This window comes from Nocardioides caricicola, assembly GCF_039541135.1.
GTDB classification, from domain to species: domain Bacteria; phylum Actinomycetota; class Actinomycetes; order Propionibacteriales; family Nocardioidaceae; genus Nocardioides; species Nocardioides caricicola.
Genome location: NZ_BAABFQ010000006.1, coordinates 1 through 55,966 on the forward strand (window position 1 = coordinate 1; position 55,966 = coordinate 55,966).

55 protein-coding genes and 3 tRNA genes (1 of these 58 cut by a window edge) are annotated in these 55,966 nt (G+C 71.5%); 31 read left to right on the plus strand and 27 right to left on the minus strand.

The window, feature by feature from the left end; translation table 11 throughout:
* Nucleotides 1-100 precede the first annotated feature (100 nt).
* Nucleotides 101-856: a maleylpyruvate isomerase family mycothiol-dependent enzyme gene (locus ABD875_RS11365; RefSeq protein WP_345176322.1), complete on the minus strand. Its 756-nt coding sequence runs from the start codon at nt 854-856 to the stop codon at nt 101-103.
* A gap of 55 nt (nt 857-911) precedes the next feature.
* Here ABD875_RS11365 and ppgK point away from each other — a divergent pair, with 55 nt between their 5' ends.
* A complete protein-coding gene (gene ppgK, locus ABD875_RS11370; protein WP_345176324.1) occupies nt 912-1,667 on the plus strand; it encodes a polyphosphate--glucose phosphotransferase in 756 nt (251 codons plus the stop codon).
* Here the strand turns inward: ppgK and ABD875_RS11375 are convergent.
* A complete protein-coding gene (locus tag ABD875_RS11375; RefSeq protein WP_345176328.1) occupies nt 1,643-2,122 on the minus strand; it encodes a MarR family winged helix-turn-helix transcriptional regulator in 480 nt (159 codons plus the stop codon). The genes ppgK and ABD875_RS11375 overlap by 25 nt on opposite strands.
* A gap of 63 nt (nt 2,123-2,185) precedes the next feature.
* On the opposite strand from ABD875_RS11375, the gene ABD875_RS11380 reads away from it, so the two are divergent.
* The gene (locus tag ABD875_RS11380; RefSeq protein ID WP_345176332.1) at nt 2,186-4,174 is read left to right on the plus strand and encodes an MMPL family transporter; all 1,989 of its coding nucleotides are present in this window, start codon (nt 2,186-2,188) and stop codon (nt 4,172-4,174) included.
* Nucleotides 4,175-4,228: 54 nt separating this feature from the next.
* On the opposite strand, the gene ABD875_RS11385 is transcribed toward ABD875_RS11380, so the two are convergent.
* Nucleotides 4,229-5,605: an NAD-dependent malic enzyme gene (locus tag ABD875_RS11385; protein WP_345176336.1), complete on the minus strand. Its 1,377-nt coding sequence runs from the start codon at nt 5,603-5,605 to the stop codon at nt 4,229-4,231.
* A gap of 117 nt (nt 5,606-5,722) precedes the next feature.
* On the opposite strand from ABD875_RS11385, the gene ABD875_RS11390 reads away from it, so the two are divergent.
* Entirely contained in the window at nt 5,723-6,316 is a 594-nt protein-coding gene (locus tag ABD875_RS11390; RefSeq protein ID WP_345176341.1) for a TetR/AcrR family transcriptional regulator, read from the plus strand.
* Between the two features lie 37 nt (nt 6,317-6,353).
* Nucleotides 6,354-8,684 (plus strand): MMPL family transporter, encoded by a 2,331-nt coding sequence (locus ABD875_RS11395; RefSeq protein ID WP_345176346.1) that lies wholly within the window; start codon nt 6,354-6,356, stop codon nt 8,682-8,684.
* On the opposite strand, the gene ABD875_RS11400 is transcribed toward ABD875_RS11395, so the two are convergent.
* Both ABD875_RS11400 and ABD875_RS11405 read right to left on the minus strand, forming a co-directional pair.
* A complete protein-coding gene (locus tag ABD875_RS11400) occupies nt 8,681-9,763 on the minus strand; it encodes an NAD(P)H-dependent amine dehydrogenase family protein (RefSeq protein WP_345176350.1) in 1,083 nt (360 codons plus the stop codon). The genes ABD875_RS11395 and ABD875_RS11400 overlap by 4 nt on opposite strands.
* Nucleotides 9,760-10,758, minus strand: coding sequence for a Rieske 2Fe-2S domain-containing protein (locus ABD875_RS11405; RefSeq protein WP_345176354.1), 999 nt, complete (start codon nt 10,756-10,758; stop codon nt 9,760-9,762). Before ABD875_RS11405 ends, ABD875_RS11400 begins: the two co-directional genes overlap by 4 nt.
* Nucleotides 10,759-10,835: 77 nt before the next feature.
* Between ABD875_RS11405 and ABD875_RS11410 the strand changes: the two genes are divergently transcribed.
* The 5 genes from ABD875_RS11410 (at nt 10,836) to ABD875_RS11430 (ending at nt 13,687) form a co-directional block, all read left to right on the plus strand.
* A complete protein-coding gene (locus tag ABD875_RS11410) occupies nt 10,836-11,432 on the plus strand; it encodes a TetR/AcrR family transcriptional regulator (RefSeq protein ID WP_345176357.1) in 597 nt (198 codons plus the stop codon).
* Between the two features lie 84 nt (nt 11,433-11,516).
* Entirely contained in the window at nt 11,517-11,846 is a 330-nt protein-coding gene (locus ABD875_RS11415; protein WP_345176362.1) for a PadR family transcriptional regulator, read from the plus strand.
* Nucleotide 11,847: 1 nt separating this feature from the next.
* Nucleotides 11,848-12,183 (plus strand): DUF1048 domain-containing protein, encoded by a 336-nt coding sequence (locus tag ABD875_RS11420; protein WP_345176366.1) that lies wholly within the window; start codon nt 11,848-11,850, stop codon nt 12,181-12,183.
* Entirely contained in the window at nt 12,180-12,929 is a 750-nt protein-coding gene (locus ABD875_RS11425; RefSeq protein ID WP_345176370.1) for an ABC transporter ATP-binding protein, read from the plus strand. Before ABD875_RS11420 ends, ABD875_RS11425 begins: the two co-directional genes overlap by 4 nt.
* Complete coding sequence (locus ABD875_RS11430) at nt 12,926-13,687, plus strand: ABC transporter permease (protein ID WP_345176372.1); 762 nt, start codon at nt 12,926-12,928, stop codon at nt 13,685-13,687. The genes ABD875_RS11425 and ABD875_RS11430 overlap by 4 nt, the downstream gene beginning before the upstream one ends.
* 9 nt (nt 13,688-13,696) lie before the next feature.
* Here ABD875_RS11430 and ABD875_RS11435 read toward each other — a convergent pair whose 3' ends face one another.
* Together ABD875_RS11435 and cls are read right to left on the minus strand one after the other, a co-directional pair.
* Nucleotides 13,697-14,347: a hypothetical protein gene (locus ABD875_RS11435; protein ID WP_345176375.1), complete on the minus strand. Its 651-nt coding sequence runs from the start codon at nt 14,345-14,347 to the stop codon at nt 13,697-13,699.
* A 17-nt stretch (nt 14,348-14,364) separates the two neighbouring features.
* A complete protein-coding gene (gene cls, locus ABD875_RS11440; RefSeq protein WP_345176378.1) occupies nt 14,365-15,855 on the minus strand; it encodes a cardiolipin synthase in 1,491 nt (496 codons plus the stop codon).
* 86 nt (nt 15,856-15,941) lie between these two features.
* On the opposite strand from cls, the gene ABD875_RS11445 reads away from it, so the two are divergent.
* The gene (locus ABD875_RS11445; RefSeq protein ID WP_345176380.1) at nt 15,942-17,006 is read left to right on the plus strand and encodes an AI-2E family transporter; all 1,065 of its coding nucleotides are present in this window, start codon (nt 15,942-15,944) and stop codon (nt 17,004-17,006) included.
* 14 nt (nt 17,007-17,020) lie between these two features.
* Here the strand turns inward: ABD875_RS11445 and ABD875_RS11450 are convergent, their stop codons facing one another.
* Complete coding sequence (locus ABD875_RS11450; protein WP_345176383.1) at nt 17,021-17,209, minus strand: hypothetical protein; 189 nt, start codon at nt 17,207-17,209, stop codon at nt 17,021-17,023.
* Between the two features lie 179 nt (nt 17,210-17,388).
* Here ABD875_RS11450 and ABD875_RS11455 point away from each other — a divergent pair, with 179 nt between their 5' ends.
* The 6 genes from ABD875_RS11455 (at nt 17,389) to ABD875_RS11480 (ending at nt 25,777) form a co-directional block, all read left to right on the plus strand.
* On the plus strand, nt 17,389-17,880 hold the full coding sequence (locus ABD875_RS11455; RefSeq protein WP_345176386.1) for a DUF1269 domain-containing protein: 492 nt from the start codon (nt 17,389-17,391) through the stop codon (nt 17,878-17,880).
* A 116-nt stretch (nt 17,881-17,996) separates the two neighbouring features.
* Nucleotides 17,997-20,597, plus strand: coding sequence for a LuxR C-terminal-related transcriptional regulator (locus tag ABD875_RS11460; protein ID WP_345176389.1), 2,601 nt, complete (start codon nt 17,997-17,999; stop codon nt 20,595-20,597).
* A 91-nt stretch (nt 20,598-20,688) separates the two neighbouring features.
* Nucleotides 20,689-21,096, plus strand: a complete 408-nt coding sequence (locus tag ABD875_RS11465) for a DUF7144 family membrane protein (protein WP_345176391.1) — start codon at nt 20,689-20,691, stop codon at nt 21,094-21,096.
* A gap of 210 nt (nt 21,097-21,306) precedes the next feature.
* Nucleotides 21,307-23,796 carry a LuxR C-terminal-related transcriptional regulator gene (locus ABD875_RS11470; RefSeq protein WP_345176395.1) on the plus strand — a complete coding sequence of 830 codons (2,490 nt, stop codon included), beginning with the start codon at nt 21,307-21,309 and terminating at the stop codon, nt 23,794-23,796.
* A 53-nt stretch (nt 23,797-23,849) separates the two neighbouring features.
* Entirely contained in the window at nt 23,850-24,440 is a 591-nt protein-coding gene (locus ABD875_RS11475; RefSeq protein ID WP_345176398.1) for an HdeD family acid-resistance protein, read from the plus strand.
* Complete coding sequence (locus ABD875_RS11480; protein WP_345176402.1) at nt 24,437-25,777, plus strand: hypothetical protein; 1,341 nt, start codon at nt 24,437-24,439, stop codon at nt 25,775-25,777. The genes ABD875_RS11475 and ABD875_RS11480 overlap by 4 nt, the downstream gene beginning before the upstream one ends.
* Here ABD875_RS11480 and ABD875_RS11485 read toward each other — a convergent pair.
* Nucleotides 25,692-26,708, minus strand: coding sequence for a YhjD/YihY/BrkB family envelope integrity protein (locus ABD875_RS11485; protein WP_345176406.1), 1,017 nt, complete (start codon nt 26,706-26,708; stop codon nt 25,692-25,694). The two genes, ABD875_RS11480 and ABD875_RS11485, sit on opposite strands and share 86 nt — an antisense overlap.
* A gap of 34 nt (nt 26,709-26,742) precedes the next feature.
* Here ABD875_RS11485 and ABD875_RS11490 point away from each other — a divergent pair, with 34 nt between their 5' ends.
* The gene (locus ABD875_RS11490) at nt 26,743-27,261 is read left to right on the plus strand and encodes a potassium channel family protein (protein ID WP_345176409.1); all 519 of its coding nucleotides are present in this window, start codon (nt 26,743-26,745) and stop codon (nt 27,259-27,261) included.
* Here the strand turns inward: ABD875_RS11490 and ABD875_RS11495 are convergent.
* Together ABD875_RS11495 and ABD875_RS11500 are read right to left on the minus strand one after the other, a co-directional pair.
* Nucleotides 27,228-28,112, minus strand: a complete 885-nt coding sequence (locus ABD875_RS11495) for a formylglycine-generating enzyme family protein (protein ID WP_345176412.1) — start codon at nt 28,110-28,112, stop codon at nt 27,228-27,230. The genes ABD875_RS11490 and ABD875_RS11495 overlap by 34 nt on opposite strands.
* A 9-nt stretch (nt 28,113-28,121) precedes the next feature.
* Nucleotides 28,122-29,372, minus strand: a complete 1,251-nt coding sequence (locus ABD875_RS11500) for a D-arabinono-1,4-lactone oxidase (RefSeq protein WP_345176415.1) — start codon at nt 29,370-29,372, stop codon at nt 28,122-28,124.
* Between the two features lie 71 nt (nt 29,373-29,443).
* On the opposite strand from ABD875_RS11500, the gene ABD875_RS11505 reads away from it, so the two are divergent.
* Both ABD875_RS11505 and ABD875_RS11510 read left to right on the plus strand, forming a co-directional pair.
* Nucleotides 29,444-30,307 carry a M23 family metallopeptidase gene (locus ABD875_RS11505; protein WP_345176418.1) on the plus strand — a complete coding sequence of 288 codons (864 nt, stop codon included), beginning with the start codon at nt 29,444-29,446 and terminating at the stop codon, nt 30,305-30,307.
* 43 nt (nt 30,308-30,350) lie between these two features.
* Nucleotides 30,351-30,638 (plus strand): helix-turn-helix transcriptional regulator, encoded by a 288-nt coding sequence (locus ABD875_RS11510; RefSeq protein ID WP_345176420.1) that lies wholly within the window; start codon nt 30,351-30,353, stop codon nt 30,636-30,638.
* 4 nt (nt 30,639-30,642) lie between these two features.
* Here the strand turns inward: ABD875_RS11510 and ABD875_RS11515 are convergent, their stop codons facing one another.
* Nucleotides 30,643-31,593, minus strand: coding sequence for a TerC family protein (locus ABD875_RS11515; protein ID WP_345176424.1), 951 nt, complete (start codon nt 31,591-31,593; stop codon nt 30,643-30,645).
* A gap of 182 nt (nt 31,594-31,775) precedes the next feature.
* Between ABD875_RS11515 and heR the strand changes: the two genes are divergently transcribed.
* A complete protein-coding gene (gene heR, locus ABD875_RS11520; protein ID WP_345176428.1) occupies nt 31,776-32,546 on the plus strand; it encodes a heliorhodopsin HeR in 771 nt (256 codons plus the stop codon).
* Nucleotides 32,547-32,561: 15 nt separating this feature from the next.
* On the opposite strand, the gene ABD875_RS11525 is transcribed toward heR, so the two are convergent.
* A complete protein-coding gene (locus ABD875_RS11525; RefSeq protein WP_345176431.1) occupies nt 32,562-33,320 on the minus strand; it encodes a hypothetical protein in 759 nt (252 codons plus the stop codon).
* Between the two features lie 107 nt (nt 33,321-33,427).
* Nucleotides 33,428-33,510: transfer RNA gene (locus ABD875_RS11530), tRNA-Leu, on the minus strand.
* Nucleotides 33,511-33,701: 191 nt separating this feature from the next.
* Between ABD875_RS11530 and ABD875_RS11535 the strand changes: the two genes are divergently transcribed.
* The 7 genes from ABD875_RS11535 to pknB are packed head-to-tail and all read left to right on the plus strand — an operon-like array spanning nt 33,702 to nt 42,283.
* Nucleotides 33,702-34,409 (plus strand): FHA domain-containing protein, encoded by a 708-nt coding sequence (locus tag ABD875_RS11535; RefSeq protein ID WP_345176433.1) that lies wholly within the window; start codon nt 33,702-33,704, stop codon nt 34,407-34,409.
* Nucleotides 34,410-34,880 carry an FHA domain-containing protein FhaB/FipA gene (locus tag ABD875_RS11540; protein WP_345176436.1) on the plus strand — a complete coding sequence of 157 codons (471 nt, stop codon included), beginning with the start codon at nt 34,410-34,412 and terminating at the stop codon, nt 34,878-34,880.
* A gap of 3 nt (nt 34,881-34,883) precedes the next feature.
* A complete protein-coding gene (locus ABD875_RS11545) occupies nt 34,884-36,185 on the plus strand; it encodes a PP2C family protein-serine/threonine phosphatase (RefSeq protein WP_345176440.1) in 1,302 nt (433 codons plus the stop codon).
* Nucleotides 36,178-37,611: an FtsW/RodA/SpoVE family cell cycle protein gene (locus tag ABD875_RS11550; RefSeq protein ID WP_345176443.1), complete on the plus strand. Its 1,434-nt coding sequence runs from the start codon at nt 36,178-36,180 to the stop codon at nt 37,609-37,611. The genes ABD875_RS11545 and ABD875_RS11550 overlap by 8 nt, the downstream gene beginning before the upstream one ends.
* Entirely contained in the window at nt 37,608-39,083 is a 1,476-nt protein-coding gene (locus tag ABD875_RS11555) for a peptidoglycan D,D-transpeptidase FtsI family protein (protein WP_345176447.1), read from the plus strand. Before ABD875_RS11550 ends, ABD875_RS11555 begins: the two co-directional genes overlap by 4 nt.
* Nucleotides 39,080-40,465 (plus strand): serine/threonine-protein kinase, encoded by a 1,386-nt coding sequence (locus tag ABD875_RS11560; RefSeq protein WP_345176450.1) that lies wholly within the window; start codon nt 39,080-39,082, stop codon nt 40,463-40,465. The genes ABD875_RS11555 and ABD875_RS11560 overlap by 4 nt, the downstream gene beginning before the upstream one ends.
* A 9-nt stretch (nt 40,466-40,474) precedes the next feature.
* Nucleotides 40,475-42,283, plus strand: coding sequence for a Stk1 family PASTA domain-containing Ser/Thr kinase (gene pknB / locus ABD875_RS11565; RefSeq protein ID WP_345176453.1), 1,809 nt, complete (start codon nt 40,475-40,477; stop codon nt 42,281-42,283).
* On the opposite strand, the gene ABD875_RS11570 is transcribed toward pknB, so the two are convergent.
* Entirely contained in the window at nt 42,213-43,031 is an 819-nt protein-coding gene (locus ABD875_RS11570; RefSeq protein WP_345176457.1) for a DUF881 domain-containing protein, read from the minus strand. The genes pknB and ABD875_RS11570 overlap by 71 nt on opposite strands.
* Before the next feature lie 82 nt (nt 43,032-43,113).
* On the opposite strand from ABD875_RS11570, the gene ABD875_RS11575 reads away from it, so the two are divergent.
* Complete coding sequence (locus tag ABD875_RS11575) at nt 43,114-43,572, plus strand: cell division protein CrgA (RefSeq protein WP_345176461.1); 459 nt, start codon at nt 43,114-43,116, stop codon at nt 43,570-43,572.
* Nucleotides 43,573-43,827: 255 nt separating this feature from the next.
* On the opposite strand, the gene ABD875_RS11580 is transcribed toward ABD875_RS11575, so the two are convergent.
* Nucleotides 43,828-44,751, minus strand: coding sequence for a rhomboid family intramembrane serine protease (locus ABD875_RS11580; protein ID WP_345176464.1), 924 nt, complete (start codon nt 44,749-44,751; stop codon nt 43,828-43,830).
* 2 nt (nt 44,752-44,753) lie between these two features.
* Nucleotides 44,754-45,266 (minus strand): peptidylprolyl isomerase, encoded by a 513-nt coding sequence (locus ABD875_RS11585; RefSeq protein ID WP_345176467.1) that lies wholly within the window; start codon nt 45,264-45,266, stop codon nt 44,754-44,756.
* 159 nt (nt 45,267-45,425) lie between these two features.
* Between ABD875_RS11585 and ABD875_RS11590 the strand changes: the two genes are divergently transcribed.
* Complete coding sequence (locus ABD875_RS11590) at nt 45,426-45,998, plus strand: hypothetical protein (RefSeq protein ID WP_345176470.1); 573 nt, start codon at nt 45,426-45,428, stop codon at nt 45,996-45,998.
* A gap of 10 nt (nt 45,999-46,008) precedes the next feature.
* On the opposite strand, the gene ABD875_RS11595 is transcribed toward ABD875_RS11590, so the two are convergent.
* The 4 genes from ABD875_RS11595 to ABD875_RS11610 are packed head-to-tail and all read right to left on the minus strand — an operon-like array spanning nt 46,009 to nt 49,032.
* Nucleotides 46,009-47,025, minus strand: a complete 1,017-nt coding sequence (locus tag ABD875_RS11595) for a 1-acyl-sn-glycerol-3-phosphate acyltransferase (protein WP_345176474.1) — start codon at nt 47,023-47,025, stop codon at nt 46,009-46,011.
* On the minus strand, nt 47,022-47,849 hold the full coding sequence (locus ABD875_RS11600; RefSeq protein ID WP_345176478.1) for a patatin-like phospholipase family protein: 828 nt from the start codon (nt 47,847-47,849) through the stop codon (nt 47,022-47,024). The genes ABD875_RS11595 and ABD875_RS11600 overlap by 4 nt, the downstream gene beginning before the upstream one ends.
* Nucleotides 47,846-48,271: a DUF3817 domain-containing protein gene (locus tag ABD875_RS11605; protein ID WP_345176481.1), complete on the minus strand. Its 426-nt coding sequence runs from the start codon at nt 48,269-48,271 to the stop codon at nt 47,846-47,848. The genes ABD875_RS11600 and ABD875_RS11605 overlap by 4 nt, the downstream gene beginning before the upstream one ends.
* A complete protein-coding gene (locus ABD875_RS11610) occupies nt 48,268-49,032 on the minus strand; it encodes an SURF1 family protein (RefSeq protein ID WP_345176485.1) in 765 nt (254 codons plus the stop codon). Before ABD875_RS11610 ends, ABD875_RS11605 begins: the two co-directional genes overlap by 4 nt.
* Nucleotides 49,033-49,092: 60 nt before the next feature.
* Between ABD875_RS11610 and ABD875_RS11615 the strand changes: the two genes are divergently transcribed.
* Both ABD875_RS11615 and ABD875_RS11620 read left to right on the plus strand, forming a co-directional pair.
* Nucleotides 49,093-49,812: a FadR/GntR family transcriptional regulator gene (locus ABD875_RS11615; RefSeq protein ID WP_345176489.1), complete on the plus strand. Its 720-nt coding sequence runs from the start codon at nt 49,093-49,095 to the stop codon at nt 49,810-49,812.
* On the plus strand, nt 49,809-50,516 hold the full coding sequence (locus ABD875_RS11620; RefSeq protein WP_345176493.1) for a sterol desaturase family protein: 708 nt from the start codon (nt 49,809-49,811) through the stop codon (nt 50,514-50,516). Before ABD875_RS11615 ends, ABD875_RS11620 begins: the two co-directional genes overlap by 4 nt.
* 55 nt (nt 50,517-50,571) lie before the next feature.
* Here ABD875_RS11620 and ABD875_RS11625 read toward each other — a convergent pair.
* The 6 genes from ABD875_RS11625 to gyrB all read right to left on the minus strand — a co-directional run.
* Nucleotides 50,572-50,647 (minus strand) — tRNA-Ala (locus ABD875_RS11625).
* Nucleotides 50,648-50,681: 34 nt separating this feature from the next.
* Nucleotides 50,682-50,807 carry a DLW-39 family protein gene (locus ABD875_RS11630; RefSeq protein WP_345176496.1) on the minus strand — a complete coding sequence of 42 codons (126 nt, stop codon included), beginning with the start codon at nt 50,805-50,807 and terminating at the stop codon, nt 50,682-50,684.
* Between the two features lie 44 nt (nt 50,808-50,851).
* Nucleotides 50,852-50,928: transfer RNA gene (locus ABD875_RS11635), tRNA-Ile, on the minus strand.
* Between the two features lie 71 nt (nt 50,929-50,999).
* Nucleotides 51,000-51,518, minus strand: coding sequence for a DUF3566 domain-containing protein (locus tag ABD875_RS11640; RefSeq protein ID WP_345176499.1), 519 nt, complete (start codon nt 51,516-51,518; stop codon nt 51,000-51,002).
* Nucleotides 51,518-54,151: a DNA gyrase subunit A gene (gene gyrA, locus ABD875_RS11645; RefSeq protein ID WP_345176502.1), complete on the minus strand. Its 2,634-nt coding sequence runs from the start codon at nt 54,149-54,151 to the stop codon at nt 51,518-51,520. The genes ABD875_RS11640 and gyrA overlap by 1 nt, the downstream gene beginning before the upstream one ends.
* Nucleotides 54,152-54,204: 53 nt before the next feature.
* Nucleotides 54,205-55,966 carry the 3' portion of a DNA topoisomerase (ATP-hydrolyzing) subunit B gene (gyrB, locus tag ABD875_RS11650; protein WP_379187258.1) on the minus strand. 362 nt of this gene lie beyond the right edge of the window, so only the last 1,762 of its 2,124 coding nucleotides appear in the window; the start codon falls outside the window, past its right edge; the stop codon is at nt 54,205-54,207.

Here is a 55,966-nt window from a genome sequence, read left to right on the forward strand (position 1 = left end):
TCGTTCGTCTACGGCGTCCACGACGGCCACGGCGCCACAGCGGTCGGCACGGTGAACATCACCGTCACCCCGGCACCGTGAACACGCTGGCCCACATCGATCAGGTCCAGGTGACCGCGGCGCGCTCGCGCCAGGTGCCCTCGAGGGAGGCGCGCGCGGTGCGGTTCCACAGCGACAGGTAGAGGTCGACGGCCGTGCCGGCGAGGACCCAGTCGCCGTCCGCGCGCGGCCCGGCCCGCCGGGAGGTGGCCGCCGGCCCGGGGCCGACCTCGACCAGCCACCAGTCGGGCACGTCGTCGGGAGCGACGACGAGCTGGCCCCGCTCCTCGCAGCGCAGCTGCGACCGCGGGCGGGTCAGGAACCCGCCGAGGAGCTCGTCGATGCCGTCGACCGCGACGTCGGGCTCGATCCAGGTGTCGGCCGGGAGGGGGTGCCGGCCCAGGGCCGCGGCCAGCGCGTCGACGGCATGGATGGTGGTCTCGTGGCACTGCCGTCGTGCCCAGAACTCCCGGGGTGCGGGCGCGTCGTTCAAGAACACCAGCGCCGTCGCGTCGGCCGGCGCCCGGGTGAGGGTCTCCGCCAGCTCGATGACGCCGTCGCGCAGCCACTCGAGCGGGTCGACCTCGGCCCGACCCTCGGCCTCCACGGCATCCGGGTCGGTGCCGTTCTCACCACGCACCAGGGCGGCGGCCCAGCGGTGCACCATCCCCTGGTGAACGACCAGGTCGCGCACCGTCCACTCCGGACAGGTGGGCACCGGCGCGCGCATCCCGGCGCGGTCGGCGTACCGCACGAACGCGACCATCGCGGCACGGAGACCCTCCAGGTGCCGGGTCAGGGGAAGCTCGGTGGGCACCCGATGAGCGTGACAGGTGTCACCGCGATCGGCCCAACGGTTTAGGTTTGGCCGCATGGCGACCACGGAGCAGCCCTTCGGCATCGACTTCGGAGGCACCGGCATCAAGGGGGCGCCGGTCGACCTCGACGCCGGCGACTTCGCCGCCGAGCGGGAGCGGATCCGCACCCCGGAGGCCTCGACGCCCGAGAACATCGCCGAGATCTTCGTCGAGCTCCTCGCGAAGTTCCCCGACTGCACCGGCGCGGTCGGCGTGACCGTGCCCGGCGTCGTACGCCACGGTGTCGTGCTCTCCGCGGCGAACATCGACAAGTCCTGGATCGGGACCGACGCCGACCGGCTGTTCACCGAGGCGACCGGCCGTGAGGTGCACGTCGTGAACGACGCCGACGCCGCCGGCCTCGCGGAGGTGCGCTACGGCGCCGCCCGCGGTCGCAGCGGCCTGGTCATCGTGACCACGCTCGGCACCGGGATCGGCTCCGCGATGGTCAACGACGGGATGCTGGTGCCGAACTCCGAGCTCGGGCACCTCGAGATCGACGGGCACGACGCGGAGTCGCGCGCGGCGAACAGCGCCCGCACCCGCGAGGAGCTGTCCTGGGAGCAGTGGGCCGAGCGCCTGACCCGCTACTACCGGACCCTGGAGATGCTGTTCTCGCCCGAGCTGTTCGTGGTCGGCGGCGGGGTCAGCAAGGACTCCGCCGAGTTCCTCCCGCTGCTCGACCTCGACACCGAGATCGTGCCGGCGACGTTGCGGAACAGGGCCGGCGTCGTCGGCGCCGCGCTCTACGCGTCCGAGGGCGGCGGCTGAGCCTCGAGCTCGTCGAAGGTCGCGACGACGCCGCGCAGGTAGCGCTCGACGACCGCGCGCTCCTCCTCGGTGAAGGACCGGTCGAGCCGGTCGAGGGACACGAACATCGGCAGCAGGTGCGCCAGCACCTCCTCGCGCCCGGATGCGGTGACCTCGACCTGGGTACGGCGACGGTCGAGAGCGTGCGGGTGCCGTCGGACGTGTCCGCGCTGGGCGAGCCGGTCGACCAGGCCCGTGGAGGCGGCGGTGCTGACGTCGAGGATCCTGGCCAGGTCCCCAGGGCCGAGCGGCTCGCGCATCAGGTGCTCCATCGCGACCAGGTCGCTCTCGGAGAGCCCGGCGCGCCGGGCGATGACGTGTCGCAGGCGTCCGCCGCGCTCGATCGCCTCCCGCAGGGCCGTCAGGCTGCCGGTCTGCTTCCACCGCTCGGTGAACGCACTGGCGGGACCCGACATTTTCACTCACCCACTTAGTTGCTAAGTTACTTAGGTATCGTACGCCATCCGTCAGGAGTTCTCGTGGCCCTCGCGCCGATCATCGCCGGTCGCCGTACCGCCTGGGTGTTCGCCCTGCTGCCGATCCTCCTCGCCGTCGTCCTCATCGGCGGCGTGGGCGAGGCCGAGCACCGGACCGACTCACGCGACAACCTGCCCGACAACGCCGACAGCACGGCCGCGGCCTTCCTGCTCGACGAGCTGCCCGACGAGGCGACCGAGGCCGCGATCGTGCTGTGGACCGCGGACTCCGGGAAGCTCTCCGAGTCCGCGCTCGGAGAGATCGAGTCGCAGTCCGAGGGCGAGCTCGTGCCGTCGGAGGACGGGACGGCGGTGTTCACCGTGATCCCCGTCGAGGGCGGCAACGCCGACGAGATCGGCGAGAAGGTCGACGCGCTGCGCGAGGACCTGCGCGCCGGGGCCCCGGACGGCGTCACCGTCGGCGTCACCGGTCCGGCCGGCATCCGGGCCGACCTCAGCAAGGTGTTCGACGGCGCCGACATGCGGCTGCTGCTCGCGACGATGCTGATCGTCGCGGTCCTGCTGGTGGTGACCTATCGCAGCCCGATCCTCTGGGTGATCCCCCTCGTCGTCGTCGGCGTCGCCGACCGGTTCGCGGTCGTGGCCGCGACCCAGGTCCTCGACGGCGTCGGCCTCCCGTGGGACGGCACCACCACCGGCGTCCTCTCGGTGCTCGTCTTCGGCGCCGGCACCGACTACGCGCTGCTGCTGATCTCCCGCTACCGCGACGAGCTCCGCTCGACCGAGTCCCGCCACGAGGCGATGGCGCACGCGCTGCGTCGTACGTCGGAGGCGGTCATCGGCAGCGCGCTCACGGTGTTCCTCGCGGTGCTCGCCCTCGTGCTGTCGGTGGTGCCGTCGACCCGCGCCCTGGGCGTCGCGTGCGCGGTGGGCATCGTGGTCGCGGCGACGTTCGCACTCGTGGTGCTGCCGGCGGCCCTCGTGCTGTTCGGGCGCTGGGTCTTCTGGCCCAAGGTCCCGCGGCACGGCGACCAGGCTGCGGTCGACACCGACTCGGTCTTCCACAAGGTCGGCCAGGTGGTCGCGCGGCGACCGCGGACCGTCGTGGTCAGCACCCTGCTGCTGCTCGCCGTGCTGGCCAGCGGGCTCGCCGGCGTCCGGTTCGGCCTCGACGAGTCCGACCAGCTCCTCGACCGGCCGGAGGCCGTCACCACGGGCGAGCGGCTCGCCGAGTCGTACCCCGCCGGCACCGTGGAGCCCACCCAGGTGGTCACCCGCGCCTCGGAGGACGAGGTGCTGCCGGTGGTCTCCGAGGTCGACGGGGTCGAGTCCGCGCGGGTCAGCGCGTCCGGCGGCGGCGTCACCCAGGTCGACGTGGTGCTCACCGCGGAGCCGGGGAGCGAGGACGCCCGCGCGACCGTCGAGGACATCCGCGACGCGCTCGGCGACCTGCCGTCGACGTACGTCGGCGGGACCGAGGCCGAGTCGCTCGACGCGCGCGACGCGGCCAGCCGCGACATGCTGCTGATCCTGCCGCTCATCCTCGGCATGGTGCTGCTCGGCCTGGCCATCATCCTGCGATCGCTGCTCGGGCCGGTGCTGCTCGTGCTCTCGGTCGTCGCGACCTACGTGGCCGCGCTCGGCGCCTCGTGGTGGATCTTCACCGGCGTGTTCGGCTTCGAGGCCGTGGACGTGAAGATCCCGCTCTTCGCGTTCCTCTTCCTCGTCGCGCTCGGCGTCGACTACAACCTGTTCCTCGTCACCCGGGCGCGCGAGGAGGCGCGCGAGCACGGCTCGCGCGAGGGCATGCTCCGCGCCCTCACCGTCACCGGTGGCGTGATCACCAGCGCCGGCATCCTGCTCGCCGCGGTCTTCGCCGTCCTCGGCGTGCTGCCCCTGGTCGCCCTCGCCCAGCTCGGCACGATCATCTGCGTCGGCGTGCTGCTCGACACGCTCGTCGTCCGCACCATGCTCGTCCCGGCCGTCGCGGTGCTGCTGGGGGACCGGTTCTGGTGGCCGCGGCGGGTGTGACGGCGCGGTGCCGGACTCACCGGTGCGAGCCAGTGAGACCGACGAACGCCCACCTCACCCCTCGCCACGGATGGCCGCAGCGACCGCCTTGGGGACGTCGGGGTGGAAGACGGTCGGGATGATGAAGTTCGGGTTGAGCTCGTCGTCCTTGACCACCAGGGCGATGGCCTCGGCGGCGCGGAGCAGCATGTCGATGGTGACCTCGCTGGCCCGGGCGTCGAGGAGGCCGCGGAAGACGCCGGGGAAGGCGAGCACGTTGTTGATCTGGTTCGGGTAGTCCGAGCGGCCGCTGGCGACGACGGCGGCGTACTTGTCCGCCTCGGCGGGGTCGACCTCCGGGTCGGGGTTGGCCAGCGCGAACACGACGGCGTCCGGCGCCATCTCCGAGATCCACTCGGCCTTGAGCACGCCGGGGGCGCTCACGCCGATGAAGACGTCGGCGCCGGCGAGCACGGTGCGCAGGTCCCCGGTGACCCGGCGCGGGTTCGTCACCGCTGCCAGCTCGCGGTGCGCCGGCGGCAGGCTCTCGTCGTCGGCGGACAGGGCGCCGGCGCGGTCCACGACCACGACGTCGGTGACGCCGGCCGCGATCAGCAGCGTCACGATCGCCGTGCCGGCGGCGCCGCCCCCGGACACCACGACGCGCACCGAGTCGAGCGACTTCTTCACGACGCGCAGCGCGTTCGTCAGTGCGGCGAGTACGACGATGGCGGTCCCGTGCTGGTCGTCGTGGAAGACCGGGATGTCCAGGGAGGCGCGCAGCCGCCGCTCGATCTCGAAGCAGCGCGGGGCGGCGATGTCCTCGAGGTTGATGCCGCCGAAGCCCGGGGCGATCATCTCGACGGCCCGCACGATCTCGTCGGTGTCCTGCGACGCGAGGCAGATCGGCCAGGCGTCGATGTCGGCGAACCGCTTGAACAGCGCGGCCTTGCCCTCCATCACCGGCAACGCCGCGCCGGGCCCGATGTTGCCGAGCCCGAGCACCGCCGAGCCGTCGGTGACGACGGCGACCGAGTTGCCCTTGATGGTCAGGCGCGGGATGTCGTCGGGGTTCTCGGCGAGCGCCATGCTCACCCGGCCGACACCGGGGGTGTACGCCATCGACAGGTCGTCACGGGTGCGCAGCGGCACCTTCGACGTCACCTCGATCTTGCCGCCGATGTGCAGCAGGAACGTCCGGTCGCTGACCCGGTAGACCTCGACGCCGTCGACCGCGGCGGCCGCCTCCGGCAGCAGCTGGGCATGCGCGGCGTCGGCCGCCGAGCAGGTCACGTCCACGACGAGGCGCTGGTGGCTGGAGTCGGTGACGTCGATGGCGGTGACCACGCCACCGGCCTGGGCGATCGCGGTCGCCACCGCGCCGACCACGCCGTGGTCGGGGTCGGTGTGCAGGCGCATGGTGATCGAGTACGACGAGGCGGTGGCTGCCATGCCCCGACCCTCTCCCCCCGCCTCGGTTACCGGCAAGTCGCGATCGGCGATGCCAGGCATCGTGTGACGACCGCCACAAGTTTGCACTTGATCCTTGAAAGTGCAAGAATGCACTTCATGACCGAGAGTGCAATGAACCTGCGTGAGCAGAAGCGGTGGGACACCAGCCGCCGCATCACGCAGTGCGCCCAGCGGCTCACCGACCAGCACGGCCTCGACGGGTTCACCATGGACGACCTGGCCGCCTCGGCCGGTGTCTCGCGACGGACGCTGTTCAACTACTTCCCCAGCAAGACCGACGCGGTCCTCGGCGAGATCCCGGAGATCCCCGAGGCGGCGGTGGAGACGTTCCGCGCCGGCGGTCCCCACGGCAGCCTCGTCGACGACCTGACCGAGCTCGCCCACCTGGTGCTCTCGGCCAAGCAGCCCGAGCGGGAGTCGATCGAGCTCGGCCGGCGGGTCCTCACGCGCGACCCCCGGATGCTCGCCGCCGCCCACCAGCGGTTCGAGCTCATCTCCGAGGAGTTCGCCGCCCTGGTGCTCGAGCGCGAGGGCGACGGCTTCGAGCCCTTCCGCGCCCGCCTGCTGCTCCGGCTGGTCCTCACCCTGTTCGACTCCGCGCTCGAGGCCTTCGCCCAGGAGGACGAGAGCCGCGCACTCGTCGACGTCTTCGACGAGCACCTGGGCGCAGCCCGCGCCCTGTTCACCTGACCTCCCCTGCACCACCCGAACCCAGGAGACCGCCACCATGGCCACCCTGTTCTACCGACTCGGCAAGAGCGCCTACCGGCGCTGGCCGTTCTTCATCGCGGCCTGGCTGGTCGCGCTGGTCGCCGTCGGCACCGTCGCCGCGACCATGTCGAAGCCGATGACCGACTCCTTCTCGATCCCGGGCATCCCGTCCGAGAAGGCCGCCGACCTCCAGGCCGAGCTGTTCCCGAACGTCACCGACGCCTTCGACGAGGCCTCGGTCAACGTCGTGGTGGCCGCGCCGGAGGGTCACTCGCTCGACGAGCCGTCGTACACGAAGGCCGTCGACTCCCTCGTCGCCGACCTCCGCGCGTTGCCCCAGGTCGCGCCGGACGCGCCGATCACGAACCCGGTCGACGCCGCCCAGTCCCAGCGCCAGGCGATGCTCGAGTCCGCCCGGCAGAGCGGCACGCCGCCGGACGTCGCGAAGGCCAACGCCGCCGCCCTCAGCCCGCTGACCCCGGACGCCCGGGTCGGCATCATCTCCTTCCAGTACGACGTGGAGACGGTCGCTGACGTCGAGCCCGCCACCCAGGAGGCGCTGCTCGACGTCCTCGAGGCCGCTCGCGACAACGGCCTCACCGCCGAGGCCAACGGCGCCGGTACGTCGGCGATGAGCGAGCCCGGCGCCTCCTCGGAGCTGATCGGCATCGCCGTCGCGCTCGTCGTCCTGCTGCTCACCTTCGGCTCGCTGGTCGCCGCCGGCCTGCCGATCATCACCGCGATGATCGGTGTCGCGCTCGGCCTGTCCGGCATCACGGCCATGACCGCGTTCATGGACATCGGCTCCAGCACCCCGATGCTGGCCACGATGATCGGCCTCGCGGTCGGCATCGACTACACGCTGTTCATCCTGGCGCGCTACCGCACCGAGCTGCAGCACACCGACGACCGCGAGGAGGCCATCGGCGTCTCCGTCGGCACCGCCGGCTCGGCGGTCGTGTTCGCCGGCCTGACCGTCCTCATCGCGCTGTGCGCGCTGGCCGTCGTCGGCATCCCGTTCCTCACCGCCATGGGCCTCGCGGCCGCCGCCACCGTGCTCATCGCGGTGCTGGTCGCGCTGACCCTGCTGCCCGCGCTGCTGGGCATGCTCAAGTCGAAGGCGTTCGGCGGCCAGGTCCGCAAGTACCGCCCCCGCCGGGAGCCCGACGGCCACATCGTCAACAACGGCGTCCGGTGGGCGCGCTTCGTCGGCCGCCGCCCGCTCGCGGTCGCGCTGCTCGTCGTCGTCGGCCTCGGCGCCCTCGCCGTACCGCTCAAGGACCTGCACCTCGCGTTCCCGACCGACAGCACCGCGTCGGTCGAGACCACCCAGCGTCAGGCCTCCGACCTGATGGCCGAGGCGTTCGGCCCCGGCCGCGAGGGCCCGCTGCTGGTCGTCGTCGACGCGACCGACGTCGCCGAGGCCGACCGGTCGGCCGCGATCGGCGAGGTCACGGCGTGGGCCGCCGACCAGCAGGGTGTCGCGAACGCCCAGGTGGTCGCGATGAACGACGCCGGCACCGGCGCGCAGATCATGATCACGCCCACCTCGGGCCCGGACGAGACCGCCACCGAGGACCTGCTCGCCGACCTGCGCGACGGCCAGGCCGGCATCGAGGCCGAGACCGGTACGACGACCGGCGTGACCGGTCTGACCGCGATCACGACCGACGTGTCCGAGCGGCTCAGCGACGCGCTGCCGGTCTACCTCGCGGTGGTCATCGGGCTCGCGTTCCTGCTGCTGATGGTCGTGTTCCGCTCGATCCTCGTGCCGCTGACCGCGACCCTCGGCTTCCTGCTGTCCGTGCTCGCCACGCTCGGCGCGACCGTCGCGGTCTTCCAGGAGGGCGCGTTCGGCCTGATGGAGGGCCAGCCGATCGTCAGCTTCATGCCGATCTTCCTGATCGGTGTCGTGTTCGGTCTCGCCATGGACTACCAGGTCTTCCTGGTGACCCGGATCCGCGAGGCGCACGTGCACGGCTACCCGATGAAGGAGGCGGTCGTCGACGGGTTCCGCAACAGTGCCCGGGTCGTGAGCGCCGCGGCCGCGATCATGACCGCCGTCTTCGCGGCGTTCATGCTCCAGGACGAGCCGATCGTGAAGTCGATGGGCTTCGCTCTCGCGGTGGCCGTCGTGTTCGACGCGTTCATCGTCCGGATGGCGCTGATCCCGGCCGTGCTCTACCTGATGGGCGACCGCGCCTGGTGGCTGCCGACGTGGCTCGACCGGCTGCTGCCGAACGTCGACGTCGAGGGTGAGAGCCTCGACCGGCCGCACCTCAAGGGCCGGTCGATCGAGGACGAACTCGACGACCTGACCGCGGAGAGCAACGAGGTGCAGCGCTAGAGCCGGAAGCGCCCCGCGAAGGACCGGAGCGGGAGGTCGGCGCTGGTCACGATCCCCGGTGGTGCCGCCACCACCGACCGGATCGCGTGCAGCGCCGGCATCCCGGTCACGGTCATCCCGATCGAGGCGAACTGGGCCGGGTCGGAGAGGTCCATCCCGGGAGCCGGGAAGATCATGTGCTTGTTGTAGACCTGCGGATCGCCCTTGATCTGAGTGATGTAGCAGCCCTTGATCTCCCAGCTGGGATCGGTGTGCGGCGTCATCTGCCACTCGAGGTGGGTCTCCACGCGCGGTACGCCGTCGACGAGGCCCTGGTACTTCACGTAGCTGCCGCCGAGCGACCCCGCCGGCAGCTGGTACCAACCCAGGTCGACGTCCTTGGTGCACGCGCCCAGCTCGTAGGAGAACGTGACCTCGTCGAGCTCGAGGCCGAAGCAGTCGGCCTTCAGGTACACCGAGTCGGCGAACACCGCGGTGTACTTGTGCAGCATCGCGGGCAGGTCCGGGTGGTCGACCGGCAGGCCATAGCCCACCTCGCGCCACGTGTCGGCGGAGTGGTGGCAGGACACGTCGACCGACTCGATCGTGGTGACGTTCTCGATGTCGGCGACGTCGGCCGAGCAGACGACCGCGAGGATCTGGTTCAGCCCGGGGTTCATGCCGGTGCCGTAGAACGTCGAGCCCCCGCGCTCGCAGGCCTCCTGCAGCACCTCGGAGGTACGCCGGCCCGACGGGTGCGGGTGGTTGGTGTCGCGGTGGTACCCGGTGATCCAGTCGGCCGTCGTGACGACGTCGATCCCGGCCTCGAGCACGCGCACGTAGAGGTCCTCGTCGGGGAAGACGCCGTGGAACGTCACGACGTCGGGCGTCGCGGCGATGATCTCCTCGATCGTCCCGGTCGCGACGACGCCGACCGGGCCGATGCCGGCGAGCTCGCCGACGTCGCGCCCGATCTTGTCCGGCGAGTAGCAGTGCACGCCGACCAGCTCGAGGTCCGGGTGCGGGCCGAGCCGCTTGATCATCTCCGACCCGACGTTGCCGGTCGCCACCTGGAACACGCGGATCCTGGGAGAGGTCATGCGGGGGTCCTCGTCTCTGGGTAGAACTGCTGCGCCCATGTGCGCAGCGCGGTGAAGCCCGGGTACTCGCCGCGCGACAGGGCGGCGGGGCTCGCGTACTTCTGGTGCGACCAGATCTCGATGTCGGCCTCGAACTGCTCGATCACGCCCCGGGCGTGCCGGTCGGCGGACTCCGAGTGGTCCCGGTCGTCGCCCGGCTTGCGGCCGATCCAGACGCTGAACCGCACGTCGCACGTCGAGTCGTCGACGGGGGTCACGGCCGACGCCGTGCGGTTGTCGATCATCCCCCAGCTCTTGGTGACCGCGAGGCCGAGGCCGCAGTTGAAGGCGTTCACCCCGCTGTTGACGTCCTCGATGCTCCCGCCCTCGTCCTCGGCGTCGAACGTGATCGTGAAGTCGACCAGCGCGATCGGGTCCTCGAACTCCTGCTTGGTGAACAGCGGCACGATCGGGACCTGGTGGACGTACTTGAAGTGCGCGAAGTCGACGCCGTTCTCGAGCACGTACTGCGGGTGCAGCTCGAGGCGGGTCTCGAACAGCCGGGCATGCTCGCACAGCGGGTAGTAGTCGTCGGCGGTCGCGCCGTCGCCGAAGCCGGTGAAGATGTCGGGGACGTCGAAGTACGGCGCCCGGCCCTCGACGTCGTGCCAGGCGTAGATCGACTCGTTGCGCTCGACGACCGGCATCGTCTTGATCCGCTTGCCGATGTTGGGCCGGTCCTCGTAGGGGATGCACACGTTGCGGCCCTGGTCGTTCCACTCCCACCCGTGGAACGGGCACCGGATCCGGTCCTCGACCACGGTGCCGCCGTACCCGAGGTGCGCGCCGAGGTGCTCGCAGTACGCGTCCATCACCGTGACCGCGCCGGAGGCGCCCCGCCAGGCGACCAGGTCGCGACCGAAGTAGCGCATCCGGTGCACCTGCCCGACCTGGACCTCGTGCGACCAGGCGACCTGGAACCAGCCGGTCGGGTTCATCGGAAGGGTCGGCTTCATCCGGCGACCTCCAGGGTAGAATCGCGATTCTGCGAAACAGAACCACGGTTCTGACAGACCGTCAAGAGGAGGGCCCGGTGTCGGTCGCCGACGAGCGCCGCTCGCTCTACCGCGACCGGGTCCTGGCGGCCGCGGAGCGGGAGTTCGCCCGGGTCGGGTTCGCCGAGACGAAGGTGGCCGCGATCGCCCGGGCCGCCGACGTCTCCCTGGCCACCGTCTACAAGACCTTCCCCGGCAAGACCGAGATCTGGAACGACCTGCACGCCGAGCGGATGGCCGCGCTGCTCGCCCGCGTCGACGAGCGGGTCGCCGGGATCGGGTCACCGCTGGAGCGGCTGCTCGCCGGCATCGGCGCGGTGGCGGAGTTCCTCACCGAGCACGACGCCTACCTCGAGCTCAGCCTGCACGCGAGCGCGGGCTGGCTGACCGCGAGCTCCGGGCACGGCGTCCAGCAGACCGTGTGGAGCTCCGGTCTCGCCACGATCGCCGCCGGCGTGGACGCCGCCCGGGAGGCCGGGGAGCTGGCGGACCTGCGTCCGCGGGTCGCGGCCGGGCTCGTGGTCTCCGCGCTCCAGGTCTGGCTCGCCGACTGGGTCGACGCCGGCCGGGACCGCGCGCCCGGCGTCGTCGTCGAGGACCTGGTCTCGCACCTGAGGACGATGCTCACCCGCTGAGCCACTTGCGCCCGGCCACTATTCAGTGTCACTATCTACCGGTAGTCAACATCACTGAGTAGTTGGAGTAGTGGGGAGCGACCCGTGGGCAAGCAGGTCACCGAGATGCTCAAGGGAACCCTGGAGGGGATCGTGCTCGCGATCCTCGCCGGCCGGCCGGCGTACGGGTACGAGATCACGTCCTGGCTGCGCGACAAGGGCTTCACCGAGATCGCCGAGGGCACGATCTACGCCCTCCTGATCCGGATCGAGCAGCGCGGCTACGTGGACGTGGAGAAGGTCCCGTCCGAGAAGGGCCCGCCGCGCAAGGTCTACACCCTCAACGCCCAGGGCCGGGCGTACCTCGACGAGTTCTGGAGGAACTGGAGCTTCCTCGCGGAACGACTGGAACAGCTCCGAAAGGGAGACGGCTGACATGGCCACATGGATGAAGCAGAAGAAGCAGTACAAGGCGGCCAAGGCCCGCATCGACGCGCTTCCCGAACCGTACGGCGCGACCGCCAAGGCCCTGCACCGCTACCTCATGTACTACGGAGGCGTCGTCGACGGGGAGACGAGCGTCGCGATGTTCGTCGACCTCGCCGACCTGTGGGAGCGCGCGGCCGTGGACGGCACCTCGGTGCGCGCGATCGTCGGAGACGACCCGGTCGAGTTCGCCGAGGCCTTCGCCGCGGCGTACAGCGGCAAGCACTGGATCGACAAGGAGCGCGCGCGGCTGAACGACGCCATCGACAAGGCGGCCGGCTCATGATCCGCGTACGCGACCTCGAGAAGTCGTACGGCGACCTGGCCGTGCTGCGCGGCGTCGACCTCGACGTGGCGCCGGGCAGCATCGTCGCCCTGCTGGGCTCCAACGGCGCCGGCAAGACCACCCTGATCAAGATCCTCACCACGTTGCTGAAGGCCGACGCCGGGACCGCCACCATCGGTGGTGTCGACGTCGCCACCCAGCCGGCCCAGGTGCGGGAGTCGACCAGCCTGACGGGGCAGTTCGCCGCCGTGGACGAGAGCCTCAGCGGGCGCGAGAACCTCGTGCTGATCGCCCGGCTGCGGCACCTGAAGGACGCCGGCGCCATCGCCGACGACCTGCTGGCACGGTTCCAGCTCACCGACGCGGGCGGACGCCGGGTCTCGACGTACTCCGGAGGGATGCGCCGCCGCCTCGACATCGCGATGAGCCTCATCGGCGACCCACCGGTGATCTTCCTCGACGAGCCGACCACCGGGCTCGACCCGCAGTCGCGCCAGGAGGTGTGGAGCACCGTGGAGGCGCTCGCCGAGCGGGGCACCACGATCCTGCTCACCACGCAGTACCTCGACGAGGCCGAGCGCCTCGCCGACCGGATCGCGATCCTGCACGGCGGCCGGATCATCGCCGACGGGACGCTGGCCGAGCTCACCCGGCTCTTCCCACCCGCGAGCGTGGAGTACGTCGAGAAGCAGCCCACCCTCGAGGAGATCTTCCTCGCGATCGTCGGAGAGGACGACGCAGCATGAGCACCCACCTGATCGCGGACACCACCGTCCTCACCGGCCGCTCGGTCCGCCACATCACCCGCAGCCTGGACACGATCATCACCACGGCGGTCATGCCGGTGGCGATCATGGTGCTGTTCGTCTACGTCTTCGGCGGTGCCATCGACACCGGCGACGTCTCGTCGGTGAGCTACATGCTCCCGGGCATCCTGCTGATCACGATCGCGTCGGGGGTGACCTACACCGCGGTCCGGCTGTTCACCGACATGCAGAGCGGGATCTTCGAGCGCTTCCAGTCGATGCCGATCGCCAGGTCGGCCGCGCTGTGGTCGCACGTGCTGACCTCCCTGTTCGCGAACGCCGTGTCGCTGGTGATCGTCGTGGCCGTGGCCCTGCTCATGGGCTTCCGGTCCGGGGCGGGCGTCGTGGCCTGGCTGGCGATCACCGGCCTGCTGGCGCTGTTCACCCTCGGCCTCACCTGGCTCGCGGTGAACGCCGGGCTGTCGGCGAAGAGCGTGGACGGCGCGAGCGCGTTCGCCTACCCGCTGATGTTCCTGCCGTTCGTCAGCTCCGCGTTCGTCCCCACCGAGACGATGCCCGCCCCGGTGCAGGCGTTCGCCGAGCACCAGCCGGTGACGCCGATCGTGAACACCCTCCGCAACCTGTTCGAGCAGCAGCCGGTCGGCACCGACGGCTGGGTCGCCCTCGCCTGGTGCGCGGGCATCCTGGTGCTCGCCCACGCGCTCGCGATGGCGACGTACCGCCGCAGGACCGCCTGAGGACGAGGCTCAGAGCAGCCGCGCGCGCACCTGCGCCGACTGCTGGTAGCCGACCGGGTTGGCGTGGCCGTCGAGCAGCACGACGACGCTTCGGTTGCCGAGGTCGATCACGACCCGGCCGGGCTCGAGCTCGAGCACGTCGCCCCGGATGAGGTACTCCTCGCCCTGCAGCCGCTCCAGGACGACGCCGGCGCCGCCGCGCTCGACGTCCTCCAGGGCGATCGCCCGGAGCTGGCCGCGCAGCCGGCCGCTGGAGCGCCACATCAGCAGGAACAGCAGCAGCAGGATCACGTCGGCGACCGCGGTGAAGACCAGCACGACGTTGCTCTCCACCTCGCCGTCGGCCTGGAAGGACCCGGGGTCGTCCTCGATCACCCGCACCTCGAGCTGGCCGGTGCGCTGCGCCTCGTCGTACGTCGCCTGGTCGACCTCGACGTGCCAGGTCTCCTGGTCGGGGTCGACGTCCTCGGGGAACGTGAACGACAGCCAGTTGCCGTCGCGGGTCGACTCGTCGACGACGGTCGCGGTCACGTCGACGCCGTCGGCCTGGATGCGGGAGTCGGTCCAGGTGCTGTGCAGGAGCGGGAGGTTGATCACGACACCGAGCAGGACCAGCAGCAGCAGGGAGTTGCGTTTGCCGCGGTTCATCTGGCTCGCCATGCGGCCAGTATCGCGGGCTACTGCAGGGTGGCGGTCAGCCGCATCAGGTTGTCGAGGTAGCGCTGGCCCCGGCTGCGCTGCCGCCACTCGTCGAGGGTCAGCTCGGTCGAGAGGGCACGGTAGGTGTCCTGCACCTCGGCGAGGCGGGCGACGACCTCGGGTCCGGTCATCATCATCACGACCTCGTAGTTGAGGACGAACGAGCGCATGTCCATGTTGCTGGAGCCGACCACCGCGACCTGGTCGTCGACCGAGAAGTGCTTCGCGTGCAGCACGAACGGCTCCGGGTAGAGCCAGATCCGGACGCCGGCGGTGAGCAGCGCCTCGTAGTAGGACCGCTGCGCGTGGGCGACCATGAACTGGTCGGCCGTCGCGCCGACGAACAGCTCGACGTCGACGCCGCGCTGCGCGGCGGTGGTGACGGCGTACAGCAGGGAGTCGTCCGGCACGAAGTACGGGCTGGTGAGCGACAACCGGCGCTCGGCGGAGTAGATCATCGCGTTGAACAGCCGCAGGTTGTTCTCGGTGACGAACCCCGGGCCGCTCGGGACCACCTGCACCCCGACGCCGGTGAGCGCGCCCGGACGCTCGGACGGCGGTGGCGGGGTGGACTGAACGACGGAGCCGAGGTTCTCCCCGGTCTCGGTGAACCAGTCCGTCGCGAAGACGACGTTCAGCTCCTGGACGGCGGGGCCTTCGAGCCGGGCGATCAGCTCGACCCAGGCTCGGCCGAGCTTCTGGTTCTTCGGCTTGTCGTAACAGGCCTCGATGAGGTTCTGGGAGCCGCTGAACGCGACCCGGCCGTCGACGACCAGGATCTTGCGGTGGTTGCGCAGGTCCGGCCGGCGGAACTCGCCCTTGAACGGCCGGATCGGCAGCATCGGGGCGTACTGGATCGACGTGGTGTCGAGCTTCTTCAGGAAGTCCTTGTAGCCGGGGATGCCCTTGGAACCGAGGTGGTCGAACAGGAAGCGGACGGTGACGCCCCGCTCGGTCGCGCGCACCAGCTCCTCGAAGAACGGACCGGTCACGTGGTCCCACGACGAGATGTAGAACTGCACGTGGACGTAGTCGGTGGCCGTCGCGACCTCCGCGGTCATCGCGTCGATCTGGGCCTGGTAGTCCTCGATCAGCTCGACGGTGTTGCCGAAGCTGAGCGGGAGGACCCCGAGCCGCCGGTTGAGCTTCGCGAAGGTCTGCACCAGCGGCGGCAGCTCGAGCCGGCGGGCCTCGTCCTCGATGTCCTCGAGGTGCGCGGCCGCGAGCACGGCGGCGTTCACCTCCTCCTGCAGCGCGCGGCGCTTCTTGCCGACCGTCGTGCGCCCGAAGAGGAGGAAGAGCAGGAAGCCGAAGAAGGGGATCGCGATGATCAGCAGCAGCCACGCCATCGCGGTCTGCGGCCGCCGGCCCCCCGGCAGCACGAGCAGCGCGGCGAGGATGATGACGATCTCGACGGCCAGGACGACCGCAGCGACGATCGCGCCCGCGGTGGGCCCCCATTCGAACATGCGGCAACGCTAGGGACCGGCACCGCCGTGGAGGTCACCCGACTCGGGTGAGCCCGCGAGTGGGTCGTCACCCGCACGATGTGGGCGTGTCGACCACGCCCGCCGAACCGAGGACCGGCCTGCCGAGGGGAGTCCTCGTCCTGATCGGGCTCGCGGCGGCGGTCGTGGTCATCGCCGGGATGCGCGGCATCGCCGACCTGCTCGCGCCCGCCTTCCTCGCGCTCGTGCTCACCGTGCTCGCGCACCCGCTGCGCCGCTGGCTCGACAGGAAGATGCCGTCGTGGATGGCGTCGGCGGTCTGCATCGCGGTCGTGTACGTCGGCATCGTGCTGTTCGCGCTGGCGGTGCTCGTCTCGGTCGCGCGGTTCGCGACGCTGCTGCCGTCGTACACCGACGAGTTCACCCAGCGCCTCGACGACTTCACCGCCTGGCTCTCCGACGTCGGGGTCGACCAGGAGCAGATCGACAAGATCGGGTCGTCGTTCGACCTCGGCGCGCTCGGCGGGTTCATCGGTGACCTGCTCTCGGAGCTGATGGGCCTGGTGTCGAACCTCTTCTTCATCCTGTCGCTGGTGCTGTTCATGACCGTCGACGGCAGCAGCTTCCCGCGCCAGCTCGAGCGCGCCCGCGCCGCGAAGCCGGCGATCGTGGCCGCCATCGAGGACTTCGCGCACGGCACCCGCCGCTACCTCGGCGTCGCCACCGTCTTCGGCCTCATCGTCGCGGTGCTCGACTCGATCGCCCTGGTGATCCTCGGGGTGCCACTCGCGCTGACGTGGGGCCTGCTCGCGTTCATCACCAACTACATCCCGAACATCGGCTTCGTGATCGGGCTGATCCCGCCGGCGATCCTCGCCCTGCTCGAGGGCGGGCCGAGCCTGATGATCGCGGTGGTCGCCGTCTACTGCGTGCTCAACGTCGTGATCCAGTCGGTCATCCAGCCGAAGGTCGTCGGCGACGCGGTCGGGCTGTCGACGACGCTGAGCTTCTTCTCGCTGGTGTTCTGGACCTGGGTGATCGGCCCGCTCGGCGCGCTGCTCGCGATCCCGCTGACGCTGTTCGCCAAGGCGCTGCTGGTCGACGCCGATCCCGACACGCGATGGCTGAGACCGCTGATCTCCAACAAGGACGAGCCGGTCACCGAGGGCTAGACCACCCGAGCGGTTCAGTCGGGGAAGGCGACGACCTCGATCACCGAGATCCCCAGGGAGCTCAGCAGGTTCAGCACGCCCTGCAGCTCCTGCTGGTCGGCCATCTCGCCGGTGAGCGTTGTCGCCCGTTGCGTGCGCGCCACCAGGTGCGGGAACGCGCCCGACAGCTCGTCGGTCAGCTCCGCATCCACTCGGATCAGCATCTTCGTCATCGCACGCCCGCCCGGTGTCCCCTGGATCCGGCCGCCCACCCGGCAGCCTGGGTCCCGACGCTAAGCCGGACCCGCGCCAAGACGCCTCACCGGAATCGGGCGAGGCGCCACCCGGCGTACTCCGGCGACCGTGGTCCGAGCACCGATCACGATCGAGGAGACGCACACCGATGGCCACGTTGACCGTGTGGAGGTACGACACCGTCGACGGCGCCGGTCGGGCCGCGCAGCTGCTGAAGGACCTCGCACGCCAGGACGGGCTCGTCCTGCACGACGCCGCGACCGTCGTGTGGGAGCCCGGCCAGAGCAAGCCGCGGACCCACCAGCTGCGCCCGAGCACGACGGTGTCGGGGACGCTCGGCGGCGGGTTCTGGGGGCTGCTGTTCGGGCTGATCTTCTTCATGCCGCTGCTCGGCGCCGCGATCGGCGCCGCGACGGGCGCCCTGGCCGGTGCGCTCACCGACGTCGGGATCGACGACACGTTCATCAACCGGGTGCGAGACACCGTGACCCCGGGCACCTCGGCGCTGTTCGTCCTCACCTCGGACGCCGCGCTCGACCAGATCCACGACGCCTTCGCCGCAGGACCACAGGGCGAGCTGATCTTCACGAACCTCACCGAGCAGCAGGAGGCCGCGCTGCGGGAGGTCTTCGCCGACTGACGGGACGGCTCGGGCGACGCCGCCATGCGGACATGGTTGTCCAGACCGCACCCGGTCCCCGAGACTCGTGCCCGGAGCGGGGAGGGCGGATGGCAGTCGCAAGGCGGACCGCGGCGGTGGATGAGAGCGTTCACCGGTCCACGGACGCGCCCGGGCCGCCGCTGCTGCACGTCGCCCGGCCCCGGCTCGACACGTTCTTCGACGCGGTTCCGCAGACACCGGTCAGCGTGGTCGTGGCGCCCGCCGGGACCGGCAAGACCGCGGCGGCCGCCGCCTGGGCCGAGCAGATGGCGTGCGCGGGACGTCCGGTGACCTGGCTGCGCGGGAACCAGGCCGACGGGTTCGCGGACGACCTGTCCGGCCACCTCGCCAGCTCGGCGGTCCTCGTGATCGACGACGCGCACCTCCTCGGGAGCGACGCCGTCGCGCCGCTCGCCGCGGTGCTCACCGAGGACGCGGCATCGGTCCGGGTGCTGCTGCTGAGTCGCCGCGAGGTCGAGTTCCTCCCCGTCGCCGCCACGCTGGCCGGGCAGGTGCGGGGGCTGCCGCACGCCGAGCTGGACTTCACCGACGCTGAGGCCACGGAGCTGGTCCGCGCCCACCATCCCCAGGCTGCCCCGGAGGAGGTCACGTCGGTCCTGTGCCAGAGCCGCGGGTGGGCCGCCGCGCTGGTGTTCGGCGCACGCAGCCTGCAGGCCCACGGTGCCGGCGCGGACCCCCGCTCGGCGCTGGCCGCCACACGTCAGCCGCTGCTGGACTACCTCCAGCGGGAGGTCCTCGACGCGCTGCCGGCCGACCTGGACCGGGTGCTGGTCGCGACCTGCCAGGAGCCCGAGCTGACCGCTGACGAGGCCGCCCTCCTCTCCGGCGTCCCGCGGGCCGGCGAGCTGCTCGACCTGGCCGCCGGGACCGGGCTGCTGGTCACCGCGCGCCGCGCCGGGCCGGACGGTGAGGTGTGCTGGGTCCGCCACCCGCTGCTGCTCGACCTGCTGCGCCGGCGTACCTCTCCCGGCGGGCCGGACTGGACCCATGCCATCGAGGCGCACCACCGCGCCACGGCGGAGTACGTCGACCGCCGCGACGCCGAGCGGGCGGTGCACCATGCCCGGTTCACCGGCGACCTCGACCTCCAGCTGCGGGTGCTGCGCGAGTTCTCCGTCGACCTCCTGACCCGCCGGCGCACGCAGGTCGTGGCCGACGCGCTGGCCGCGATCCCCGTCGACATCCGCTCGCGGCACCAGGAGCTGCTGGTGCTGCACGCGGCCGTGCTGCGCTCGCAGAGCCGCATCGACGCGGCGAAGACCGCGACCGACCGCGCGCTCGCCGCCGACGCCCGCAGCCTGGCCGGTGGCCGGCACCGCGACGTCGACGCGGAGCTCGCGGCCCTGGAGCTCTGGCAGGCGAGGTTCGGCTGGCGTGCGGCCGGCCCGGCCCTGGACCGGGCGCGCGGGGTGCTCGGCTGTCGCCACGACGGCGAGGTCAGCGCCCACGAGCTGGCCGGCATCGCGCCCCTGCGCGCGGCCTGGCTGACCCTCGAGCTGGCGTCCTTCGAGACCTGGCTCGGCGAGCTCGGGCTCGCCGCGATCCACGTCCAGGACGTCGCGATGTACTCCGGGCAGGTCGACCTGCCGATCCTCGAGCGCGCCGTGCTCTCGAACCGCGCGATGATCGAGATGCTCACCGAGGCCTACCAGACCGCGCGGGCGACCGCGGTGCAGTCGCTCGCCGTCGGCCGGGCGGTCGGGGCCGAGGGCGACATGAGTGCGGCGCGGGCGCACGTCGTGGTCGGCTGGAGCAGCCTCCAGGCCCTCCGGCTCGCCGACGCCGAGTCGGCGCTGCGCGACTTCGCCGCGACGCCCCGCGAGCAGCTGGACCCGCTGCTGCTGGTGTACGGCCGGTTGCTGCGCGCCTGCGTGCTGACCTCGCACGGCGACGTCGAGGAGGCCCGCAGGCTGCTGGCCGGGCGCGGCGAGGTCCCCGAGCTGCTGCCGCGCCAGCTCCAGCGCGTCGAGGGCCTGGTGCAGCTGCTGACCCAGGTCGCGATGGGTGACCTGGCCGGGCTCGAGGTCGTCGTGCACGACTTCCGAGCCGCCAACCTGACCGCCGAGGCGGTGCTGAGCGAGGCGCTGGTCGTCGGGCTGGGCGGAGACGAGCGGCGCGCGGTGCGGATGCTCGACGCCCTGCTGCGCGAACCGGCGACGATGGCGGTCACCGTCGCGGTCGGCGCGGCCGTCGCGCGCATCGCGTTCCTCGACCGGATCGGCTCCGTCAGCAGCACCGAGGCCGCGCTCGGACTGGTGCCCGACCTGCTCAGCCGGGCCACCCCCCAGCGGATGCTGTGGATGCTCACGATCGGTTCGATGATCAGCCCGGGCTTCGTCGACCTGGTCGCCACCCATGCCGAGACGCCGGGCTGCCACCCGTTCGCGGCCGAAGCCGCCGCGGCCCTGCGCGACCACCCGCGCCCCTACCCCGACCTGACCCCGCACCGTCCGTCGAGCCCGGGGTCGACGGCCGACGAGCCGGCCCTGCTCACGCCGCGCGAGCAGGAGGTCCTCGGCCAGCTCGCGCTGGGCGGCGGCAACGCCGAGCTCGCCCGGTCGCTGTTCGTCAGCGAGAACACCGTGAAGACCCACCTGGCCTCCATCTACCGCAAGCTCGGCGTCGACCGCCGCGTCGACGCGCTGCGCGTCGCGCGGTCGCGCGACCTGCTGTGACCGCATTCGTCCGTTCCGGGTGAGCCGTCTCGCCCCGGACGACGCCTACGGTCGTCGCGACCGCACCCCGACCGACGGAGGACGACCCGAGATGAGCGCACCGAGCGACTACGAGCACAGCACGAGGGGCGCCTGGGCCTACGGCATCGCGGCCTTCGCGGGTGTGCTCCTGGCGATGGTCGGTCTGTTCCAGTTCCTCCAGGGTCTCTCGGCCGTGTTCAAGGACACGGTGTTCGTGGCCTCGCCTGACTACGTGTACTCGATCGACCTCACCGGCTGGGGCTGGATCCACATGCTCCTCGGTGCCGCAGCGGTCGCGGTGGGCATCGCGGTCCTCTACGGCCAGACCTGGGCCCTCGCGACCGGCATCCTGGTCGCGATCCTCTCGGCGGTCGCCAACTTCGCGTTCGTTCCCTACTACCCGCTCTGGGCGATCGTCGTGATCGCCATCGACGTCGCGGCGATCTGGGCGCTGACGTCGCTGCTGCGCAACACCTGAGCACACCCAAGATCACCCGGGCCTCACCCTCCGAGGGTGAGCCCCACCAGTCCTGCCGCCACATATATTTCCGACCGCGACCGGCGCGATTTCCACCCCCGCGGGTGTAGCGTGCCGTCATCGCTCGACTCGGCGGGAGGGCGAATGGCTGGGCAAGGACGGGCGCGCACGAGGGTGCCGGAGCACCTTCCGCGTCTTCCCCGCGCCTTCGTGCCCCGCCCCCGGCTCTGGTCGCACCTCGACGAGGCGACCGAGGGGTCGATGACCGTCCTCGTCGGGCCGGCCGGCTCGGGCAAGACGCTCGGCGTCAGCGGGTGGCTGCACCGCTCCAGCACCCAGGCGCAGGCGACGTGGGTGCGCGCCGACGCGTCCTGGACGGCGGACCAGCTGCTCGCCCTCGTCGCGTCGCAGCCCGGCCTCATCGTGGTGGACGACGCCCACCACCTGCCCCTCGCCACCGTGCGCGCCCTGGACGGCCTGCTCGACACCGACCCCGAGTCGATGCGGATGCTGCTGCTCGCACGCTGGGACCTGCCGTTCACCCGGCTTGCGCCCGAGCTGCTCGGCCAGTTCACCGCCCTGCGCGGCGAGCTGCTCCGCCTCGACGAGGGTGAGGAGGCGGCGCTGGTCGCGGCGCACGTGCACACCGACGCCGTCGAGGTCGCCCGCGCGATCGCACCGCGCACCCGCGGCTGGTGCGCCGCGGTCGTGCTGACCGCCCGGGCGGTGGCGGCGGCGCCCGACCCGCTCGAGGTGGCGCGGCGGTACGCCGAGGGCGGCGTCTCGGTCGCGGACCGGGTCGCCAGCGAGGTGTTCGCGAGCCTGCTCCCCCGGCAGCGGCACGTGCTGCTCTGCGTCGCCAACGAGCCCTCCGTCACCCCGGCCACCGCCGCGCACCTCGCGCACGACGCCCAGGCCGGCGAGGTGCTCGCCGAGCTCGAGTCGACCGGGCTGCTGGTCACCCGGATGCCGGACGAGGGCGACGAGGTCCGCTACGCCATCCACCCGCTGCTCACCGAGGTGGTGCGCCGGCGTACGGCGGCCGGCGGCGTCGACGTGATGCGCGCGGCCGCGACGGTCGCCCGCGCCGTCCAGCTCGACGTCGCGCGCGGCGAGACCGACAGCGCCTTCCGGCGGCTGGTCGCGGTGGGCGACCACGCAGCGACCGCGGCCCTGCTGGCCGAGCACGGCCCGACCCTGCTGCTGCGCGGCCACGGGGAGGGCATGAACGCCTTCGCCCTGCAGCACCCCTCGGCGGTCGACGTGAACCCCGCCTCGTGGTTCGCGATCGCCCTGGAGCGCTGGGTGTCCGGGTCGATCAGCTGCGCGCGGCACTGGCTCGACCGGGTCGTCAGCGACCCGCTCCCGGACACCACGACGTCGACGCTCCAGGTCGCGACCGCCCAGCTGATGCGGGCCCGGCTCGGCCTGGAGTCGATCCCGGCCGCGGTGGGGCACGCGAAGCGCGTGCTCGCCGACGACCCGCCCGACCAGGCCTCCCCCGTGCTGCCGATCCTGCTCGCCGAGCTCGCGGTCACCCAGAACTGGCTCGGTGACCTCGACGGCGCCGGCGCCACGCTGGTGCGCGCGCTCCAGCTGAGCCGCTCGCGCGACCTGCCCGGGCTGACCGCGATCGCGCTCTCGCACCTGGCGTTCACCGAGTTCATGCAGGGCCGAGAGGCCGCTGCCCTCGAGGTGGCCGACGAGCTGATCGCGATGCTCGACCAGCTCCCCGTGCTCACGCCGTACTCCGCGAACCGGGCGCGGCTGGTCCGCGAGCTCGCGTCGTTCGTCGGTCTGCCGTCGGCGGTGGCCGGGCTCGAGACCCCGATGCCGGACTTCCCGCTCCACCCCGGCGACCCCACCACGAAGTTCTGGGCGCGGATGCGCCGCTCCCGGCTCGCGCTGGCCGCCGGGTCGGTGTCGGCGGCCGAGCGCGCGCTCGACGTGCCACTGGAGACCCCGGAGCTCCCCGACCACCTCGCCGTCGCCCTCGACCTCGAGCGCGCGTTCCTCGCCGCGCTGTCCGGCGACCAGCCCACGCTGTCCCGGCTCGCCCAGGTCCTCACGAGCCGGGGCGCGGTCGCGGAGGGCGACCTGGTGACGGGACTGCGCGCCGACCTCGCCGGTGACCGGCGGATCGCCGCGGCCCGCTTCGAGACGGCGGCCGAGGGCACCACCTGCCTGCAGCCGCCGGTGCGCGCGCTGGCCCTGATCACCGCGGCGCAGCTGCGCGACGGGCTGCACGACGAGGACGCCGCGCGCGCTCTGCTCTTCGAGGGCATCGTCGCGACCGAGGTGCGCCGCAACGCTGTTCCCTTCCTCGGCTGGAGCCGGCACGGAAGCTCGGTCGGCGACCTGTTCGCCCACTACGCCGCCGGCCACCCGTCACCGTGGGTGCGCGAGCTGGTCACCCACACGGCCGGGATGCCGGGCATCTCGACGTTCTTCTCACCGACGACCGCGCTGCCGCACGAGCGGGCCCAGCTGCCTGCCGGCGCCCTCGCACCGACACTGAGCCCGCGCGAGCGCGACGTGCTCAACGAGCTCGCCCGCGGGTCGACGTACGCCGACATCGCGGCCACGCTGTTCGTCTCCGAGAACACCGTGAAGACCCACGTCTCGAGCCTGTACAGCAAGCTCTCGGTGAACCGCCGCAGCGCCGCACTCGCGGTCGCGCGGAGCCTGCACCTGCTGTAGTCCACCCGATTCGGGCGATGGAGCCGGGAGCCGGGCAGCGAAAGATCGCTCCCATGAGCCACGCCGTCGAACCCGACAGCTCCGACGTCTACGTCATCACGAGCCTCAACCGGCTCGCCGAGCACTGGGGGCTGGTGCTCGCCTACGGGCTGGTCACCCTCGGGCTCGGCGTCGCGATGATGGTCTGGCCCGACCAGACCATCGCCGTCTTCGCCGTGCTGATCGCGATCCAGCTGATCATCGGCGGGATCTTCCGCATCGTCCAGGCGCTCGGGATGAGCACGTTCGACGTCGGGATGCGGGCCATCTTCGGCCTCACCGGCGGCGTCGCCCTCGTGGTCGGCCTGCTGGTGCTCCGCGAGCCGCTGCAGTCCGTGCTGGTGCTCGGGATGATCCTCGGCGTCTGGTGGCTGATCTCCGGCCTGATCGACGTCATCGGCGCGATCGTCAGCCCCGGCACGGGGGGCCGGGGCTGGGAGGTCGCGATCGGCGTCGTCAGCATGCTGGCGGGTGGGTTCCTGATCGTGTACACCGACCTGTCGCTGACGCTGCTGATCTGGTTCGTCGCGATCTGGCTCGTGCTCGCCGGGGTGTTCGCCACGCTGACGGCGTTCCGGCTGCGCTCCCAGCGGGTCGCGTCGTGACGAGCACGCCCGACCCCGCGACCGCGGCCGAGCTGGAGGCGCTGCGCGCCGAGGTCGCCCGGCTCCAGGCCGAGGGGCAGGGTCGCCGTACCGGCTGGTGGCGCCCGGTGGTCAGCGGGGTGCTGATCCTGCTGCTCGCGGTGCTGCTGCCGCTCGGCGTGGTCGCGCGGTGGGTGCACAACGAGGTCGCCGACACCGACCGGTACGTCGAGTCCATCGAGCCGCTGGCGCAGGACCCGGCGATCCAGGACGCCGTGGTCAGCAAGGTGACCACCGAGATCATGACCCGGCTCCAGGTGGAGGCGGTCACGCAGGAGGCCGTGGACGCGCTGGCCGAGCTCGGGCTCCCGCCGCTCGCGGCGACCAGCCTCAACGCCCTGTCCACGCCGCTCTCGAACGCGATCAGCGGGTTCGTGGAGGACAAGGTCCGCGAGATCGTCGAGTCGGACCGCTTCCAGACCGCCTGGCTGGAGGCGAACCGGCAGGCGCACGCCCAGCTGGTCGCGGTGCTGACCGGCGAGGGCAGCGAGCTCGTCGACGTCTCGGACAACACCGTGGCGATCAACCTCGGGCCGGTGATCGACGAGGTGAAGCTGCGCCTCGTGGACTCGGGCTTCGACCTGGCCGGCCAGCTGCCGGCGATCGACCTCCAGCTGACCGTGTTCCAGTCCGACGACATCGCCACGGCGCAGAGCGCCTTCCGGGTGCTCAACGGGCTCAACACCGCACTGCCGATCGTCCTGCTGCTGCTGGTCGCGGGTGCGGTCGCGGTCGCCCGGTCGCGCCGGCGCGCGCTGATCACCGCGATGCTCGTCAGCGCGGCCTCCATGCTGCTGCTCGGCGTCGCGCTCAACGCGTTCCGCGTCGTCTACCTCGACGCGATCCCGGTGGAGACGTTGCCGACCGACGCCGCAGCGGCGTTCTACGACAACATGGTGTGGTTCATCCGGCTCAACCTGCGCGCGATCCTGGTCCTCACGCTCACGATCGCGTTCGTGGCCTGGGTCTCCGGGCCGGGAAGCAACGCGCTCGCGCTGCGCCGCGGGACCTCCCGGGCGATCGACTGGGGCCGCGGGGGCGGCGCCCGGGTCGGGCTGAACACCGGCCGGTTCGGTGTCTTCCTCGACGCCAACCGGACCATGATCCGGGTCGTGGTGCTCGGTCTCGCGCTGCTGCTCTACGCGATGGCGGACCACCCGACCGGCGGGTTCACGATCACCCTGCTGCTGGTCGCCGCGGTGCTGCTGCTGATCATCGAGCTGCTGGCTCGTCCGGCCGCGGACGCAGCCGAGCCAGCTGACGGCGTACCTCCGCCGCCAGCTCCAGGGCCGAGCTGACCAGGCGGCGCACCGTCGGGTCCTCCGACACCACGCGGCCGACGACGGCCGAGCCCACCATCACGGCGGCGAAGCCGATCAGCCAGGTGGAGACGGCGAGGATCACGCCGAGCGTCCCGAACTGGTCGGCGTTCGCGTCGACGTACACCGGCATCACCAGCGAGGACCCGCGGTTGTAGAGCAACCCGAGGGTGCCGGTCAGCACCGCGCCGAGGGCGAGCCGGTGCCACGGGACCCGGCCGAAGAGCAGGACCCACGACGTCACCCACCACAGCGCGCTGAGCAGCAGGGCCTGGATCGCGAGCCGGAGTCCGTCCGCGACCAGTCCGTCCACTCCGTTCATCAGCGTGCGCAGCGCGCCGACCAGCTGCAGCGTCATCAGCCAACCGAGCAGCCACAGGAAGCACCGGCGGGTGCCGCTGACGCCACCCACGTGGGTGACGTCCCAGATCCGCTCGTACATGCGCTGGACCGCGCGCGCGAAGCTGGTCGCCGAGAACAGCGTGATCGCGATGCCGATCAGGCCGGTCTGGGCGCGGACCTGGTCGGGCGTGACCTGCGCGGTCACTTGGCCTTCGCCCCGCTCCCCGAGACCGGCCGCGTTCGAGAAGGACTCGATGCCGGCGGAGGTGAGGTCCGGCAGGAACGCCGCGAGCACCACGAGCATCGGGATCAGCGCGAGCAGCCCCTGCGCCGCGATCAGCATGCACCGGTCGATGAACTCGACCCGGACGACCTCGTTGAGCAGGCGTCCGAGGATCGGGATCCGGTCGACCAGGTCCTTGGCCTGGTCCCGGCGGAGCTCGAACGTCGCGGTCGCCCGCTCACGCCACGCGGCGACGTCCATCGGCGTGCTGGCCTCCCGTGCTGTGGCCGGTCGATCCGGCAGGATGAGCACCAGCGTGGGTGGAACGGCGATCTCCCCGCTCACCCGTAGCGGGTGAAACCGAGAAGAGGAGGCCGCGATGTCCCCGTGGAGGCGCGTGGTGCGGCTGGCGGCAGCGGTGACGTTGCTCTGCCTCGTGTACTTCACGGTCCCGTTGACCCGCGACATCGGCCGCGGCGAGGTCGCCCAGATCGCCTTGGGGTTCGTCGCGCTCGGGCTGCTCGGCTTCATGGTCGTCTGGGAGGTGCGCCAGCAGCTCATCGACGACAACCGCACCATCGACCGGCTGGCGCTGGCCATGGCCGTCGCGGTGATGGGCTTCGCGCTCGGCTTCTACGTGATGGCGCAGCGCGACCCCACGCAGATCGAGGGGCTGAACACGCGGCTGGACTCGCTCTACTTCACGATGACCACGCTGCTGACGATCGGCTACGGCGACATCCACGCGACCGGGCAGGGCGCCCGCGCGCTGGTGCTCGTGCAGATGGTGTTCAACGTCGCCATCCTGACGACGGCGACCACGACGCTGACGCACCACATCCGGACCCGCGCGGAGTCGCGGCGTCAGGACCTGGACACGCAGCGGAAGCCGACGTGAGACGTGGAGTCCCGCACACCCTGACCCTGGCGCGCGGCCGGGCGGTAGCGCTGGCAGTACTCCGGCGAGCACAGGTGTGACCCACCCTTGGTGACCATCCGGTCGGTCTCGGCCAGCTGGTCGGCCGGTCGGGCCGAGCCGCCGCAGCACGGCGCCGGCTGCTCGGCCTCCCGCGTCGGGGTCCACCGGGTCCGGGTCCACTCCCAGACGTTGCCGATCATGTCGTGCAGGCCGTAGCCGTTGGCCGGGTAGTGCCCGACCGGTGACGTGCGGTCGAACCCGTCCGGGTCGTCGCTCCGCCACGGGAACGGGCCGCGGAACGTGTTGGCCAGCACCGCCCCGCCCGGCGAGAGCTCGTCGCCCCACGCGAAGTCGCGGCCGACCAGCCCACCTCGGGCGGCGTACTCCCACTCATCCTCGTACGGCAGGTCCTTGCCGGCCCACTCGGCGTACGCGATCGCGTCCTCCCAGCCCACGTGCACGACGGGGTGGTCCGCGACGTCCTCCCACGAGCTGCCGGGGCCGAGCGGCGCGCGCCAGGACGCGCCGGGCTGCCAGCGCCACCACTGCGTCCAGTCGCCGAGGTGCACGGGGCCGGCGGTCATCATGAAGACCTGCGAGCCGGGGACCAACAGCGCCGGGTCGGCGCCGGGGAAGTCGGCGGGGTCGGGCGCGATCTCGGGGACGGTGACGTGCCCGGTCTCCTCGACGAAGCGCGCGAACTCGGCGTTGGTCACCGGGCAGCGGTCCCAGTGCAGGTCGCCGACCGTGATCGTGCGCACCGGCCGCTCCTCGGGGTAGAAGCGGTCGCTGCCGATCGTCGTGGTCCCTCCCGGGACGAACACCGTCACGGCACCTTCCTACACGGCACGGCGGGCCAGCCCGAGGTGCCGCTCAAGGAATGAGTTGCCGAACTTGCCGCCCGGGTCGTGCCGCGCGGCGAGCGCGTGGAAGTCGTCCATCCGGGGGTACGCCGGCCGCAGCTGCTCCGCGGTCGCCAGGAAGCACTTGCCCCAGTGGGGACGGGCGCCGAGCGGCAGCAGCGCCTCCTCGATGCGGGGCAGCACGGCGTACACGCCCGGCACGTCGCGGACCCAGGTGAAGTGCAGCCCGACCGCGTCGCCGCCGTACGCCCCGCTGAGCCAGAGGTCGTCGGCGGCGATCGTGCGCACCTCGGTGACCTGGAGCAGCCCGTCGAACAGCGACGCGAGGTCGCGGAGCCGCCCGATCGCCTCCACGGCGCGCGGGCGCGGGACGAGGTACTCGCTCTGCAGCTCCTCCCCGCGGCTCGGCGTGAACTCCATGCGGAAGTGCGGCAACCGCCGGTTCCACGGGCCCGCGACCCCGCCCTGACGCGTCACCGCGGCGGTGTCGGCGCCGGCGAGCATGTGCAGGGTCCTGGCCGCGGCGGGCGCGCCGAAGAGGTCGGGCGGCGCGGTGTCGCCACGTCCCTTCAGCCAGACCTGGCCTACCCGGCCGCTGGACCAGTCGGTGAACAGGCTGACGCTGTAGGCGCTGCTCGTGAGCGCGTCGAAGTTCGCGAGCGCGTCGTCCCACGGCAGGTCGGTGTAGAGGTCCTGGCGCACGTCGTAGGTCGGCTCCACGTCCAGGGTCACGTGCGTGGTCACCCCGAGGGCGCCGAGCGCGACCACGTGGCCGGCGAAGTCCTCCTCCCCGCGTGCCACCGAACGGCGGGCTCCGTCGGCGCCGACCAGGTCGAGGCCCGCGACGGCGGCTGCCAGCGAGCCGGTGCGGTCGCCCGAGCCGTGGGTGCCGGTCGCGATCGCCCCCGCGACCGAGATGTGCGGCAGGGAGGCCATCGTGGCGAGCGCCCAGCCACGCTCCTGCAGGGTCGCCGCGAGGTCGCCGTACCGGACGCCTCCGGAGACGCGGACCACCCGCCGGTCGCCGTCGACCTCGATCTCGGCGGGGAGGCCGACGGTCGAGACGAGGTCGCCGACCGTGTCGGCGACGTCGGTGAACGAGTGCCGGGTGCCGAGCGCGCGCACCCGCTCGGCGCTCCCGACGACGTCCTGGAGCTCCTCGACCGAGGTGGGGGTGAGCACCCGCCTCGCGGCGTACTCGTGGTTGCCGGCCCAGTTCTTCGTCACATCGCTCAGCATCGCGCATCCAGGGCCGATGGGACCTGCTGAGTCATGACCCCGACCGACTTGAGGTAGTAGTGCCCGACCCCAGCACGGACGCCGTGGCTGCCGGCTCCTGGTTCGGCCTGCACACCCTGTTCACGGCCCTGGCCGTCGGCGCGGTCACGTACGTCGGCTTCACCGGGGCCCAGCTGGCCCACCTGGTCATGCCGGACACCCCGAGCGCGGTCGCGGTCGCGGACCCCCCGCCGCTGCCCGCGCCCCCCGTCGCCGCCGCACCGAGCCCCGAGCCGTCGCCGACCGCCGCCGCGGAACCCTCCCGCAGCGAGAAGCGGACGGAGAAGCCGGAGGCGAAGCCCTCCGGACGGCCCTCGACCGCGGCGTCGCCGGACGTGAAGCCGCGCGCGACGGGCAAGGCCGACCGCGCCCCCGTCGCGGAGCGCAAGCAGCCCACGTCGATCCAGCGCGCCCGGTGGGCGGACCGGCAGATCGCCGCGATGCTCCGCACGATGCCGCCGTCGCCGATGAGCTGGTTCACCGGCGGTGCGACCTGGGTGCTCCCGACCACCGGCTACCACCTCACCGCGCGCTTCGGCGAGTCCGGCAGCCACTGGTCGACCACCCACACCGGTCTCGACTTCGCGACCTCCACCGGCACCCCGGTGCGCGCCGCGACGGGCGGCACCGTGACGTTCGCCGGCTGGGACGGCTCCTACGGCAACAAGCTCGAGATCCGCCACCCCGACGGCACCGAGACCTGGTACGCCCACCTGTCTCAGCTGTACGTCGACGAGGGCACCGCGGTCGCCACCGGCACCGTCGTCGGCGCCGTCGGCGCCACGGGCAACGTCACCGGCCCGCACCTGCACTTCGAAATCCGTTCCGGCGACGCTCCGATCGACCCGTACACCGCGCTGGCGCAGCGCGGCCTCCACCCGTAGGACAGCCCGATACACGAAGTCTGTCTCGCGTAGTGTGGATCCTGTGAGTTCCGGCGAGTGGACCTTCCTCTCCAACCACGGGCACGTCCTCGTGGCGCTCAGTCGCGACCCCGACGCGCGGATGCGCGATGTGGCGGAGCTGGTCGGCATCACCGAGCGGGCGGTGCAGCAGATCGTGCGCGACCTCGTCGAGCACGGCTACCTCCACAAGTCCAAGGTGGGCCGCCGCAACCGGTACGCCGTCGACCGCGCGGCACACTTCCGGCACCAGCTCGAGTCGCGGCTCACCGTCGGCGCCTTCCTGGACCTCGTCGTCCCGCTGGCGCCCTGACTCGTCAGCCCACCTTCTCGACGGCTTCCTCGGCGTCGTCGCGCGAGGCCTCCGCGGTCGCGCGGAGGCTGGCCACGACCGCGACGGTGAGGCAGGTGGCGATCACCGAGAGCGACAGCCAGATCGGGATCTTGTAGACGTCGAGGAGCAGCATCTTGACGCCCACGAAGACCAGGATCGCGGCCAGTCCCGCCTTGAGGTGCACGAAGCGGTGCATGAGGTCGGCGAGCAGGAAGTACATCGCGCGCAGGCCCAAGATCGCGAAGGCGTTGCTCGTGAACACCAGGAAGGGGTCCTGGGTGACGGCGAAGATCGCGGGGATGGAGTCGACGGCGAAGATGATGTCGGTGGTCTCGACCATGACCAGGACGAAGAACAGCGGGGTGGCGACCCACCGGCCCGCCTGCCGCACCCAGAACTTCTGCCCGTGGTACTCCTCCGTCGAGGGGACCCGCCGCTTGACCCAGGCCAGGAGCCGGTTGCGGGACAGGTCCATCTCGTCGTTGCGGTGGCTGAACATCTTCCAGCCCGTGTAGACCAGGAACGCCCCGAAGACGTAGAGGATCCAGGCGAAGCTGCTGATCAGGACCGACCCGCCCGCGATGAAGACCGCCCGGAACACCAGGGCGCCCAGGACGCCGTAGAAGAGCACCCGGTGCTGGTACTCCCGGGGCACCGCGAAGTACGTGAAGATCAGGGCGAAGACGAAGACGTTGTCGACCGCGAGCGACTTCTCGATCAGGTAGCCGGCGTAGTACTCCCCGCCCGCCTCGGCGCCGTACGCCCACCACACCACGCCGCCGAAGGCGAGGCCGGTCGAGACCCACACGGCCGACCAGATGGCGGCCTCCCGGACCGAGACGACGTGGGCGTCGCGGTGCGCGAACAGGTCGATCGCGAGCATCAGCAGGATCAGCCCGAGCACCGCGGCCCAGGCCCAGAGCGGAACATCCATCACGTACCTCCAGTGCTCCCGCCGCGGCGGGACTCCGGAGGTCTCCCCCGCCACCGCCTGCGGGTGGCCGGCACACCGGACCGGGCTGGGCCGGCCGAACTGACGATGTGTCGTGGGTGGGGTACTCCCCTCGTGCGCTACATTATTCGCGAAGACAACTTCGCATGTCAATCGGAGGTCCGATGAGCACGCAGACCCAGGTCGAGGCTCGAGCGAGCCGGCTGCGCGGGGTGAACGCGGTGGCGGGGGCGATCCACCTCGCCCAGGCGATCGCCGTGCTGGTGCTGGCGACGTCGTTCGCCCTGCCGGTGACCGCGACCTACCTCGAGGGGCCGCCGGGAACGGTCCCGCAGGACCCGACGGAGCTGTTCGAGATCCCCACCGGCGTCGCCGTCGCCGGGTTCCTCTTCCTGTCCGCGCTCGCGCACGCGCTCGTCTGCACCGTGTGGTGGGGGCGTTACACCTCCGACCTCGGCCGCGGCCGGAACCCCGCCCGCTGGGTCGAGTACGCGTTCTCGGCATCGCTGATGATCGTCCTGATCGCCCAGCTGACCGGGATCTCCGACGTCGCCGCCCTGCTCGCGCTGTTCGGGGTCAACGCCTCGATGATCCTCTTCGGCTGGCTGCAGGAGCACTACGAGCAGCCGGGCGGTGGCGGCTGGCTGCCGTTCGTCTTCGGGTGCGTGGCCGGCGTCGTGCCGTGGCTGGCGATCGGCGTCTACCTGTTCTCCCCCGGTTCGGTGTCGTCGGCGGAGGCACCCGGGTTCGTCTACGCGATCTTCGTGTCGCTGTTCGTGTTCTTCAACTCGTTCGCGCTCAACCAGTGGCTGCAGTACCGCGCCCGCGGCAGGTGGGCCGACTACCTCTTCGGCGAGCGGGTCTACATCGGGCTGAGCCTGGTCGCGAAGTCGGCGCTGGCCTGGCAAGTGTTCGCCGGGACCCTCGCCGGCTGACGGCGGCGCCGGCGCTCAGGCCGGCTCGACCCAGTGCCGGCGTACGGTCAGCCTGAAGCGGAACGCGTGGTGGTGGTCCGAGCCCAGGCGTAGGCCGGCGACCCGCTCGGGGTAGTCGACCCGGGAGGCGTGGGCGACCCCGCTCACCACGGCGCCGTCGATGCGGTGGCCCACCGAGCGTCCGTGGACCCGGCGGGCCAGCAGGGTCGGGCCCGGACCGGCGTCGCCGGGCCGGCGGTTGGCGTCCCACAGCAGCACCCGTGGCCGCGCGCGAGCGCGCTCCTGCTCCTCCGGCGCGCGCCGAGTCCAGTCCGGGCGGTGCCATGGCGCGATCGCCCGGCAGAGGGCCTCGACCCCCTCCTCCTGGCCGAGGTCGGTGAGCCTGCCGAGGTGCGGCGGGGGCTGGTGCGCGGTGAACACCGGGATCCGGCCGACCAGCACGCCCTGGAAGCTGCGCGGCGGGTGCGTGCCCGGCCGGTCGGTGTTCGGCCACGTGGTCGCCAGGTCCACCCAGCGCTGCTCGCCCCTGCCGGCCAGGTCGGTGCGGACCCAGGTCGCGATGTTCGCCCGCCCCGGCCGGGACCGATCGCGCGCCTGCTCGAGACCGGGCAGCGGGTCGAAGTCGTACCCGGTGGCCTCGCAGCTGCCGATGAACGCCGGCCCGGTGCTCGCGATCGCCTCGAGCTCCCGCTGCACCACCCGGTCGGGACGCCCGTTGTCGAGGTTGTAGAACCAGAAGTCGAGGTCGACGTGGTCGGACGGTTCATGGGGCATGCCCGGAGGAGCCGGGAACGGGGCGCCAGATACACCGCGCCGGCACCCGGGCAGGCGGTGAGATGCGAAGAGCCCCACCACGCGTCGTGGTGAGGCTCTTCTTCACGTGCGCGAGGGGGGATTTGAACCCCCACGCCCTTTCGGACACTGGCACCTGAAGCCAGCGCGTCTGCCGTTCCGCCACTCGCGCGTGAAGCGGAGCAAGGCTATCCCAGCGCGGGGGTTTGCCCCAAACCGGGGCGGGCAGGCCATGGAGGGTCCCCGGGCGGGTACGGCGACCCCGATAGCATCGGGGCACCCGGCCACCGGTCGGGGTGGCACTCGTGCCCGGACACCGGTCCGGACACGACCACCGATGACAGGTGACGGAAGGAGGGCAGCGTGGGCGGTCTCCAGAGACTGGAGCACAGGCTCGAGCAGATGATCTCGGGCGCGTTCGCACGGGCCTTCCGCTCGGCGGTCCAGCCGGTCGAGATCGCCGCTGCCCTGCAGCGCGAGTGCGACAACAACGCACAGATCCTCTCCCGCGACCGCCGGCTGGTGCCCAACGACTTCCACGTGGAGCTGTCCGAGACCGACCTGGCCCGGCTGGCGCCGTACGACACCGCGCTGGCCGACGAGCTCGGCAAGCAGGTGCGCCAGCACGCGGACCAGCAGAGCTACGTGTTCCCCGGCCCGGTCAGCATCGCCTTCGAACCGGCCGAGGACCTCACCACCGGCCGGTTCCGGATCCGCAGCCAGGCGCACGCCAAGGTGACCGGCAACGCCACCCACACGCAGGTCGGCCGGGCGCGCGCCGTGCTCGAGGTCAACGGCACCCGGCACCCGCTGCAGGCGCCGGGTCTGGTCGTCGGTCGCGGCACCGAGGCCGACGTCCGCATCAACGACCCCGGCGTGAGCCGCCGCCACGTGGAGTTCACGGTGCGCGCCGGCGCCGACGGCGGCCCGGTCATCGAGGTGCACGACCTGGGCTCGACCAACGGCATGCTGGTCGACGGCCACCGGATCTCGCGCACCGGCCTGCGCGACGGCTCGCAGGTCAAGATCGGCAACACCACCATGACCGTCCGGGTCGTCGAGGGAGGCTGAGTGTCCGAGCTGACGCTGTTCCTCATCCGGGTCGCCTACCTGGCGATCCTCTGGATCTTCGTGCTGTCCGCGATCTCGGTGATCCGCTCCGACATGTTCGGCGCGCGCGTCCCCGAGGCCGCCCGCGGCACCGGCGGCAAGGCGCCCAAGCCCGCGAAGGCGCCCAAGAAGGGCCGCGGCGCCCCGACCCACGTGATCGTGACCGCCGGGTCGAACGTCGGCGCCCGCGCCGAGCTGTCCCACGCCCCGGTCCTGATCGGTCGTGGCACGGACGCGGCGATCCGCCTCGACGACGACTACGTCTCCACGCGGCACGCCCGGATCGCGGCCTCGGGCGACCAGTGGTTCGTCGAGGACCTCGGCTCGACCAACGGCACGTTCGTCGGCACCGTGCGGATCACCCAGCCCACGACGATCACGCTCGGCACCCAGGTCCGGATCGGCAAGACGATCCTGGAGCTCAGGAAGTAGCCGATGACCGACCTGCGCCTGCGGTACGCCGCCACGTCCGACGTCGGCCGCGTCCGCAAGGACAACCAGGACTCCGGGTACGCCGGACCCTGGTTGATCGCGGTCTGCGACGGCGTCGGTGGCGCCGCCCGCGGCGACGTCGCGTCGGCGACCGCGATCCAGCAGGTGCGCAAGATCGACGGACCGCCGTCCGACGACCCCGACCACGACCTGCTGGCCCGGGTCGCCGGGGCGCTGCACCGCGCGCACGACCGGATCGGCGAGCTGGTCGACGAGGACCCGGCGCTGGACGGCACCAGCACGACCGCGACCGTCGCGCTCTTCGACGGCTCCCGCGTCGGCATCGGCCACGTCGGCGACAGCCGGGCCTACCTGTACCGCAGCGGCGAGATCACCCAGCTGACCGCTGACCACACGTTCGTGCAGAGCCTGATCGACGAGGGCCGCATCACCGAGGAGGACGCCCGCGTCCACCCGCACCGCAACCTCATCCTCAAGGCCCTCGACGGCGTCCACGAGGCCGAGCCGGACCTGTTCGTGATCGAGCTCGCGCTCGGCGACCGGCTGCTGCTCTGCAGCGACGGCGCGAGCGGAGTGCTCGACGACGGCCGGCTGGCCGACATCCTGAGCACCGGAAGCCCGGACTTCGCGACCGTCGAGCTCGTGCGCGCCAGCCTCGAGGCCGGCAGCTCCGACAACGTCACCTGCCTGGTCGCCGACGTCGTCGACGCCAGCACCGAGGTCGGCACCGACCCGCTCGTGGTGGGCGCCGCCGCCGACCCGAGACCGATCCGGCCGCGCGGCGCGATGAGCGGCATGACCAGCCTGTTCCGCGGCCACCGCGCGGGGGACACCGGCGAGCTCGAGCCGATCCAGGCCGAGATCCTCGACCCTCCCCCCGGCGTCCCGTTCGCGATCACCAGCGACCCGATCGACCCGGAGCAGGCGCGCTACGCGCCACGACCGCCGCGCCGGTTCGTCTGGCTCAAGCGGCTGCTGGCCGGGCTGGTCGTCGTCGGGCTGGCGTGGATCGTGCTCGCCGTGGCCTGGTCGTGGAGCCAGGACCAGTACTACGTGGGCGAGGAGGACGGCTACGTCATCATCTACCGCGGCCTGAACTCCGAGGTCGCCGGCTTCGACCTCTCCGAGCCCTACCAGCGCTCCGACGTCGAGATCGACCGGCTCAGCGAGATCGAGGCGGAGCGGGTCCGCGAGGGCATCGTCTACGACAACCCCGTCGACGCCGAGGCCAAGGTGCAGGACCTCGCGGCCCGGCAGGAGCCCGTCGAGAGCACGGATGAGTGACGTGGCCGCCCAGAAGTCAGCCCAAAGCAGCAGCCTGATGGGGTTCGTGCACCGGCGCCGCCGGGGCGCGGAGCTGTTCCTGCTGGTCCTCGCGCTCGCGGTCGGCATCGGGGCGTACGCCGCCGTCGGCCTCGGCGTCGAGGGCGAGGTCCCCGCCGACATCATCGGGTACGGCGGCTGGCTGGCGGCCCTGGTGATCGGCGCGCACGTCGTGATCCGCGTGGTCGCGCCGTACGCCGACCCGGTGCTGCTACCGGTGGTCGCGGCCCTCAACGGGCTCGGACTCGCGGTCATCTACCGCCTCGACCTGGCCGCGGAGGCGGTCGACCGCAAGAACGACTACGCCCAGCAGCAGCTCATCTGGATGACGCTCGGCGTGATCCTCTTCGTGGCCACGCTGGTCGCCATCCGCGACCACCGCGTGCTGCAGCGGTTCACCTACACCAGCGCCCTGGCCGCGATCCTCCTGCTGCTGCTGCCGATGGTCCCCGGCCTCGGCAAGGAGGTCTTCGGCGCGCGGATCTGGATCCAGGTCGGGCCGTTCAACTTCCAGCCCGGTGAGGTCGCCAAGGTCCTGATCGTCGTCGCGTTCGCGGGCTACCTCGTGCTGCACCGCGACGCCCTCGCCCTGGCCGGGCGCCGGGTGCTGTTCGTCGACCTGCCCCGCGGTCGCGACCTCGGCCCGATCCTGGTGATGTGGCTGGTCAGCCTCGGCATCCTGGTGTTCCAGCGCGACCTCGGCTCCAGCCTGCTGTTCTTCGGCGTGTTCCTGATCATGCTGTACGTCGCCACCGAACGGCCCGGCTGGCTGGTCGTCGGCGGCCTGCTGTTCGCGGGCGGCGCGCTCGCGGCGTACGTGCTGTTCGGCCATGTCCGCGAGCGCTTCCAGATCTGGCTCAACCCCTTCGACTTCTACACCGAGGAGCAGGGCGGGCAGAGCTTCCAGCCGGTCGAGGCGATGTTCGGCATGGGCTGGGGCGGCCTGATCGGCCGCGGCTTCGGTGACGGTGACCCGCTGCGGGTGCCGTTCGCCAACTCCGACTTCATCGTCGCCGCGATCGGCGAGGAGCTCGGGCTCACCGCGGTGATGGCGGTGATCGTGATGTACGGCCTGATCGTGGAGCGGGCGCTGCGCACCGCGCTGATCTGCCGCGACGGGTTCGGCAAGCTGCTCGCGACCGGCCTCGGCAGCGTGATCGCGCTGCAGGTGTTCGTCGTCATCGGCGGTGTCACCGGCCTGATCCCGCTGACCGGCCTGACCACGCCGTTCCTGTCGTACGGCGGCTCCTCGCTGATCGCGAACTGGGTGATCCTCGCGCTGCTCCTCCGCATCTCCGACCAGGCCCGCCGGCCCGTGCCGCAGCTGTCCGACGACACCGCGGCCATCGACACCGATGCCACCCAGGTGGTGAAGACGATCCGATGAACAAGCCGATCCGCACCATCTCGATCTTCTGCCTGGTGCTGTTCCTGGCGCTGCTGGTGAACGCGACGTACCTGCAGTACTGGCGCGCCGGCGCGCTGAACGACGACGGCCGCAACCGGCGCGCGATCAACGAGTCGTTCTCGGCGGAGCGCGGTGCGATCGTCGTCGGCCGCAACACCGCGGTCGCCAAGAGCGTGCCGTCCGACGACGAGTACAAGTTCCAGCGCACGTACCCCAAGCCCGAGGTCTACGCCCCGGTGACCGGCTGGTTCTCCTACTTCAGCCAGACCGGCGTGGAGCGCACCCAGAACGACATCCTGTCCGGCGAGGACGAGCAGCTGTTCGTCACCCGGCTGGTCGACCTGGTCAGCAACAAGCCGACCAAGGGCGGCAACGTGCTGCTGACCCTCGACCCGGACGCCCAGCAGGCGGCGTACGACGGGCTCGCGGCGCTCGGCCCGGAGACCCAGGGCTCGGTCGTCGCGCTCGACCCCAACACCGGGGCCGTGCTGGCGATGGTGTCGCTGCCGACCTACGACCCGAACGACATGGCCTCCCACGACTTCGGCGCCGTCGCCCGGACGTACGAGAAGCTCAACGAGGACCCGACCGAGCCGCTGCTGAACCGCGCCATCCAGACCCGCCTGCCACCCGGCTCGACGTTCAAGGTCGTCACCGCCGCGGCCGCGATCGAGGAGGGTCTGTACGACGCCGACTCGATGGTCCCGGGCGGCGACACCTACCAGCTGCCGCTGACCTCGGGCGAGACCGGCCTGATCGACAACGAGGGCCGCTCGTGCGGTGCGAACGGCACCAAGATCCCGTTCACCCAGGCCATGGAGCAGTCCTGCAACACGACGTTCGCCCAGCTCGCCGGTGAGGTCGGCGCCGAGGACATGAAGAAGACCGCCGAGGCGTTCGGCTTCAACCGCGGCTACCTCGACGACCTCTTCCCGCAGGTGGAGTCGCTGTTCCCGGAGGGGCTCGACGACGCCGAGCTCGGGCAGACCGGCTTCGGCCAGTTCGAGGTCGCCGCGACCCCGCTGCAGATGGCGATGGTCGCCGCCGGGCTCGCCAACGGCGGCACGGTGATGAAGCCGTACGTCGTCGACGAGCAGCAGTCGGCCGACCTCGACGTGCTCAGCAAGACCGACCCCGAGGAGCTCTCCCAGGCGGTCTCGTCGACGACCGCCCGCGAGGTCACGAAGCTCATGGTCGCGACGGTCGACGACGGCACCGCCTCGCCGGGCGCGATCGACGGGATCCAGGTGGCGGGCAAGACCGGGACCGCCCAGAGCGGCATCGACGCGGTGCCGCCGTATGCGTGGTTCATCTCGTACGCGCCGGCGGACAACCCGGAGGTCGCGGTCGCCGTGATGATCCAGAAGGCCGACATCCCCCGCGGTGAGATCGCCGGCGGTGTCTACGGTGGCCCGATCGCGAAGGCAGTGATGGAAGCGGTGATCCGATGAGCGAGCAGTTCGCAGACCAGGAGCAGCGGTACCGCCTCGACGCGCGGATCGCGACCGGCGGCATGGGCGAGGTGTGGCGGGCGACCGACACGACGCTGGGCCGCGAGGTGGCGGTCAAGCTGCTCAAGCAGGAGTACGCCGACGACCCGACGTTCCGCGCTCGCTTCGAGACCGAGGCCCGCCACGCCGCGTCGCTCCACCACCCGAACATCGCGAGCGTCTACGACTTCGGCGAGACCGAGCACCGGCCCTACCTGGTCATGGAGCTGGTCGACGGCCAGCCGCTGTCGTCGCTGATCCAGGGCGGGCGACCGATGGCGCCGGCCGCCGTGCGGGAGCTGCTCGCCCAGGCCGCCGACGGGCTGGGGGCCGCCCACGCCGCCGGCATCGTGCACCGCGACGTGAAGCCCGCGAACCTCCTCGTCACGCCGGACCGCCGGGTGAAGGTCACCGACTTCGGGATCGCGCGCGCGGCCGAGGGCATCGGCCTCACCGGCACCGGCGAGGTGATGGGCACGCCGCAGTACCTCTCCCCCGAGCAGGCTCAGGGCCAGACCTCCACCCCGGCCTCGGACGTGTACTCGCTGGGGGTCGTGGCCTTCGAGTGCCTGGCCGGAGAGCGCCCGTTCGTCGCCGAGACCGCGGTGGCGACCGCCCTGGCGCACCTGCGCGAGCCCGTGCCGGACCTGCCCCCGTCCGTCCCGGCGGACCTCTCGGCCGTCGTACGACGCTCGATGGCGAAGCTGCCGCAGGAGCGCTATCCCGACGGCGACGCGCTGGCCGACGCGCTGCGCAACCCCGCGACCGCCGCGACCGCGGTGGTGCCCTCCGCCGCGGCGCCGCCCCTGCCCGGGCCGGTCCCGACGACCACCACGCTGCCCACGGTCGACGAGCGACGCCGCAACTGGCTGTGGCCGGTGCTCGGGGTGATCGCGCTCGCCGTGGTGGCGATCCTCGTGGTCCTGCTGATCACCGAGCCCGCCGACGACGGCGCGCCCTCCGACGACGAGACCAGCCAGGGCCCGACGCAGTCGTCCACGGCGCCGTCCTCGCCGAGCGAGCCGACGTCGGAGGCGACCACCGAGGACACCTCGGTGACGCTGAACGCCGGCGACTACGTCGGCCGCCCGCTCGGCGACGTCGAGCGCGAGCTCGGCCAGCTGGGGCTGCGGGTGAACAGCGTCCAGGTCGACAACCCCGGCGACGAGATCGAGGGCGACGTCTCGGCGCTGAACCCGACGGGAAGGGTCGAGCAGGGCGACACGATCACCGTGAACTACTGGGGACCGCAGCCGACGCCGTCGGACACCCCGACGCCGACGCCGACCCCGACCGACACCGCCAGCCCGACTCCCGACGACAGCACGTCCCCGAGCAACTAAGGCACCTGGATGAACAACCAAGACCCGCCCCTGATCGGCGGTCGCTACGAGCTCGGCGAGCTCCTGGGCCGCGGCGGCATGGCCGAGGTCCGCAAGGGCACCGACAGCCGGCTCGGTCGCGTGGTCGCGGTCAAGCGGCTGCGCACGGACCTCGCCAGCGACGCGACGTTCCAGGCGCGGTTCCGCCGCGAGGCGCAGTCGGCGGCCTCGCTCAACCACCCGGCGATCGTGGCGGTCTACGACACCGGCGAGGAGCCGGCCAGCGACGGGTCCGGCGTCTCCCAGCCCTACATCGTCATGGAGTACGTCGCCGGCCGCACGCTGCGCGACATCCTGCGCGAGGGCCGCAAGATCCTGCCCGAGCGGGCGCTCGAGATCACCAGCGGCGTGCTGTCGGCGCTGGACTACAGCCACCGCGCGGGGATCATCCACCGCGACATCAAGCCCGGCAACGTGATGCTCACGCCCAGCGGCGACGTGAAGGTCATGGACTTCGGCATCGCCCGCGCGATCAGCGACGCGTCGTCGACGATGACTCAGACCGCAGCCGTGGTCGGCACCGCGCAGTACCTCTCCCCCGAGCAGGCCCGCGGCGAGACCGTCGACTCGCGCTCGGACGTCTACTCCGCCGGCTGCCTGCTCTACGAGCTGCTGACCGGGCGGCCGCCGTTCGTGGGCGACAGCCCGGTCGCGGTCGCCTACCAGCACGTGCGCGAGCCCGCCGTGCCCCCGTCGGACCACGACACCGAGCTGGCGCCCGAGATCGACGCGATCGTGATGAAGGCGCTGGCCAAGCGGGTCGAGGACCGGTACCAGTCGGCGGCCGCGATGCGCACCGACATCGAGCGCTACCTCTCCGGCCTGCCGGTGCAGGCGCCGATCCCGCCGGCGGTCCCGGTGGAGCAGCCGGCGTACACCGGGCAGACCGCCGCGATCGCGGCGTACCCGCCCGAGGACGACGACTCCGGCAGCCGGGCCAGGCTGTGGATCGCGCTCGGTCTGCTGGTCGTCGTGCTGGTCGCGGCGGCGTACTTCCTGCTGCCGAAGCTGTTCGAGTCGGCGCCCGAGCAGGTGCCGGTGCCGAACGTGACCGGCCTGACCGACAAGCAGGCGCGCGCCGCGATCGGGGAGGCCGGCCTCGCGGTCGGGCCGACCGAGCGCGAGAACAGCGACACGGTCAAGGCCGGCCGGGTCATCACCCAGACGCCGTCGGCCGACCAGTTCGTCGACCCGGAGACGCCGGTGAGCTACGTGATCTCGCTCGGCAAGCCCGAGGTCGAGGTGCCGTTCGTGATCGGCCAGGACAAGCTGGACGCCCAGGACCGGCTGCAGGCGATGGGCTTCGACGTCACGCTCGAGGAGGAGGAGTCCGACGAGCTCAAGGACGTCGTGGTCCGCACCGACCCGTCGCAGGGCGCGGTCGTCGCCGAGGGGACGACGGTGATCGTGTACTTCTCCGACGGTCGCGAGGAGGTGCCGAACGTCGTCGGGCTGCCGCAGGCGCAGGCGAAGGAGGAGATCCGCAACGCCGGCTTCGTCCCGCGGGTCATCGAGAACGCCAACACGACCGAGCCGGCCGGCACCGTGATCAAGCAGAGCCCCGGCGCTGGGGACACCCCGACCGAGGGCTCGACGGTCACCATCGAGGTGTCGTCGTTCGTCGAGCCGTCCGAGACGCCGAGCGAGACGCCGTCGGAGACCCCGACCGAGACGATCCCGCCGATCACCGAGCGGGGACTGCCGCCGGTCAGCTCCCCTGCGCGGCGAGCGGGACGGCGTAGTTCAGGTCCCGGAGGCCGTCGAACCCCGGCGCCCTGACCTCGTCCTCGAGCTCGAGCTCCCAGCCGACCGAGATCTCCGGGTCCTCGGCGTCCTCGCGGTACGCCGAGACGTAGCCGTCCTCCTCGAGCGCCATGAGGAGGCCGGACTGGGGGCCGACGGCCTGGATGACGTACGGCTGCGGGTAGGGCACGCCCTGGAGCTGGACCGAGTTGCCCTCGCACCGGATGCCGGTGGTCGACACGATCCGCTGGCCGGCGATGGTGACCGCGGTGGCCCCGCCCGTCCACAGCGCGTTGACGACCGCCTGGATGTCCTGCTGGTGCACCAGCAGCGGGTCGATGTCGCCGGTGGTGGAGTTGATGACGTCCTCGGGCGCGTCCGAGAGGGTCACCGTGACGCCGGGCCCGATCCGCTCGACCATGCCGGCCGGGTCCTCGAGCTCGGCGACCTTGTGCTGGTACCGCTTCACGTCCCGGTCGCTGATGGAGCGGCTCAGCGAGTCGACCTCGGCGTTCAGGTCGGCGACTCGCTCCTTCAGCTCGGCGGTCTCGTCGGCCTCGTCCTTCACCAGCGCCGCGAGGTCGGTGTAGCGGCCCGGGCGCAGGTCGGTGCCGCCGCTGTTCGCGGCGCTCACGACGAACAGCGCACCGCACAGGGCGATCACCAGCGGCGTCCCGAGACGCCACCGGCCGCGCGGGCGGTGCGGCGTACGCCGGAACAGGCGCGACGGGGCGTCCTCGGAGCCGGACGGCTCCGGGGGCCTCGCGTGGGATCCGCCGGTCACGACGACTAAGGTAGCCCGGAACCCGTGCGATCTCCGCACCGGCGACGAACTGTCAGGCACACGAACGACCCCAGGAGCACCCGTGGCCAAGGCCAAGCTCGACCCTCTCGCCCCCGTGCGGGGCCCCATCTTCACCGTGCGGTTCATCGTCGCGCTGGTGGCGATCGTGCTGGGCATCGCGTGGATGACGTACTACTACGTCGCGGTCCGGGTCGACCCGACCGCGTTCCCCGTGCCGGACGCCGGGTCCCCGAAGTTCATGGCCGACCTCGGCAACTGGAACTATTTGATCGGCTTCGGCCTGATCTTCCTCGGCCTGGTCGTCTCGGCGCACCCCTCCACGCCGCTCGGCCGCGGCCGAGGTGTCGTCGTCGGGATGCTCGGCTGCTTCCTGGTCGGCCTGATCTGGATCTGCACCTACTACGTCTTCAGCGACGACATCTCGAGCATCCCGGTCTTCAACGACTTGGGCCAGAAGAACCTGTTCGTCGGCATCGGGTTCATGGCGATCGGCTTCACGTTCGCCACCCGCTGGGAGTAGCCCCAGCCCCTCGTCTCTCCCCAGGAGCCGGTCGGTCCCACGCGGACCGGCCGGCTTTCTGCACATCTGGGGACAAGCATGTGGACAGAACTACACCGATGTAGTTCTCCACAGGTGTGTGCACAGGTGTGGAGGAATCTCCCCCGGTCGCGAGCCGGTCAAACCGCCGCAGGTAACGCGGGGTTAGGACCACTGGTCACCCCGAAATATCAGGGTGCCCAGAGGGCGTAACCCCGCGTTACAAGCGGGATCGGCTCAGGCGAGGGCGGCGGCGCGCAGGACCATCGCCAGCGCGAGGAAGCCGGAGACCGCGACGAGTCCACAGACCTGGAACGTCGTACGCCGGGGGCCGCGCGGGGCGTAGACGAGCAGGGCGGCGACGATCGCGCCGCCGACGAAGCCACCGAGGTGGCCCTGCCAGGAGATGTTGGGGACCGCGAACGTGATGAACACGTTGACCGCGATCAGCGCCCACAGCGAGCGCATGTCCGCGCCGACCTTGCGGGCCACGACGATCAGGGCGGCGAAGAGGCCGTAGATGGCCCCCGACGCGCCGAGCGTGACCTGGAACTCCGGCGCGGCCCACAGGACGACGGCGGAGCCGGCCAGCAGCGAGAGCACGTACAGCGCCAGGAACCGGGCCCGGCCGAGCGCGAGCTCGAGCTGGGGGCCGATCACCCAGAGGGCGAGCATGTTGAACAGGATGTGCGTGATCGCGACGTGGGTGAACCCCGACGTGAGCACCTGCCAGTAGGCGCCGTCGGCGAACCCGGGCAGCCACTCGCCGCCCTGCGCGGTGCACATCGCCTCGGTGACGTCGAACGCGCCCGGTCCGAGCCGGCACAGGCCGTTGGGCCGCAGCCCGAGCAGGTCGACGAGGCGGCTGCCGGAGCCGCCGGTGACGAAGATCGCGAACCACACCGCGGCGTTGATCGCGACGAGCACCATCGAGGTGACCGAGGCGTTGGTGGGCCGCAGCCCGCCGTACGCCGTTCGGGCGCTGCGCGTGGCCTTGATCCCCTCGTCGACGCAGGACGGGCACTGGAAGCCCACCGCCGCGTCCCGCATGCAGTCCGGGCAGATCGGCCGGTCGCAGCGCTGGCAGCGGATGTGCGACTCCCGGCCGGGGTGCCGGTAGCAGGTCGGCACCCCGGTCTCGGGAGGTGGAACGTCGGTCAAGGTCAGCCGCGGACGATCTCGACGGTCTCGATGACGACCGGGTCGACCGGGCGGTCGCCCGGACCGGTCGCGGTGGTGGCGATCGCGTCGACGACGTCGCGCGAGGCCTGGTCGGCGACCTCGCCGAAGATCGTGTGCTTGAAGTTCAGCCACGTGGTCGCGCCGACGGTGATGAAGAACTGCGAGCCGTTGGTGCCCGGGCCGGCGTTCGCCATCGCGAGCAGGTACGGCTTGTCGAAGACCAGCTCGGGGTGCGGCTCGTCCTTGAACGTGTAGCCGGGACCGCCGGTGCCGGTGCCGAGCGGGCAGCCGCCCTGGATCATGAAGCCCTCGATGACCCGGTGGAAGCCGAGGCCGTCGTAGAACGGGCCCGAGCGGCCGTTGCCGGCGTCGTAGGACTTGGAACCGTCCGCGAGGCCGGTGAAGTTCGCGACCGTCTCGGGGGCGTGGTCCGGGAACAGGTTCAGCGTGATGTCGCCCCGGTTGGTCTTGAGTACGGCCTGCAGGTCAGCCATGAGTGCCTCTCACGTCAAAGGGGTACACCACTAGGCGTACCTCGATCTGGTTGTGCCGTCCGATCCTTGCACGAGGGTCCAGCCGCTCGCCTCGGGCCTCCGGTTCGAGACGGGGTGCCATGATCGAAGAAGACAGGACACGACGAGAGGAAGTGCCAGATGGGTCTGCGCAAGAACAAGTCCCTCCTCGACCAGGCGAGCGACACCGTCACGCAGTACGTCGACCAGGTGAAGCCCCAGCTCGAGACGGCCGTGGCCTCCGCGAAGGACAAGGCCGGGCCCGCGCTCGCCGACGCCAAGGCCAAGGCCGGCCCCGCGATCGCCGATGCCCGGGCGAAGGCCGCCCCGGTCATCGCGACGGGCGCCGCGCTCGCGGCGGAGAAGGTCGCGGAGGCTGCGAACAAGGCAGCCCAGGCCGCCGACGACGTCGCGGCCAAGGCCGAGCAGGCCGCGACCCCGACGAAGAAGAAGCACCGCTTCCGCAAGCTCCTGCTGGTCACCGGGGTCGCCGCAGGCGCCGCCTTCGTCGCCAACAAGCTGCGCAGCGGATCCGAGAGCCAGAACTGGCAGTCCTCCTACACGCCGACCCCGGCACCGCCGGCCCGCCCGGTGACGCCGAACGACGAGGGTGGGGCCACGCCGACGGAGGCGATCGCCGACCAGGCGGAGGCGCCGCACCCGGCGACGACCCCCGACAACCCCGCCGACGTCGTCGACCTCGACAAGAAGTAGCAGTCGGTAGTCAGGACCGGCCGGTCAGATCGACCGGCCGGTTCTGCTCGATCCAGGCGTCGATCTGCTCCCACCGGGCGAACAGCCAGTCGATCCGCTCCTCCCGGCTCTCCGGGATCTCCTCGCGGGGCACCTGCCACCACCGCATCACGATCCGCTTGTCCATCGGCAGCTCGCGCCAGATGTCGCCGACGGTGACCAGGTGGTCGAGCCCGGTGTGCGCCACCAGCACCACGTCCGCCTCCGGCGCCGCGTCGAGCGCCGCGAGGAACCCACCGGGCCGCGGGGCGAGGACGTGGATCATCTGCTCCGCGCGCTGCGCCATCCGCTCCATCCCGAGCTTGCGCAGCCGGTCGATCGCCCGCTGCCGCCGGCCCGGGGTGAAGTTCCCGCCCTCCGGGAAGATCACGAACGCGTCGTTCGCGTCGAGGTCGGTCGCGAGCATCGCGATCTGGTCCTCCAGACGGGCGCCCTCGGCCGGGTTCGGGGTGATGAAGCGCGCCGGGATCCGGTTCAGCAGCACGTCGATCGCGGGGTCCCACGCGAGGGTGTCCTTGAGCACGACCCGCGGCTCGCGGTCGTACCACGCCATCAGGGTGTGGATCAGCACGAACGAGTCGCCGGGGCCGGCGTGGCGGCAGCACACCAGGATCGGCCGGCCCGGGTGTGCGTCCGGCGCCGGGCCCTCGGTCTCGATCCGCAGCCGCAGCACCCGCCGGGCCTCCCGGAAGAACACCCACATCGTGCCCTGCACCAGGTCGTAGTGGATGCCCTCGAAGTACGGCGAGCGCAGCTTCCACCCGAAGCCGGACGCGATCCACAGCCCGAAGAGCACGACCAGCAGCAGCGCCTCGCAGCTCAGGTAGACGATCGCGACCCACATGATGCGCAGCGGGCGGAGCCGGCCGGGCAGGATCGGCGACGCGGCCGAGGCGGCGATGAGCCACAGCGGCAGCGTGATCCACAGCAGCACCATCCCGACGACGAGGAGCGGCGCGATCACCATCCGCCGGACGACCCAGGTCACGGCAGGTGCTCGTCCAGGTAGTCGACGCACGCCTGGTAGGTCTCGTCGATCCGGTCCTGCACCCCCGCGAAGTCCCGGCTGCCGAACAGGGAGTCGTCCCGGCTCGACGTGCCCCGCGCGGGCAGGACGTGCGCGGTCACGCTGGCCGGCAGCTCCTCGAGCTCGCGGTTGAACCGGTGCCGCCGCGCGATCTCGAACGACACCCGGGCGACCTCCCACGGCCGCTTCGGCACGCTCAGCGGGCGGTCGATGCGCCCGACCTGGAGCACGAACACCTGCGACGCCCCGAGGTGGACGGCGCGGCCCAGCGGGATGGAGTTCACGATGCCGCCGTCGAGGTAGTGCTCGTCGCCGACCTTCGCCGGCGGCAGCAGGCCCGGTACGGCGGCGCTGGCGACCACCGCGTCGACGAGCCGGCCGGACTCGAACCAGTGCTCGGCGGCGCGCTCGATGCTGGCCGCGCAGACCTGGAACCGGACCGGGAGCTCCTCGATGGTGACGTCGCCGAACTCCTCCTCCAGCGCCTGCTGCAACGGCTTGGAGGACCACAGGTGGGTGCCGGTCTTCACGGCCCGGCGCACGGTGCGCAGCGGGGAGTCGCCGTACACGTCGGGGCCCGAGCCGGCCGCGGACTGCCACAGCGCGCCGAGCTTGTCGATCACCGACAGGTCCGGCTGCCGTGCGACCAGGGCGCCGTTGAGGGCGCCGACGCTCGTGCCGAGGACCAGGTCGGGGCGGATGCCGCGCTCGAACAACGCACGCAGCATCCCGACCTCGACGGCGCCGAGGACCCCGCCGCCGCCGAGCACGAACGCAGTCGTCACACCGGGGAGTGTTCCACCTGCGCCGGGTGCTCGGCGCGGACCCGCGCCGTCGCGCGGTGCTCGGCCCAGAAGCTGAGGATCGGGATGGTCCCGCACACGAGCGTCACGAGAGTGAACCCGATCGGCCAGCGCGCCTTGCGCGAGAGGATGAACGCGCTGACGAGGAAGATCATGTAGAGCCAGCCGTGGGCGACGCCGAGGTACTCGGTGATCCCCTCACCCAGGTCGTGGGCGCCGGAGCCGGCCTCCCAGATCTCGGGGGTGCTGGAGAAGATGCCCCACATGCCGGTGCCGTCGAAGTTGGCGAGCGGCACGCCGATCAGCACGAGCACCACGAGCAGCACACCGACGATCGTGGCCATCACGCGGTAGGCCAGCAGCGGGCGCCGGAGCTCGGGGTCGACGGGGGGCTTCTGGCTCACGATCCCGACGGTACCGGGTGGTCCTGCGGTGCCTCGTCCCCGGCCTCCACCGACGGTGCCGGCTCCGTGACCTCGCGCACCCAGCGCCACCACATGAACGCCGCGAAGAGCCCGAAGATCCACCACTCGACGGCATAGAGGAAGTTCTTCAGGCCCGTGGTCGCGCCCACCTCGGGGAGCTGCTCGAGCGTGGCGGCCTCGAGGCCGTCGCCGGGCTCGGTCGCGACGACGTACCCGCCGTACAGGTCCTGGTCGACGTGCTGGATGACGTCGGCCAGGCGCAGCTGCGGCAGTACGTCGTCGCCGGGGTCGTCGTCCATCTCACCGGTGCCCTCGCCCGGCTGGAGCCAGCCCTCGACCGTGGCGGGTCCCGTCGGGGGCGCGGGCGCCTGCTCGACCGTCGGCGCCCAGCCGCGCACGACCGGGATGGCGGCGTCGGTCCCGGTCACCGACACGGGGGTCACGACCCAGTAGCCGGCGCTGCCGTCGTGCTCGCGTCCGGAGACGAACACCGTGCCCTCGGGCACCCAGTCGCCGTCCAGCAGTACCGGCTGTCCGACCTGGTCGCCGGGGAACGGGTCGTCGGGGCCCAGCACGTCGGTGATCGCGACGGCGCGCGCACCGGTCAGGTCGGTCGCCTCCGCCTCGCGGTGCGCCTGCCAGGCGGCGTACTGCCACAGGCCCAGGCCGATCGCGGTGCCGACACAGACCAGCGCGACGAGATGCGCGCCCCAGTACCGCGGAGCGAGCTTGCCGGACACGGTCCCAGCGTACGCCCGACCCTACTGGTCAGACCACTTGACCTCCGGTACGGTCGGGGGATGCCGTTGACGCCCGTGACCCGCCGCTCCGTCCCCGACGAGGTCTTCGACCAGGTGCTCGCCGAGGTCGTCGACGGCGGCATCGGCGCCGGCGAGGCCCTGCCCAGCGAGCGCCGCCTCGCCGAGGTCCTCGGCGTCTCCCGGCCGGCGGTGCGCGAGGCCCTGCAGCGGATGACACAGACCCGGCTGCTCGACGTCCGGCACGGCGGCGCGACCACGGTGCGCGACTTCCGCAGGTACGGCGGCCTCGACCTGCTGCCGCTGCTGCTGGTGCGCGGCGGGCGGGTCGACGCGGCGGTCGCGCGCAGCATCCTGGAGGCGCGCCTCGTGGTCGGCCCCGGCGTCGCGGTGCTGGCCGCCGAGCGTGGGGGTCCCCCGCTCGAGGCGCTGCTCGCCGCGTCCGTCGACGCGTTGGCCGCCACCGACGACGGCGTCGAGCAGCAGCAGCACGCGCTCGCGTTCTGGGACCACGTGGTCGACGCGGCCGACTCGATGGTCTTCCGCCTGATGTTCAACAGCCTGCGCGCGGCGTACGAGCCCGCCCTCGAGGCGCTCGCGCCGCTGATGGCCGCCGAGGTCGGGCAGCCCGGTGCCTACCGGCTGCTCGCCGCCGCGATCGGCGCGGGCGACCCCGAGACCGCACGCGCCGCCGCGGACCGCGTGCTCCGCCCGGCGACCACCTCGATCCTGTCCGCCCTGGAGGCACTGGAGGAGTCATGACCGACATCGACCGGCTGGCCGCGCAGCGGCTCGCCGCCGACGAGGCCCGGATCACCGGGTCCCGGCGCACCAACGTCTCGCTCGGCGGCGCCTGGCGGGCGTTCTGGCGGGCGCCGAGCCCGTGGATGATCTCGACCTTCCTGGTCGCGGCGGTCGCCGGCCGGGTCGCGGTCGGCGGCGGCGCCCGGTGGGAGCCGCTGATCCCGGTCGCGCTCGTCGCCGCCTTCCCGCTCATCGAGTGGGTGATCCACGTGTGCATCCTGCACTGGCGCCCGCGCCGCCTCGGTCCGCTCGAGATCGACTCCCTGCTGGCCCGCGAGCACCGCGCCCACCACGCCGACCCGCGCGACCTCCCACTGGTGTTCATCCCCTGGCGAGCACTGCTGTGGCTGCTCCCGGCGTACGTCGTGGTCGCGTGGCTGGTCACGCCGACGACGACGAGCATGCTCACGCTGCTCGTGTCGGTCTACGGCATCAAGCTCGGCTACGAGTGGACCCACTACCTCGTGCACAGCGACTACCGGCCGCGCTCGCGCTGGTTCCGCTCGGTGTGGCGCAACCACCGGCTGCACCACTACAAGAACGAGCACTACTGGTTCACGGTCACCACGGCGGGTACGGCGGACCGGCTGCTCGGCACCTACCCGGACCCGAGCACCGTGGAGACCTCGCCGACGGTCCGCGACCTGCACGCGCGGGGCTGACACGCGGGCGGAACGTCTCCGGGGTCTCGGCGGAGAGCGGCCGAAGGTCGAGCAGTGGTGGAGCCTAGGGGACTCGAACCCCTAACCCCCTGCTTGCAAAGCAGGTGCGCTACCAATTGCGCCAAGGCCCCGGGTGGACCCGATCGGGCCCGAGGAGAAGCGGCGTCAGCCGCGGGAGACCGAGTCGGTGGCCTCGGCCCAGAGCGCCTGCTCCTTCTTGCCCTCGTCGATCTTGCGCTTCACGACGAGGCCGACACCCACGAGGAGGACCAGCAGCAGGATCTTCTTCATGGTGACTCCCAGAGGATCGGGCTTCGCCCGGTGACCGGGCCGGGTGGTGGGCCTAACAGGACTTGAACCTGTGACCTCTTCCTTATCAGGGAAGCGCTCTAACCGTCTGAGCTATAGGCCCCGAACCGAGGCTGAACACTACCCCAGCGGCCGAACGACCGACAAAACGGGGGAGTCCTCAGGACCGGCAGGTCAGCGCTCGTCCTCCGCGAGCGTCAGCTCCACACCGCCGAGCAGCGCCGCCGACATGTTGTAGAGGAACGCACCGAGGGTGGCGATCGCGGTGATCAGGATGACGTCGACCACGGCCACGAGCATCGTGAAGCCCATGACGCGGGACAGGCCGACGTACTTCTCGACGTCCCAGCCGGCCGCCTCCTCGCCGCCGACCACGTCCTGGACGGTGTCGTTGATCGAGTCCCAGACCCCGGCGGCCGCGAGGACCGACCAGATGATGAAGACCGAGACCACGGTGACCACGGCGAACGCGATGGCCAGCAGGAACGAGGTCTTCATCACCGACCAGGGGTCGATCCGGGTCAGCCGGAGCCGGGCCCGCCGCGGTGGCTTGCGGCCGGCGGCGGCCTTCTTCGCCTGCTTGGCGGACTCGGGAGTGGCGTTCGCGCGGTGCTCGTCCGCGGCGTTCGACAACTTCGCCGAGATCCGCTCACTCAGAGGCGGGCGGACGGCAGTGTCCTGGCCGTCGGTCATCAGCTCTCACTCTCTCCGTCGGTGTCCGACCCGGGCTCGGTCTCCGCACCGGCGGACGCGTCGATTGTTGCATCCGTACCCTCATCGGACGACTCGGCAGCCTGATCGGTTGCCTCGACGCCTTCCTCGTCCTCCTCGCGCGCCTCGACCGAGCGGGCGACGACGGCGACCGCGTCGCCCGACTTGGGCGTCACGAACTTCACGCCCTGCGTCGAGCGCCCGGTCGGGCGGAAGTCGGCGTTGATCGGGCTGCGCACGACCTGGCCGCCCTGCGTGATCGAGAGGATCTCGTCGCCGTCCTCGACGATGAACGCGCCGACCAGGCCGCCGCGGTCCTCGTTGGTCAGGGTCATCGCCTTGACGCCCTTGGTGCCGCGGTTGGTGAGGCGGTACTCGCTGATCCGGCTGCGCTTGGCGTAGCCGCCGTCGGTCATCGTGAAGACGTACTGGATGTTCTCCTCGGACTCCTCGGTCGCGGCCTGCGCGGCCCGGATCACCGACATCGAGAGCACGTTGTCCTCGGCGGCGATGTCCATGCCGCGGACGCCGGAGGTCGCCCGGCCCATCGGCCGCAGCTGGGCGTCGTCGGCCTTGAAGCGCACGGCCTGGCCGCGACGCGACACGAGCAGGATCTCGTCCTCGGCGTTGACCAGCTCGGCGCCGATCAGCTCGTCGTCCTCGTCGCGGAAGTTGATCGCGATGACGCCGGCCTGGCGGGGGCTGTTGTAGTCGCCGAGACGGGTCTTCTTGATCAGGCCCTTGCGGGTCGCGAGGACGAGGTACGGCGCCTGCTCGTAGTCACGGATCGCCAGCACCTGCGCGATGTTCTCGTCGGGCTGGAACGACAGCAGCCCGGCGACGTGACCGCCCTTGGCGTCGCGCGACGCCTCGGGGAGGTTGTACGCCTTCGTGCGGTAGACCCGGCCGGCCGTGGTGAAGAACAGCAGCCAGTGGTGGTTGGTGGTCGCGATGAAGTGCTCGACCACGTCGTCGCCGCGGAGCGTCGCGCCGCGCACGCCCTTGCCGCCCCGCTTCTGGGTGCGGTACTGGTCGGCGCGGGTGCGCTTGGCGTAGCCGCCGCGGGTGATGGAGACGACCAGGTCCTCGTCGGGGATCAGGTCCTCCATCGAGAGGTCGCCGTCGGCCGCGATGATCTGGGTACGCCGGTCGTTGCCGTACTTCTCGACGATCTCGCCGAGCTCGTCGGCGACGATCTGCCGCTGCCGGGAGACGTTGGCGAGGATGTCCTCGAGGTCGGCGATCTCGAGCTCGATCTCGGCCAGGTTGTCGATGATCTTCTGGCGCTGCAGCGCGGCCAGCTGGCGCAGCTGCATGTCGAGGATCGCGGTCGCCTGGATCTCGTCGATCTCCAGCAGCGCGATGAGGCCCTCGCGCGCCTCGGCGACGTCGGGCGAGCGCCGGATCAGCGCGATGACCTCGTCGAGCTGGTCGAGCGCCTTGACCAGGCCGCGCAGCACGTGGGCGCGCTTCTCGGCCTCACGGAGGCGGAACTCGGTACGCCTGCGGATGACCTCGATCTGGTGGGTGACCCAGTTGCTGATGAACTGGTCGATCGACAGCGTGCGGGGCACGCCGTCGACCAGGGCCAGCATGTTCGCGCTGAAGTTGGTCTGCAGCTCGGTGTGCTTGAGCAGGTTGTTGAGCACCACCCGGGCGACCGCGTCGCGCTTGAGCACGACGACCAGCCGCTGGCCGGTGCGGTCGGAGGTGTCGTCGCGGACGTCGGAGATCCCCTGGACCTTGCCGGTGTCGGCGAGCTCGGCGATCTTCAGCGCCAGGTTGTCCGGGTTCACCATGTACGGCAGCTCGGTGATCACCAGGCAGGTACGGCCCTTGGCGTCCTCGTCGACCTCGATCACCGCGCGCTGGGTGATGGAGCCGCGGCCGGTGCGGTAGGCCTGCTCGATGCCCTGGTGACCGACGATCAGCGCGCCGTTCGGGAAGTCCGGGCCCTTGATCCGCTCGAGCAGCGCCTCCTGGAGCTCCTCGCGGGTGGCGTCGGGGTTCTCGAGCGCCCACTTGGCGCCCTCGGCGACCTCGCCCAGGTTGTGCGGCGGGATGCTCGTGGCCATGCCGACCGCGATGCCGGCCGAGCCGTTGACCAGCAGGTTCGGGAACCGCGAGGGGAGCACGACGGGCTCCTCGGAGCGGCCGTCGTAGTTGGGCTGGAAGTCGACGGTGTCCTCGTTGATGTCGCGGACCATCTCCATGGCCAGCGGCGCCATCCGGCACTCGGTGTACCGCATCGCAGCGGCGGAGTCGTTGCCCGGCGAGCCGAAGTTGCCCTGCCCGTTGACCAGCGGCGCGCGCATGACCCACGGCTGCGCGAGGCGGACCAGGGTGTCGTAGATCGCGGTGTCGCCGTGCGGGTGGTACTGACCCATCACGTCACCGACGACGCGCGAGCACTTCGAGAAGCCACGGTCGGGGCGGTAGCCGCCGTCGTACATCGCGTAGAGCACCCGGCGGTGCACCGGCTTCAGGCCGTCGCGGACGTCGGGCAGCGCGCGGCCGACGATGACCGCCATCGCGTAGTCGATGTAGGCCCGCTGCATCGAGGTCTGCAGCTCGACGGGCTCGATCCGGCCGCCGCCGGTGGGGGTCTCAGTCAAGGTCTTGCTCTCTCTCGTCGTCTCTTCCCGTATCTAGTTCTCTTGCTAGAGATCTAGATATCGAGGAATCGGACGTCCTTGGCGTTGCGCTGGATGAAGGAGCGGCGCTGCTCGACGTCCTCGCCCATCAGGATCGAGAAGATCTCGTCCGCGTGGGCGGCGTCGTCGAGCGTCACCTGCAGCATCAGGCGCTGCTCGGGATCCATCGTGGTCTCCCACAGCTCCTTGGCGTTCATCTCGCCGAGACCCTTGTAGCGCTGGACCGGGTTCTCCTTGGGGAGCTTCTTGCCGGCTTCCTGGCCGTCGCGCAGCAGCGCGTCGCGCTCGGAGTCGGAGTAGACGAACTCGTGCTCGTGCGGCTTGTTCCACCGCAGCCGGTACAACGGCGGCTGAGCCATGTAGACGTAGCCGCCCTCGATGAGCGGCCGCATGAAGCGGAACAGCAGCGTGAGCAGCAGGGTGTTGATGTGGTGGCCGTCGACGTCGGCGTCGGCCATCAGCACGACCTTGTGGTAGCGCAGCTTGTCGATGTCGAACTCGTCCTGGATGCCGGTGCCGAGCGCGGAGATGATCGACTGCACCTCGGTGTTGGCCAGCACCTTGTCGATGCGGGCCTTCTCGACGTTCAGGATCTTGCCGCGGATCGGGAGGATCGCCTGGATCCGGGGGTCGCGACCCTGGCGGGCCGAGCCGCCGGCGGAGTCACCCTCGACGATGAAGACCTCGCACTCGGCGGGGTTGGTCGACTGGCAGTCCGACAGCTTGCCGGGAAGCCCGCCGCCACCGAGCAGGCCCTTGCGGTTGCGCGCGAGGTCGCGCGCCTTGCGGGCGGCGATGCGGGCGGTCGCGGCGGCCTGGGCCTTGCGGATGATCTCCTTGCCCTCGGCCGGGTTCTGCTCGAGCCAGGCGCCGAGCTGGTCGTTGACGACGCGCTGCACGAAGCCCTTGGCCTCGGTGTTGCCGAGCTTGGTCTTGGTCTGGCCCTCGAACTGCGGCTCCCCGAGCTTGACCGAGATGATCGCGGTCAGGCCCTCGCGGATGTCGTCGCCGGTGAGCCGGTCCTCCTGCTTCTTCATCAGGCCCCACTCGAAGCCCCAGTTGTTGACCAGGGAGGTGAGAGCCGCGCGGAAGCCCTCCTCGTGGGTGCCGCCCTCGTGGGTGTTGATGGTGTTCGCGAACGTGTGGACCGACTCGTTGAACGAGACGTTCCACTGCATGGCCACCTCGAGGCTCATGTGGTTCTCGACGTTGTCGGGCGTCTCGGCCTCGAACGAGATGACCGACGGGTTCGCCGGCTGCTTCTTGCGGTTGATGTGCTCGACGTAGTCGACCAGGCCGCGGTCGTACTTGAAGACCTGCTCGATGCCGCCGCCCTCGCCGCGCTTGATCCCGTCGGCGCGGTCGGAGTCCACGTCGCCGGCCACCGTGTCGTCCTCGACGGCGTCGACGATCTCGTCGGCGGCCGGGCGCTCGTCGCGGACGACGATCTCCAGGCCCTTGTTGAGGAACGCCATCTCGCGGATCCGCGAGGTGATCGTCTCGAGGGAGTACGACGTGGTCTCGAAGATGTCGGGGGAGGCCCAGAACGTGACCGCGGTGCCGGTGCTCTCGCCCGGCTCCATCGGGCGGACCTTCTCGAGCTCACCGTCGGGGACGCCGACGGTGAAGGTCTGGCGCCATAGGTGGCCGCGGTTCTTCACCTCGGCCAGCACCCGGCTCGACAGCGCGTTCACGACCGAGACGCCGACGCCGTGCAGACCGCCGGAGACCTTGTAGCCGCCGCCGCCGAACTTGCCGCCCGCGTGCAGGACGGTC

Excerpts from the sequence above, each read along its gene's own strand:
- ppgK (WP_345176324.1), top strand. The coding sequence starts at position 912 with ATGGCGACCACGGAGCAGCCCTTCGGCATCGACTTCGGAGGCACCGGC.
- ABD875_RS11375 (WP_345176328.1), bottom strand. The coding sequence starts at position 2,122 with ATGTCGGGTCCCGCCAGTGCGTTCACCGAGCGGTGGAAGCAGACCGGC.
- ABD875_RS11385 (WP_345176336.1), bottom strand. The coding sequence starts at position 5,605 with ATGGCAGCCACCGCCTCGTCGTACTCGATCACCATGCGCCTGCACACC.
- ABD875_RS11390 (WP_345176341.1), top strand. The coding sequence starts at position 5,723 with ATGACCGAGAGTGCAATGAACCTGCGTGAGCAGAAGCGGTGGGACACC.
- ABD875_RS11395 (WP_345176346.1), top strand. The coding sequence starts at position 6,354 with ATGGCCACCCTGTTCTACCGACTCGGCAAGAGCGCCTACCGGCGCTGG.
- ABD875_RS11400 (WP_345176350.1), bottom strand. The coding sequence starts at position 9,763 with ATGACCTCTCCCAGGATCCGCGTGTTCCAGGTGGCGACCGGCAACGTC.
- ABD875_RS11405 (WP_345176354.1), bottom strand. The coding sequence starts at position 10,758 with ATGAAGCCGACCCTTCCGATGAACCCGACCGGCTGGTTCCAGGTCGCC.
- ABD875_RS11420 (WP_345176366.1), top strand. The coding sequence starts at position 11,848 with ATGGCCACATGGATGAAGCAGAAGAAGCAGTACAAGGCGGCCAAGGCC.
- ABD875_RS11425 (WP_345176370.1), top strand. The coding sequence starts at position 12,180 with ATGATCCGCGTACGCGACCTCGAGAAGTCGTACGGCGACCTGGCCGTG.
- ABD875_RS11430 (WP_345176372.1), top strand. The coding sequence starts at position 12,926 with ATGAGCACCCACCTGATCGCGGACACCACCGTCCTCACCGGCCGCTCG.
- ABD875_RS11435 (WP_345176375.1), bottom strand. The coding sequence starts at position 14,347 with ATGGCGAGCCAGATGAACCGCGGCAAACGCAACTCCCTGCTGCTGCTG.
- cls (WP_345176378.1), bottom strand. The coding sequence starts at position 15,855 with ATGTTCGAATGGGGGCCCACCGCGGGCGCGATCGTCGCTGCGGTCGTC.
- ABD875_RS11450 (WP_345176383.1), bottom strand. The coding sequence starts at position 17,209 with ATGCTGATCCGAGTGGATGCGGAGCTGACCGACGAGCTGTCGGGCGCG.
- ABD875_RS11455 (WP_345176386.1), top strand. The coding sequence starts at position 17,389 with ATGGCCACGTTGACCGTGTGGAGGTACGACACCGTCGACGGCGCCGGT.
- ABD875_RS11465 (WP_345176391.1), top strand. The coding sequence starts at position 20,689 with ATGAGCGCACCGAGCGACTACGAGCACAGCACGAGGGGCGCCTGGGCC.
- ABD875_RS11475 (WP_345176398.1), top strand. The coding sequence starts at position 23,850 with ATGAGCCACGCCGTCGAACCCGACAGCTCCGACGTCTACGTCATCACG.
- ABD875_RS11490 (WP_345176409.1), top strand. The coding sequence starts at position 26,743 with ATGTCCCCGTGGAGGCGCGTGGTGCGGCTGGCGGCAGCGGTGACGTTG.
- ABD875_RS11515 (WP_345176424.1), bottom strand. The coding sequence starts at position 31,593 with ATGGATGTTCCGCTCTGGGCCTGGGCCGCGGTGCTCGGGCTGATCCTG.
- heR (WP_345176428.1), top strand. The coding sequence starts at position 31,776 with ATGAGCACGCAGACCCAGGTCGAGGCTCGAGCGAGCCGGCTGCGCGGG.
- ABD875_RS11525 (WP_345176431.1), bottom strand. The coding sequence starts at position 33,320 with ATGCCCCATGAACCGTCCGACCACGTCGACCTCGACTTCTGGTTCTAC.
- ABD875_RS11545 (WP_345176440.1), top strand. The coding sequence starts at position 34,884 with ATGACCGACCTGCGCCTGCGGTACGCCGCCACGTCCGACGTCGGCCGC.
- ABD875_RS11550 (WP_345176443.1), top strand. The coding sequence starts at position 36,178 with ATGAGTGACGTGGCCGCCCAGAAGTCAGCCCAAAGCAGCAGCCTGATG.
- ABD875_RS11555 (WP_345176447.1), top strand. The coding sequence starts at position 37,608 with ATGAACAAGCCGATCCGCACCATCTCGATCTTCTGCCTGGTGCTGTTC.
- ABD875_RS11560 (WP_345176450.1), top strand. The coding sequence starts at position 39,080 with ATGAGCGAGCAGTTCGCAGACCAGGAGCAGCGGTACCGCCTCGACGCG.
- pknB (WP_345176453.1), top strand. The coding sequence starts at position 40,475 with ATGAACAACCAAGACCCGCCCCTGATCGGCGGTCGCTACGAGCTCGGC.
- ABD875_RS11585 (WP_345176467.1), bottom strand. The coding sequence starts at position 45,266 with ATGGCTGACCTGCAGGCCGTACTCAAGACCAACCGGGGCGACATCACG.
- ABD875_RS11590 (WP_345176470.1), top strand. The coding sequence starts at position 45,426 with ATGGGTCTGCGCAAGAACAAGTCCCTCCTCGACCAGGCGAGCGACACC.
- ABD875_RS11615 (WP_345176489.1), top strand. The coding sequence starts at position 49,093 with ATGCCGTTGACGCCCGTGACCCGCCGCTCCGTCCCCGACGAGGTCTTC.
- ABD875_RS11620 (WP_345176493.1), top strand. The coding sequence starts at position 49,809 with ATGACCGACATCGACCGGCTGGCCGCGCAGCGGCTCGCCGCCGACGAG.
- ABD875_RS11630 (WP_345176496.1), bottom strand. The coding sequence starts at position 50,807 with ATGAAGAAGATCCTGCTGCTGGTCCTCCTCGTGGGTGTCGGCCTCGTC.
- ABD875_RS11640 (WP_345176499.1), bottom strand. The coding sequence starts at position 51,518 with ATGACCGACGGCCAGGACACTGCCGTCCGCCCGCCTCTGAGTGAGCGG.